A 45,598-nucleotide genomic window follows, 5' to 3' on the forward strand; every position below is an offset into this window, starting at 1 on the left:
CTGCCGCGCCTGGGCTTCGAGGGCATCGCCGACGTCCGTCAGGGGAAGCGCTTCGAACTGGAAGTGGAGGGACCGGTCGACCAGGCCGCCCTCGACCGCATCCACAAGATGGCCGAAACGTTCCTCGCCAACACCGTCATCGAAGACTTCACCGTGAAGGTCGAGGCCTGACGGTGACCACTCGCATCGGTGTCGTCACGTTCCCCGGAACGCTCGACGACCGTGACTCGCTGCGCGCCGTCCGCCTCGCGGGGGCCGAGCCCGTCTCGCTGTGGCACCGCGACAAGGACCTGCACCAGGTCGACGCGGTCGTCCTCGCGGGCGGCTTCTCCTACGGGGACTACCTGCGCGCCGGGGCCATCTCCCGCTTCTCGCCGGTGATGGAGACCATCATTGAGCAGGCCAGGGCCGGCATGCCGGTCCTCGGCATCTGCAACGGCTTCCAGGTCCTCACCGAGGCCCACCTGCTGCCGGGGGCGATGCTCCGCAACAACCACCTGCACTTCATCTGCCGCGACCAGAAGCTGCGGGTGGAGAACGCGGAGACCGCGTGGACCGGCGACTACACCGCCGGCCAGGAGATCTCCGTACCGCTCAAGAACATGGACGGCCGGTACGTCGCCGACGAGCGCACGCTCGACGAACTGGAGGCCGAGGGCCGCGTGGCCTTCCGGTACCTGGACATGAACCCGAACGGGTCGCTCCGCGACATCGCCGGCATCACCAACGCCGAGGGCAACGTCGTCGGCCTGATGCCGCACCCCGAGCACGCGGTCGAGCCGCTGATCGGAACCGGTGGCACCGACGGCCTCCCGTTCTTCACGTCGGTCCTGAAGAAGCTGGTCAGCGCATGAGCCTCGACACCGTCAAGAACGCCACCGAAACCCCGGACGCCTCCCAGCCCTGGAAGGAACTCGGCCTCAAGGAGGACGAGTACGCCCGGATCCGGGAGATCCTCGGCCGCCGCCCGACCGGCGCCGAGCTCGCCATGTACTCGGTCATGTGGTCCGAGCACTGCTCGTACAAGAGCAGCAAGGTCCACCTGAAGCAGTTCGGCGAGAAGGCCCCCCAGAACGACGCCATGCTCGTCGGCATCGGCGAGAACGCCGGCGTCGTCGACGTCGGCCAGGGTTACGCGGTCACCTTCAAGGTCGAGTCGCACAACCACCCCAGCTACATCGAGCCCTACCAGGGTGCGGCCACCGGCATCGGCGGCATCGTCCGCGACATCCTCGCCATGGGCGCCCGCCCGGTCGCCGTCGTCGACCCGCTGCGCTTCGGCGCGGCCGACCACCCCGACACCAAGCGCGTCCTTCCGGGCGTCGTCGCGGGCATCGGCGGCTACGGCAACTGCCTGGGCCTGCCCAACATCGGCGGCGAGGTCGTCTTCGACGCCTGCTACCAGGGCAACCCGCTCGTCAATGCCGGCTGCATCGGCGTGATGAAGCACGAGGACATCCACCTCGCCCAGGCCTCCGGCCCCGGCAACAAGGTCATCCTCTACGGCGCCCGCACCGGCGGCGACGGCATCGGCGGCGTCTCGGTCCTCGCGTCCGAGACCTTCGACGACACCAAGCCCACCAAGCGCCCCGCCGTCCAGGTCGGCGACCCCTTCCAGGAGAAGCTCCTCATCGAGTGCACCCTGGAGATCTTCAAGGAGAAGCTGGTCGCGGGCATCCAGGACCTCGGCGGCGCCGGCCTGTCCTGCGCCACCTCCGAGCTGGCCTCGGCCGGCTCCGGCGGCATGCGCGTCGAGCTCGACACCGTCCCGCTGCGCGACGCGACGCTCTCGCCCGAGGAGATCCTCATGAGCGAGTCGCAGGAGCGCATGTGCGCGATCGTCGAGCCGCAGCACGTCGACCGCTTCATGGAGATCTGCGAGAAGTGGGACGTCATCGCCACCGTCATCGGTGAGGTGACCGACGGCGAGCGCCTGGAGATCTTCTGGCACGGCGAGCAGATCGTGGACGTGCCCCCGGGCACCGTGGCCCACGAGGGTCCGGTCTACAACCGTCCCTACGCCCGCCCCGACTGGCAGGACGCCCTCCAGGCCGACGACGCGGGCAAGCTGCCCCGCCCGCAGACCTCCGAGGAACTGCGCGCGCAGGTCCTGGCCCTGGTCTCCTCTCCGAACCAGGCCTCGAAGTCCTGGGTCACCGACCAGTACGACCGCTTCGTGCAGGGCAACACCGTCCTGGCCCAGCCCGAGGACGCCGGCATGGTCCGCATCGACGAGGAGTCCAACCTCGGCGTCGCCATGGCCACCGACGGCAACGGCCGCTACGCCAAGCTCGACCCGTACACGGGCGCGCAGCTGGCCCTGGCCGAGGCGTACCGCAACGTCGCCGCGACCGGCGCCAAGCCCCTCGCGATCTCCGACTGCCTGAACTTCGGCTCCCCCGAGGACCCGGGCGTCATGTGGCAGTTCGCCGAGGCCACCCGCGGTCTCGCGGACGGCTGCCTGGAGCTGGGCACCCCGGTGACCGGCGGCAACGTCTCCCTCTACAACCAGACCGGCGACGTGGCGATCCACCCGACCCCGGTCGTGGCCGTGCTCGGCGTGATCGACGACGTCAACCGCCGTACGCCGATGGCGTTCGCGGAGGCCGGACAGCTGCTGTACCTCCTGGGCGACACCGCCGAGGAGTTCGGCGGCTCCGCCTGGTCGCAGGTCGTCCACGACCACCTCGGCGGCCTGCCGCCCAAGGTGGACCTGGGCCGCGAGAAGCTGCTGGCCGAGATCCTGATCTCCGCCTCGCGCGACGGCATGATCGACGCCGCGCACGACCTGTCCGACGGCGGTGTCATCCAGGCGCTGACCGAGTCCTGCCTCAAGGGCGGCAACGGCGCGCGCGTCGTGGTCCCAGAGGGCCTGGACGCCTTCACGTTCCTCTTCTCCGAGTCCGCGGGCCGCGCCATCGTGGCCGTCCCGCGCAGCGAGGAGCTCCGCTTCACCGACATGTGCGGCGCGCGCGGCCTGCCCGTCGCCCGTATCGGCGTGGTGGACGGCGACGAGATCGAGATCCAGGGCGAGTTCAGCCTGCCCCTGGCCGAGCTCCGCGAGGCCCACGAGGCGACGATCCCGGCCCTGCTGGCCTGATCGGCCGGAGAGAGCGGCGCGTACCCGGCCGGGGCCCCGCACGGAACTTCCGTGCGGGGCCCCGCCGCGTCACCGTCGCACGGCCGTAGCGATTCCGTGGCACGACCGTCGTGTCCGCGCCCGTGAGCGCTCCGCATACTGACCGCGTGAGCATCGTCAAGCACCTGCCGGACGCCGCGATACCCGACGGCGGCGCCCCCCACTGGCACGTCAAGGACGCCCAGCGCTGGCTCGACGCACGCGTTCCGCCCGTCTTCGCCCCGGTCCCCGTCGGCTGGATCCTCGTGCCGCTGGTGGTCCTCTCGCTCGTCCTCCTGGCCCTGGGGGACTCGGACGCCCCCGGACACGGCACCTCCTGGGCCGGCTACGTCCCGGCCGTCCTCCTGGTGTCCCTCCCCGCCTGGTACCGGTTCCTGCCGGCCGCCACCCTCCTGTCCACCCCCGTGGTCGCCGCGGACGCGGTACGGAACCTGTCCGCACTCGCCCCCGCCGAGGGCCCCGGCCTGGCCGGCGGCGTGCTGGTGCTCGCCCTCTGCGCCTGGGCGTTCGCGGGGTCCGCGCTCCGGATCCGCTCGCGCAGGTGCCAGCGGGAGCTGTTCCTCGCCGCCGCCGGTGACACCCGTGCGGCGATCCCCGAGAACCTGCCGGACGGCCACCGCCGACGCGGACGGGTGCTCCTCGCCACCGGGGCGGGGCTGTGCCTGGCCGCCGCCGCACTGCTCGGGTGGGTCCTCGTGCAGGACCTGGGAGCGAGCCCGGGGGACCCCTTCGACGGGACGGGCCCGCAGGTCCTGGCCATGATGCTGCTCGTTCCGGGCGTCCCGCTGCTCGGCCGCGGCCTCACGGCACGGCGTGCCGCCCGGCGGCTGCACGACGGGCCCCAGCCGGTGATCCGCGTCGGCGTCCGCGAGGTGCTCCTCGGCCCGCGCTGGCTGGTCGCCGACGCCGGAACCACCACCGCCCCGCCACTGATCGCGTTCCGGGACCGGTTCGACGACCACTACCGCAGTTCCCGGGCGGTGACCCTCCTCGGTGGGGCGGCGGACCGGCTGCGCTCCGACCACCACGACATCGACCCACGCGCCGAGCCCTACGAGGCGGTGATGTACGGAGTGCCCTGCGAGGGGGCCGAGGTGATCCTGAGGCACGCCGTCTACGGCGACGACCGTACGATCACCGACGCCGTCAGCGCCGTTCCGCTGATGCCCTTCCGCCGGCACCGCCTGCGGTCGTGGTGGCCGGCCGGCACCTCGTACACCCTCAGGCGGCGGGCCGACGAGGAGAAGCGCAAGCAGCGCGCGGCGCAACGGTCGAGCGGCTCGGGCAGTTCCTGCGGCTCCTCCGGCGGCTGCGGGGCCAGCAGTTGCTCCAGCAGTTGCGGCAGCAGCTGCGGTGGCGGCTGCGGCGGTGGCGACTGATCGGGCAGACTCCCGGCATGGCACCCAAGACCCGCAAGTACGACGACGCCAGGATCAGAGCGGCCGTGATCGCACAGTTCGGTCATGTCGGACGGGCCGTACGGGAGTTGGGCCCCGAGCAGCTGGAGCGCCCCAGCGGGCTCGGGGACTGGAGCGTCGCCGACCTCGCCGCGCACATCGCGTGGATCGCGGACTCGCTGGCCGCCGGCCTGGCCCGGCCGCCCGCCGCCCTCGCCGAGCTGACGGCGGTCGAATGGCCCTTCGCCACCGCCTCCCTCGCCGGGAAGATCTCCGAGGCGGCCCGGGAGACCCTGACCGGCGCCCCGCTGCCCGAGCTGTACGAACGGGCCGCCGACGCCATGGCCGGGGCGCTCGCGGCGAACCCCGGCGGGCGCGTCCTCCAGCTGTGGGTCGGGGACATGACCCTGGCCGACTTCCTGGTCACCCGGACCGTGGAGCTGGTGGTCCACACCGATGACCTGAACCGGGCCGCCGGGCTCGACGTCCCGATCGAGCGGCAGGCCCTGGCCGCCTGTACGCGGCTGCTCGCCGACTCCCTCGCCCTGAAGGCCCCGGGCGGTTCGGTCGAGGTGCGGATCCCGCCCTTCGCGGTGGTCCAGTGCATCGAGGGCCCCCGCCACACCCGCGGCACCCCGCCGAACGTCGTGGAGACCGACCCTCTGACCTGGATCCGGCTCGCGACCGGCCGTACGGCATGGGCCGAGGCGCTCGACGCGGCGCAGGTGCGGGCCGGCGGTGAGCGGGCCGACCTGTCCGCGCTGCTCCCGCTGATGAGCTGAGCGGGGGCCGCCGTGGTGGAACCGACCGGAGATCCCGTTCGTCCCAGGGGCATGCGTACCCTCCGGCACGTCCCCCTCCCCGCGGGGCTGGCCCTCGTCCTCGCGCTCGCCGCGGCCGGCTGCGGCCGGGCCGGGGAGCAGGGCGCGGGCGCGGTGCTCCCCGACCCCGTGGGCCGTTGGGCCGTCGAGTCCCTGACCACGGGCGGCCGCACCCTGCACGCCCCCGGAACGGCCCGCCTCGACTTCGGCGAGAAGCAGGTCAAGGGCAACTACGGCTGCAACGGCTTCACCGCCGCCGTCTCCTTCGCCGGCACCTCCGCGGTGACCGTGACCCCCGGCGCCACGACCACCATGGCCTGCGCGGACATGGAGTTCGAGACGGCATTCGCCAAGCTGTTCACCGGGCGGCTGACCATCGACCGGGGCCCCGACCGGCTCACCCTGAAGACCGCCGACGGGAGCACGATCGCCATGACCTCGGAGCCGGTGGTCCCGGACGCGCCGCTCACCGCGGTCGAGTGGACCGTGCAGTCCCTGATCAGCGGCGGATCGGTGTCCTCGCTGCCCGCCGGAGCCGCCGGCACGGCGCGGTTCACCCTCGCCGCCGACCTGTCCGCGAGCGGGACCCTCGGCTGCAACCGGTTCAGCGCCCAGGTCACGCGCGACGGCGACCGGCTCACCTTCGGGCCGCTCACCACCACGCGGATGGCGTGCGACGGCCCGGCGGGCGAGGTCGAGGCGAAGCTGACCGGGCTGTTCGCGAGCGGCCCGCTCCTCTCCCGGATCGAGGGCCGCCTGCTGACCCTCACCGCCGCGGACGGCAACGGCCTGATCGCGGAGGCGCCGTCCGACGCCGAATAGCGGCGGCCGGGCCGGCGGGGCGGGCGGCCGGACCACAGGCTGCGGACCGCGGGCTGCCGGACCGCGGGCCGCCCGCAGTCGGACGACGGGCCGCCCGCAGCCGGACCACGGGCCGCCCGCACCCGCCGGCTCACGCCGGGTAGGGCAGCAGACCCGCGTTCACGGCCTCCCAGGCCGCGCGCAGCTCTGCCAGCCGGGCGGGCTCCACGGCGGCCTTGTCGGCCTGTTCGCGGATGTCCCCGGCCACGTCGAACAGCTGGTCGCGGCCCGACTTCCCGCGGTAGTACTTCCAGTTCCCGCGGCGCAGCGCCCGCTCCCCGCGGACCCGCCAGAACAGGTCCCGCTCGACGGCCTCCTCACCGCGCAGCAGGTATCCGGCCAGGCTCACGCCGTCCAGCGGGTAGGCCGGGTGCGGGCGGGCGCCGGCCACCTCCAGCAGGGTCGCGGTCCAGTCCGGGCTGAACACCGGGACGCGGCTGACCTGCCCGCCCTCCAGCCGGGCGGGCCAGCGCACGATGTTCGGCACCCGGATGCCGCCCTCCTGGAGGGAGGCCTTGCTGCCCGAGAGCGGCCAGTTGTAGGAGAACCGCTCACCGCCGTTGTCACTGGAGAACACCACGATGGTGTGCTCCTCCTGACCGGAGCGCTTCAGGGCCTTCAGGACCTCGCCGACCGACCGGTCGAGGTCCTCGACCATCTCCTTGTACTTCTCGACCGAGCCGCCGTCCTGGTGCCACAGGGCACGAGGGTCACCCGCCTTGATGCGCCGGACGATCTCGGCGCTCTGCTCGGTGTCCCCGTCGGCGATCCACGGCCAGTGCGGGGTGGTGAAGTTCAGGTTCAGCAGCCACGGCCTGCCGTGGTGGTCGCGGGAGACGTACTCGCCGGCCCGCTCGGTGATGATCCGCGTGTAGTAGCGCAGGTCCTCGTACGCGGCGTCGCCCTCGTAGAGGTCGTACTCGCCGCCCAGGCCCAGCTTGGAGTAGTACTCCAGGGCCCCGCCGAAGTTGCCGAAGAACTCGTCCCAGCCGGACTTCGTCGGGCTGTAGTCGGGCAGGTAGCCGGCGTGCCACTTGCCGATCAGTGCCGTGGCGTACCCGGACGCCTTCAGCAGCGAGGCCAGCGTGGGGTGGGTGGGCTCCAGGCCGACGGACTTGTCGGCGATCGGCTCGGCGAGCCCGCCCCTGGTCCGGGCCGGGTAGCGGCCGGTGTAGAGGCTGAACCGGGTCGGCGAGCAGGTGGCGGAGCCCGAGTAGGCGTCGGTGAAGCGGACGCCCTGGCGGGCCAGCCGGTCCAGGTTCGGGGTCCTGATGTGCGGGGCGCCGTACGCGGAGAGGTCGGCCCAGCCCAGGTCGTCACCGAGGATGAACAGGATGTTCGGCCGGCGCGACGGGCGGCCCCGGGAGGCCCGGAACTCCCGCTCCGAGGGACCCGCCGGAGGGGTCTCGGCGGCCTGCGCGGGGGCGGCGCCCAGACCCGCGGCGGTGGCCGCAGCGGCAACACCGACGGCGCCCGTGAAGGCACGCCGGGACAGCTTGTTCTCGTACGAAGACACAGGTACTCCAGGGCACGGTCCGCCGGCCGGCTCCGGGCGGGGCGCGGGACGGCGCGCGGCACGGCGGAGCAGGGCGGGGCGGAGCGGAAAAGGGAAAAGGAGAGGAAGAGTTGTGGCTACGCGCAGCAACGACAGATGGCGCTCGCGACACGGACCAGGTCCACGTGCCGGCGCTCGACGAGGGTGACGGCGCGGTCACCGAGAGGCTGCATGGGTCGAGAGCCTGTACGAGTGCCTTCGTAGATGTCAACAAGGTGATCCGAATACCGAGACGGAGGCGTCCCGTCACCCTCTGTGCTGTGACATTTCCCGGCCGTCCCCAATTCGGACCAGTGGTCGATCTCGCCTACACTCGGGAGCGTGCCTCGTGGTGATGGACGACTCAACCACGACCTGCTCCCCGGCGAAAAGGGCCCCCAGGACGCTTGTGGCGTCTTCGGTGTCTGGGCTCCGGGTGAAGAGGTCGCCAAGCTCACCTACTTCGGACTGTATGCGCTACAGCACCGTGGACAAGAGTCCGCGGGAATCGCTGTGAGCAACGGTTCCCAGATCCTCGTCTTCAAGGACATGGGCCTCGTTTCCCAGGTCTTCGACGAAACCTCCCTCGGTTCGCTCCAAGGTCATATCGCGGTCGGTCACGCCCGCTATTCGACCACCGGCGCCTCCGTCTGGGAGAACGCGCAGCCCACTTTCCGCGCGACCGCCCACGGCTCCCTGGCCCTGGGACACAACGGCAACCTGGTGAACACCGCCGAGCTCGCCGAGATGGTCGCCGACCTCCCCCGTCAGGACGGCCGTGCCACCCAGGTGGCCGCCACCAATGACACCGACCTGGTCACGGCCCTGCTGGCCGGCCAGGTGGACGCGGACGGCAAGCCGCTGACCATCGAGGAGTCCGCCCGCGTGGTGCTCCCGAAGGTCAAGGGCGCCTTCTCGCTGGTGTTCATGGACGAGGGGACCCTCTACACCGCCCGTGACCCGCAGGGCATCCGCCCGCTGGTCCTCGGCCGCCTGGAGCGCGGCTGGGTGGTGGCGAGCGAGACCGCCGCCCTCGACATCTGCGGCGCCAGCTTCGTCCGCGAGGTCGAGCCGGGTGAACTCGTCGCCATCGACGAGAACGGTCTGCGCACCTCCCGATTCGCGGAAGCGAAGCCCAAGGGCTGTGTCTTCGAGTACGTCTACCTGGCGCGCCCGGACACCGACATCGCCGGCCGGAACGTCTACCTCTCGCGTGTCGAGATGGGCCGGCGCCTGGCCAAGGAAGCCCCGGTCGAGGCCGACCTGGTGATAGCGACGCCGGAATCAGGCACGCCCGCCGCGGTCGGCTACGCCGAGGCCAGTGGGATTCCGTACGGATCGGGCCTCGTCAAGAACGCCTACGTGGGCCGGACCTTCATCCAGCCCTCGCAGACGATCCGCCAGCTCGGCATCCGCCTGAAGCTCAACCCCCTCAAGGAAGTCATCCGGGGCAAGCGCCTGGTGGTCGTGGACGACTCGATCGTCCGCGGCAACACCCAGCGCGCCCTGGTCAAGATGCTCCGCGAGGCCGGCGCGGCCGAGGTCCACATCCGGATCTCCTCGCCGCCGGTGAAGTGGCCGTGCTTCTTCGGCATCGACTTCGCCACCCGGGCCGAGCTGATCGCCAACGGCATGACGGTCGACGAGATCGCCACGTCGCTGGGCGCGGACTCCCTCTCCTACATCTCGCTCGACTCGATGATCGAGGCGACGACGATCCAGAAGCCGAACCTCTGCCGTGCCTGCTTCGACGGCGAGTACCCGATGGACCTCCCCGACCCGCAGCTCCTCGGCAAGCAGCTCCTGGAGACCGAGCTGGCCGGCGGCGCGGACGCCGCCGACGCGCTCCGTCGCCCGTAGAGTCCCCGGCTCGACCTGCGCGGGGCCCTGTCTTTCCGGCTTTTCCCAGGGCCCCGCACCAACCGCAGTAACGACACGAAAGCTCTCTCCTGTCATGACAGAGAAGACCACCGGTGCCAGCTACGCAGCCGCGGGCGTCGACATCGAAGCGGGAGACCGCGCCGTCGAGCTGATGAAGGAGTGGGTGAAGAAGACGCAGCGCCCCGAGGTCCTCGGCGGCCTCGGCGGTTTCGCCGGACTCTTCGACGCCTCCGCCCTCAAGCGGTACGAGCGCCCGCTGCTCGCCTCGGCCACCGACGGGGTCGGCACCAAGGTGGACATCGCCCGTCAGATGGGCGTGTACGACACCATCGGCCACGACCTGGTCGCGATGGTCATGGACGACATCGTCGTCTGCGGCGCCGAGCCGCTCTTCATGACCGACTACATCTGCGTCGGCAAGGTGCACCCCGAGCGTGTCGCCGCCATCGTCAAGGGCATCGCCGAGGGCTGTGTCCTCGCCGGCTGCGCCCTGGTGGGCGGCGAGACCGCCGAACACCCCGGTCTGCTGGGCCCGGACGACTTCGACGTGGCGGGCGCCGGCACGGGCGTCGTCGAGTACGACCGCCTGCTCGGCGCGGATCGCATCCGTACGGGGGACGCCGTCATCGCGATGGCTTCGTCCGGCCTTCACTCGAACGGGTACTCGCTGGTCCGCCACGTCCTCTTCGACCGCGCCGGGATGTCCCTCGACGCTCACGTGGAGGAGCTCGGCCGGACCCTCGGCGAGGAGCTGCTCGAGCCCACCAAGATCTACTCGCTGGACTGCATGGCCCTCACCCGGACGGCCGAGGTGCACGCGTACTCGCACATCACCGGCGGCGGCCTCGCGGCCAACCTGGCCCGGGTGATCCCGGACCACCTGCACGCCACCGTCGACCGTGCGACCTGGACGCCCGGCGCGATCTTCGACCTGGTCGGCAAGGCCGGGCAGGTGGAGCAGCTGGAGCTGGAGAAGACCCTGAACATGGGCGTCGGCATGATGGCCGTGGTCCCGCAGGAGTCGGTGGACGTGGCGCTGACCGCGCTCGCCGACCGGGGCGTCGACGCCTGGGTCGCGGGGGAGATCCTGGACCGCGGCGACCGCACCGAGGGCGCGACCCTCACCGGTTCCTACGCGAGCTGAGCAGCACTGAAACCCGGCCCGGGGCTACGCCCTGGACCGGGTTTCAGTCTTTTGTGTGTCGTGCAGACGCCTCAGGGCGTCAAGCGCCGCGACGCTGTGCCGACGGACCGGACTCGTCGTCCTCGTCGTCGTCATCGCTGTTGTAGAGGTCCGCGTACCGAGCGTACGGATCGTCCTCGTCCAGCTCGTCGTCGTCCACCTCGACCGGCTCGCTGACAGACAGCGGTTCCGCGGTCGATGCGCCCAGCTCGTTGGCCAGACGCGACAAGTCAGTCCCGCCGCTGCTGTACTTCAGCTGGCGGGCGACCTTTGTCTGCTTGGCCTTTGCCCGGCCGCGCCCCATGGCTCGACCCCCTCGGTGACGGGGCTCGACGGCCCCAGAGTCTGACACGCGTTCATGGTTCGGAGCGGGCTCTCCGTGGAGAGACCGTCCGTAGGGGTTTAACGGTACCTGCTTCCGCGGCCATACGGTACGCCGCCCGCATGACGCGCCCCGGTGCAGAACCAACAAGGCGCCCCGTCCTCGCTGGTCAGCTGCGATTTTAACCCTTTCCTGGCGGGCGACCCGCCGAAGTGCAGTGAGTTCCGTCTCGCCGCGCCCCGGCGGGCCTCGCGCAGGCCCCTTAGGAGGCAGTCACCGGCAGGGTGCGGCGGCCGTCGGCCATCCGCTGCTCGGCGATCCGGTCGGCGGCGGCGGCCGGCGGAATGCCGTCCGCCTTCGCACGAGCGAAGATCTCCAGCGTGGTGTCGAAGATCTTCGTTGCCTGCACCTTGCACCGGTCGAAGTCGAAGCCGTGCAGCTCGTCGGCGACCTGGATGACACCGCCCGCGTTGACCACGTAGTCCGGGGCGTAGAGGATGCCGCGGTCCGCGAGGTCCTTCTCGATGCCCGGGTGGGCGAGCTGGTTGTTGGCCGCGCCGCACACGATCGTGGCGGTGAGGGCCGGGACCGTCTCGTCGTTCAGGGCGCCGCCGAGTGCGCACGGGGCGTAGATGTCGAGGCCCTCGACACGGATCAGCGCGTCCGTGTCGGCGACCGCGGTGACCTTGCCCGGGTGCTTGTCGAGGATGCGCTGCACCGACTCCTGGCGGACGTCGGTGATCACGACCTCGGCACCGTCCTCCAGCAGGTGCTCCACCAGGTAGTGGCCGACCTTGCCGACGCCCGCGACGCCGACCTTGCGGCCGCGCAGGGTCGGGTCGCCCCACAGGTGCTGCGCGCTGGCGCGCATGCCCTGGAAGACGCCGTAGGCGGTGAGCACCGAGGAGTCGCCGGCGCCGCCGTTCTCGGGGGAGCGGCCGGTGGCCCAGCGGGTCTCACGGGCGACGACGTCCATGTCGGCGACGAAGGTGCCGACGTCGCAGGCGGTCACGTAGCGGCCGCCGAGGGACTCCACGAAACGGCCGTAGGCCTCGAGGAGTTCCTCGGTCTTGATGACGTCGGGGTCACCGATGATCACGGCCTTGCCGCCACCGAGGCCGAGACCGGCCATGGCGTTCTTGTACGACATGCCGCGCGAGAGGTTGAGCGCGTCGCGCACGGCCTCCTCGTCGGAGGCGTAAGCGTGGAAACGCGTACCACCGAGGGCGGGGCCCAGGGCGGTGGAGTGGATCGCGATGACGGCTTTCAGGCCGGTGGCTCGGTCCTGGCACAGCACGACTTGCTCGTGGCCGCCCTGCTCCGTGCGGAACAGGGTGTGCAGGACGCCGTCGGTCATTTCGGTCACGGTGGTGACTCCCATGGAAGAGATGCGGCGGGAAGACGCCCCCCTGCGGGTGGGGGAGGACGTGCTGGGAGCAGAGTAAGACCTGTGGGCCGGATGGGGGTCACCTGTCCGGGGATCGAAACACTCCCGGAGTACGGGAGGCGGCCCCGGCCCTTCCGCCCGGGGCCGGAGGTGAACCGGACCCCGGAAGAGGGGAGTACGAGAGGGTGACCGAATCCCCCGAACCCCTGCTGCCCTCCGCGCGCTCGGCTCCGGCCGTCCCGTACGCCTCCTACCTGCGCGTCTACGAGCCCCTGGCCGCTTTCGCGGAGCCGGAGCGCACCCACTGGGCCGCGTACGCCCGGCGCGGGACGGCCCCGACCGCCCAGGACGAACTGCGCCGGTCGCTGGCGGAATTGGTGCGGGTCCCCCTGGTGGGGGTGCCGGCCCACGAGAGCGCCGACGCGTTCACCGCGGAGGTCGACGGGGTGCTGCTGGTCTGCCCCTGGCGCACCCGGCTGCGCGGCTGGCTGGCGCTGGAGGAACTGGTCGACCAGTTCCCGCTCCCGGTGCTGGACGCGGCGCTGCCGCCGGTGGCGCGCCGGCGGGCGGCCGAGGAGTACGAGCGCTGGCGCGAGCGGAACCCGGACGCGCGCCCCTGGATCCGTACGGGGGTGTGGCAGATCCCGCTGCGCTGGTTCGTGCTGGTGGCGGACGAGGAGCGGGAGTACGTGCAGGGGGAGCGGCTGCGTTACCGGACACCGATGGTGCAGGCGCGCCGGCGCCTCGCCCGGGCGCTGCGGACGCTGCGCGCCGCGGAGGGGTACGGGATGCTCGCCGAAGGGCTGGTCGAGGTGGGGAGCTGGCTGGAGGAGTTCCATCCGCGGTCGATGGTCGAGCTGGACTACGGCGGGCTGGTGCACGCCCTGCCGGCGGAGCGGCTGGCGGCCGACCGCTCGGCGGCGGATCTCGCGGCGGGTGTCGATGCCCTGCGGGCGGGGGACGCCGAGGGTGCGGCGGAGGCGTACCGGGGGCTCGCGGAGCGGTGGCGGGCGGTGCGCGAGCGGCTTTTTGCGAATTAGGCCGAAAGTCGCCGGTGTGGCCGGTTTCACCTTTCAGAGGTCCGTACGTACCGCCGCGTATCGGTCGTTCGGTCAAAACTGGCTGATCAGAGGCCTGATTGTGGCATTTAGGACGTAGTGCCAGGACCTACGTCCCGATACGGGCCATTGGCCCAAGCGTGACGGACCGCACTAACCACACCCTTGCGCCCTTCCCCTACCCTCGTGCCAAAATAGGACAAGGAGTCCGGGGAGGGTTCCTTCCGCCCAACTAAGGGCGGAATGCTCGGCATTGCACTCTACGGGGGGTCTGACGACTCCTGATCGCTCTGTGACTGATCGTCACAGTGGGGTGACTGTCCGTTATGGGACGGTCCATCGGGCTTCCGCCGCTGATGAACACCTCGGAGGGCAATTCCGTCGGTTTGGCCGTCGCGGCTGGACGGATGGTGTAGTTGTAGTGCCGAGGACAAGCCGTTCGTCCTATAACCGACTCGGCCCGCGTATGTCCATTTCGGGCAACGCGGGCCAAGGTGCAGAATTTAGAGGAAAGAACCGAGATGGTTCGGTTCTCCCGAGGAGGCCGCTCATGACCGCTCGCACCCCTGATGCCGAGCCGCTGCTGACCCCGGCTGAGGTTGCCACGATGTTCCGCGTGGACCCGAAGACGGTCACCCGCTGGGCCAAGGCTGGCAAGCTCACGTCCATCCGCACCCTGGGTGGACACCGCCGGTACCGCGAGGCCGAGGTCCGCGCACTGCTGGCGGGAATTCCGCAGCAGCGCAGCGAGGCCTGAGGTCGCGTAAACACCCCGCTTTAAACGGGTCGCTATCGGGTCCCCCAATCCGATGAAAACCCACATTGCTTCATGCGGCCCGGCCTGCCCCAACAGGTTCTCGGGTCGTTCGATCGCGCTGGACTCCGCCGGGTCCAGCGCGATCTTTTTATGCCCAGGTCAGGGGGGCGCCGGAGGTCCGCCGGGATGCCTGACGGGGTAGGTACCATTGCACATATTAAATTGAGCAGACGTATGGATGCGATAAAAGTGTGAGTCCGAAAAACTCGTGCGGTGACACCCGTCACAGATGATCACTCTTGTATATCCGCCAATGCACCCCGTAATGGGGAAGACCGTCGCGGTGAGCATCATGCGAACGGGGGATTCTCCGCCGCAGGGCCCGCAGGCGGCCGAAGCAGGACCGGCGCCGCGGGATGAGCAGGGGGCCGCCGCAGGAGCGGACGCGGGGGTCGGACGCGGGGTCGGACGCGGGGGTCGGACCACGCAGGGCCCGCGGCCGGTCGGACGCAGGGCCCGCGGCCGGCTTCCCCAACCCGGCCCGGGCGACGGCACCCGTCAACGCGTCAGGGCCCGCATCCCCGGGGGGATACGGGCCCTGACGTTGTTGCGATCCTGACGGGACTTGAACCCGCGACCTCCACCTTGACAGGGTGGCGAGCTAACCAACTGCTCCACAGGACCTTGATTTCGCGGCCGCTCGGAGGCGGCTGCGAAACAGACTGTACAGCAGCTCAGGGGGTGCGGTCGAACCGATCAGGGGGCCGCCGCATCCACCGCCTTCACGATCCGCTTGTCGGAGATCGGGTACGCCGTGCCGAGGGCGTGCGCGAAGTAGCTGACGCGCAGCTCCTCGATCATCCAGCGGATGTCCGTCACGGCGGCCGGGACCGGCCGCCCCTTCGGCAACTGCTCCAGCAGCCAGGCGTACTCGTCCTGCATCTCGTGGACCTTCTCCATGCGCGTCGTGTCGCGCTGGACGCCCGTGGGCATCTGCTGGAGCCGCCGGTCCGCCGCCACCAGGTAGCGCATCAGGTCCGGCAGCCTGCGCAGCCCGGTGAGCGTCACGAAGCCGGCCGGCATCAGGGCCGCCAGCTGCGTCCTGACGTCCTGGATGTTCGCGACCAGGGCGAGGCTGGAGGTGCCCTTCAGGCGCCGTTCACAGGCCTGCCAGGCGGCCAGCACCTGCTGGGTCTGGTTCACGGCGCGCACGGTGGTGTCCACCAGGTCGGCGCGGACGGCCTCGTAGAGCTTCCGGAAGCCCGCCTCGTCCCACGCCGGGCCGCCGTGGTCGGCGATCAGCTTGTCGGCCGCCGCGGTCGCGCAGTCGTCGAACAGCGCCTGGATGGAGCCGTGCGGATTCCTGGAGAGCGCGAGCTTCTGCTGGTTGGTGAGGTGGTCCGAGGCGAACTTCGCCGGGTTCACCGGGATGTTCAGCAGGATGAGCCGGCGGGTGCCCAGCCACATCGCCTGCTGCTGCTCCGCCTCCGTGTCGAAGAGCCGTACGGAGACGCTCGTGCCCTCGTCCACCAGCGCCGGGTACGCCTTCACCGGCTGGCCGGCGCGGCGGGTCTCGAACACCTTGGTCAGCGTGCCGATCGTCCAGTCGGTCAGCCCGGTCCGCTCCACGGACTCCCCGCCCGCCCGCTCGGCGGTGGCCGCGGCGGCCTTGGAGAGGGCCTGGCGGGCCTTGGGCTTCAGCCTGAGCCGCAGGGCCTCCAGGTCCTTGTCCTCGGCGATCTTGCGGCGTCGCTCGTCGACGATCCGGAAAGTGATCTTCAGGTGGTCCGGGATGCGGGTGAGGTCGAAGTCCTCGGCCGACACCGGCACGCCGACCATGCGCTGGAGCTCGCGCGCCAGCGTCACCGGCAGCGGCTCCTGCAGCGGCACGGCCGTGTCCAGGAACCGGCCCGCGTAGTTCGGCGCGGGCACGTAGTGGCGGCGGATCGGCTTGGGCAGCGAGCGGATCAGCTCGGTGACGACCTCCTCGCGCAGGCCCGGGATCTGCCAGTCGAAGCCCTCGTCGGTGACCTGGTTGAGCACCTGGAGCGGGATGTGGACCGTCACGCCGTCCGCGTCCGCGCCCGGCTCGAACTGGTAGGTCACCCGGAACTTCAGCTGCCCCTGCCGCCAGGAGTCCGGATAGTCGGCCTTGGTGACCCCGGCCGCCTTTTCCGTGAGCAGCATCTCCCGCTCGAAGTCGAGCAGTTCGGGCTCGTCCCGCTTCTTGTGCTTCCACCAGGAGTCGAAGTGCGCGCCGGAGACGACGTGCTCGGGGATCCGCTGGTCGTAGAAGTCGAAGAGGGTCTCGTCGTCCACCACGATGTCGCGGCGCCGGGCCCGGTTCTCCAGCTCCTCCACCTCGGTGAGGAGCTTGCGGTTGTCGGCGTAGAACTTGTGGTGGGTGCGCCAGTCGCCCTCGACCAGCGCGTTGCGGATGAACAGCTCGCGCGAGACCTCGGGGTCGATCCGGCCGTAGTTGATCTTCCGCTGGGCAACGATCGGGACGCCGTACAGCGTCACCTTCTCGTACGCCATCACCGCGGCCTGGTCCTTCTCCCAGTGCGGCTCGCTGTAGGTCCGCTTGATCAGGTGCTGCGCCAGCGGCTCCACCCACTCGGGCTCGACCTTGGCGTTCACCCGGGCCCACAGCCGCGAGGTCTCCACCAGCTCGGCCGACATCACGAACTTCGGCTGCTTCTTGAACAGCGACGAGCCCGGGAAGATCGCGAACTTGGCCGACCGGGCGCCCAGGTACTCGTTCTTGTCGGTGTCCTTGAGGCCGATGTGCGAGAGCAGACCGGCCAGCAGCGAGACGTGGACGACCTGCTCGGGGGCGTCCGCCTCGTTGACGTGGATGCCCATGCTCTTGGCGACCGTGCGCAGCTGCGAGTAGATGTCCTGCCACTCGCGGATCCGCAGGAAGTTCAGGTACTCCTGCTTGCACATCCGGCGGAAGGAGGAGGAGCCGCGTTCCTTCTGCTGCTCCCGGACGTAGCGCCACATGTTCAGGAACGACAGGAAGTCGCTGGTCTCGTCCTTGAAGCGGGCGTGGTTCTGGTCGGCCTGGGTCTGCTTGTCCGAGGGCCGCTCGCGCGGGTCCTGGATGGACAGGGCCGCCGCGATGACCATGACCTCGCGGACGCAGTTGTTCTTGTCGGCCTCGATGACCATGCGGGCCAGCCGCGGGTCGACGGGCAGCTGGGACAGCTTGCGGCCCATCTGCGTCAGGCGCTTCTTCGGGTCCTTCTCGGCCGGGTCCAGCGCCCCGAGTTCCTGCAGGAGCTGGACGCCGTCGCGGATGTTGCGGTGGTCCGGCGGGTCGATGAAGGGGAACTTCTCGATCTCGCCGAGGCCGGCGGCGGTCATCTGGAGGATGACGGAGGCCAGGTTCGTGCGCAGGATCTCGGCGTCGGTGAACTCGGGACGGGCGTCGAAGTCGGCCTCGGAGTACAGCCGGATGCAGATGCCGTCGCTGGTACGGCCGCAGCGGCCCTTGCGCTGGTTGGCGCTGGCCTGGGAGATCCGCTCGATCGGCAGGCGCTGCACCTTGGTGCGGTGGCTGTAACGGGAGATCCGGGCGGTGCCCGGGTCGATCACGTACTTGATGCCCGGCACCGTCAGGGAGGTCTCGGCGACGTTGGTCGCGAGCACGATCCGGCGCCCGGTGTGCGGCTGGAAGACCCGGTGCTGCTCGGCGTGCGAGAGACGGGCGTAGAGCGGCAGTACCTCGGTGAACCGGAGCTTCTTCTTGATCAGAGCGTCCGCGGTGTCGCGGATCTCGCGCTCGCCGGAGAGGAAGACCAGGATGTCGCCGGGGCCCTCGGCCTGGAGCTCGTCCACGGCGTCGCAGATCGCGGTGATCTGGTCGCGGTCGGAGTCCTCGGAGTCCTCTTCGAGGAGCGGCCGGTAGCGGACCTCCACCGGGTACGTCCGCCCGCTGACCTCGACGATCGGGGCGTCGCCGAAGTGGCGGGAGAAGCGCTCCGGGTCGATCGTCGCCGAGGTGATGACGACCTTCAGGTCGGGCCGCTTGGGCAGCAGCGTCGCCAGGTAGCCGAGCAGGAAGTCGATGTTCAGCGAGCGCTCGTGGGCCTCGTCGATGATGATCGTGTCGTAGGCGCGCAGCTCGCGGTCCGTCTGGATCTCGGCGAGCAGGATGCCGTCCGTCATCAGCTTCACGAAGGTCGCGTCCTGGTCCACCTGGTCGGTGAACCGGACCTTCCAGCCGACGGTCTGCCCGATCTCGGACTTCAGCTCCTCGGCGATGCGTTCCGCGACCGTGCGGGCGGCGATCCGGCGGGGCTGGGTGTGCCCGATCATGCCCCGGACTCCCCGGCCCAGCTCCATGCAGATCTTGGGGATCTGCGTGGTCTTGCCGGAGCCGGTCTCGCCCGCGACGATCACGACCTGGTGGTCGCGTATCGCCTCGGCGATCTCGTCCTTCTTCTGGCTGACGGGCAGGTTCTCGGGATACGTGACCTCCGGCATCCGCGAGGCACGGCCGGCCAGTCGCTCGGCGGCCTTCGCGGCCTCCGCGGCGATCTCGTCGAGCACGGCCTGCTTGGCCTCGGGCTTGCGGATGCGGCGGGCGCCTTCGAGGCGGCGGCCGAGGCGGTGCGCGTCACGGAGGGAGATCTCACCGAGAAGCGTCTGCAGGGCGGCGAAGGAAGTAGACATACCTGATCGAGGATCTCACCTGGGCCCTCCGGGTGGCGAACGCATTTGTCGGGTGGACCCGTACCATTTCGGGACGAGTCCCTCGGCCGCACGAGTGAGAGGCAGCCCACCTTGTCCCGCCCCCGCCCCTTCTGCCGCGCCGTGCCCGCGCTGCTGGTGGCGGTCCTGGCGGTACTGCTGGGCGGGACGGCACCCGCCGCTGCCGGAACGGTCCTGCCGCCTGCCGGCCCGGCCGGCCGGGCCGCCACCCCGGCGGGCTCCGGTACGCCTGGGGCGCTCCTGGCCGTGGCCGGGCACCCCGCGACCGCCGCGGCCGGCGCTCCCGGTACGGAGGCGGCCCCGGCTGCCGGTACCCGGGCCGTCCCGGCTGCCGGTACGGAGGCCGCCGCGGCTCCCGGCCCCGCCGTCCGGAGCGGCGGGCCCTCCTGCGCCCCCGGGGCCCCCGACCACGGCGGGACCCCCGCCGTCCCGGCCCGGGCCGGGGGCGACCACGCCCAGGTCCCGCCGGGCCGCCCGGCGCCGCCGGCCGCCCGGCCGCACGCGGGCCTGCCCGTACGGGTGCCCGTACGCGGCCCCGACCGGCCCGCTCCCGGCCCGGTGGAGCTGTCGGTGATGCGGGTCTAGAGGCCCGCCCGAGCGGTCCCTCCCCGGCCCGCGGGACCCCGTGTCCCCGCCCGCCGCCCCGGAGACCGCCCGGCCCGGCCCGTACCGACCCCACCCGCAGAACCGGAGCACCCGCATGTCCTCTTCCAAGACCAAAGCCGGCACGTCCTCGGCCAAGCCCCTGCTGATCTCCGCGGGGGTCGCCCTCGCCGCCGTCACCCTCGGCCTCGTCTCCTGGCAGGCCACCGCCCCCGCCGACAAGGCCCCCACCGGCCCTGCCCCCGCGGCCGCGCCCCGCTCCGACACCTCCGCCGCGCTCAAGGCCCTGGCCCGCCGGGAGCCCGGCGACAAGCTCGCCGTCGGCCGCCCGGACGCACCCGTCGTGCTCATCGAGTACTCCGACTTCAAGTGCGGCTACTGCGGCAAGTTCGCCCGGGACACCGAGCCCGAGCTGGTGAAGAAGTACGTCGACGACGGCACCCTGCGCATCGAGTGGCGCAACTTCCCGATCTTCGGAGCCGAATCGGAGGCCGCCGCCAGGGCCGCCTGGGCCGCGGGCCGGCAGGACCGGTTCGCCGCCTTCCACGCGGCCGCGTACGCCGACGGCTCCAAGGAGAAGGGCTTCGCCGAACCGAGGCTCCTGGAGCTGGCCCGTGAGGCCGGGGTTCCCGACATCGACCGCTTCAAGGCCGACATGGCCGGTGAGGAGGCCGCCGCCGCCCTGAAGAAGGACCAGGAGGAGGGCTACCGCATCGGCGTCACCTCCACCCCGTCCTTCCTGGTCAACGGCAGGCCGATCGCCGGCGCCCAGCCGCTCGGCGCCTTCACCGCCGCCATCGAGCAGGCCGGGGCGGCGGCGAAGCAGTGACCGACATCGGATACCTGGCCGCCCTGCTGGGCGGCCTCCTCGCGCTGCTCAGTCCCTGCAGCGCCCTGCTCCTGCCGGCCTTCTTCGCGTACTCGATCGACTCCACCTCGCGCCTGCTGGCACGTACCGGCATCTTCTACGCGGGCCTCGCGAGCACCCTCGTACCGCTGGGGGCGGCCGGTTCGTACGCCGGGCGGTTCTTCCACAGCAACCGCGACCAGCTGGTCCTGGCAGGCGGCTGGCTGATCATCGCGCTCGGAGCCGCGCAGATCCTGGGCCTGGGCTTCGCTCCGAAGCGGATCTCGGAGCTGTCCGGCAGGATCCGGCCGACCACGGCCCTGTCCGTGTACGCCCTCGGCGCGGTGTACGGGCTGGCCGGCTTCTGCGCCGGCCCGATCCTGGGCAGCGTCCTGACGGTCGCGGCCGTCAGCGGCAGCCCGGTCTACGGTGGTCTGCTGCTCGCGGTCTACGCGCTGGGGATGGCCGTGCCGCTCTTCGTGATGGCCCTGCTGTGGGAGCGGTTCGATCTGGGCCGGCGGCGCTGGCTGCGCGGCCGGGCCCTGCGCGCGGGCCGCTTCGAGGTGCACACCACGTCGCTGCTGTCCGGGCTGTTCTTCATCACCCTGGGCGTGCTGTTCCTCGTCTACGACGGGGCGAGCGCGCTGCCGGGGCTGCTGGACGTGGACGACTCGTTCGCGGTGGAGCAGCGGGTGAGGTCGCTGGCCGGGGCCGTCCCCGACGGGGCGCTGCTCGGCCTGGTCGCCGTGGGGGCGGCGGTCTTCGGCCTGGTGCAGTGGCGCCGTCGCTCCGGCGCGGCGGGCGAGGCCGAGTGACGCAGGAAGGCCCCGTCCGATGGACGGGGCCTTCCGATGGTGGCTGGGGCCGGGGTCGAACCGGCGACCTATCGCTTTTCAGGCGATCGCTCGTACCAACTGAGCTACCCAGCCACGAGACCGTTTCCGGCCTCAGCGATCCTGACGGGACTTGAACCCGCGACCTCCACCTTGACAGGGTGGCGAGCTAACCAACTGCTCCACAGGACCTTGCGGTGTGCGAGACAAAGTCTTGCACACGGTAATGCGTACCCCCAACGGGATTCGAACCCGTGCTACCGCCTTGAAAGGGCGGCGTCCTGGGCCACTAGACGATGAGGGCTAAAGACCCACCGGGCACTTCTTCAGCGCGTCGGGGACGTGAGAAGCATATGGGATCCGGGGAGCTATCGCCAAAACGGTTTCCCCCGGAGGGACAATGACCCGGTGCTGGAGATGACGCGCGAGGAGTTCGAGGAGCTCGTCGCAGAGGCCCTGGACCGGATCCCGCCGGAGCTGACGCGGCTGATGGACAACGTGGCGGTGTTCGTCGAGGACGAGCCGCCCGCCGACGATCCGGAGCTGCTGGGGCTCTACGAGGGGACCCCGCTGACGGACCGCGGCGAGTGGTACGCCGGTGTGCTGCCGGACCGGATCACCATCTACCGCAATCCCACGTTGCGGATGTGCGAGGACCGGGAGAGCGTGGTCGCGGAGACGGAGGTCACCGTGGTGCACGAGATCGCCCACCACTTCGGGATCGACGACGAACGACTGCACGCGCTGGGGTACGGGTGAGCCCGAGGGGCTCCCGGCCCGCCCCCGGCGCCGCCGAGGCGATCGACCCGGACGTCGACCTGCACGTGCCCGCGCAGCGGGCCGAGCCGCAGGGCCGGGTGCTCGCGGCGGTGGCCGTCGGCGGCGCCCTGGGGGCCTCGGCCCGGTACGGGATCTCCCTGCTGTGGCCGGCCGCGCCCGGCGCCTTCCCGTGGGCGACCCTGTGGATCAACGCCTCCGGGTGCGCGCTGATCGGCGTCCTGATGGTGCTGATCAGCGAGGGCGGGCGGACGGCACCGCACCCGCTGCTGCGGCCCTTCGCCGGGGTCGGCGTGCTCGGCGGCTTCACCACCTTCTCCACCTACGCGATGGACTTCTCGCGACTGCTGGACGAGGGGGAGGCGCGGTCCGCGCTGGCCTACGCGGGGCTCACGGTGGTGGCCGCGCTCGGCGCGGTGTGGGCGGCGGCCTCGGTGACCCGGTTCGCCGTGCGGGACCGCGGGGCGGGCCGGGGAACGGGCCGGGGAACGGTCCCGGGTCTCCGGTGAACTGGCTGCTCGTGGTAGCCGGCGCGGTCGTGGGTGCCCCGCTGCGCTACCTGACGGACCGTGCGGTGCAGCAGCGGCACGACTCCGTCTTCCCGTGGGGGACCTTCGTCGTGAACACGGCCGGCTGCCTGGTGCTGGGGGTGCTGACCGGCGCGGCGCTGGCCGGGGCCGCCTCCTCGTGGGTGGTGCTGCTGCTGGGGCCCGGGCTGTGCGGGGCGCTGAGCACCTACTCGACCTTCTCGTACGAGACGTTGCGGCTGGCCGAGCGCGGATGGGGTTTCCTGGCGGCGGCGAACGCCGTGATGTCGGTGCTGGTCGGGCTGGGCGCGGTGCACCTCGGCTCGCAAGTGGCGCGACAACTGTTCGCCTGAGGGCGTGTCCCTTACGGGGCAAAGGGAGTTGGGCACGACGACCCGCTCCTGCGGGCCTCCCGTCCCCAGGCTCCCCAGGCTCCGGAGGTGCCCCCGTGCGCCAGTTGTCCGCTTCCCTCAGACTGGCCGTCACCGCGCTCGCGGTCGCGGCGACGGCCGGCTGCATGAGCGTCGGCGAGGACGCGGCGAAGCCGGGGCCCTCCGCCGCGGCGGAGCGGCGCGCCGGCTCCGAGGCGGATGCCGGGTCCGCCTCCGGGCGGGGCTCCGGGATCCGCGGCAACGGGCACGGCGCGAAGGACGGTACGGAAGGCCGGGACGGCAAGCACAAGGAAGACGGCAAGGCCTCCGGTGCGACCGGGGCCACCCCGGGGCCGGGTGCGCCGAGCGGGGCGCCGGGCGCGGCGGCGCCGTCGGCGGGACCGGGCGGCGGCGCCGGCGGACAGGGTCCCCAGCAGCCGCCGACGGGCGGTTCCGGCGGTTCGGGTTCCGGCGGGCCGGGCGGCGGCCAGCAGTCGCCGAGCCCGACCCCGGAGCCGCCGCTTCCCACGCCCCCTGTGACGGAACCCACGCCGAGCCCGTCGAGCCCGCAGCCGGAGCCCAGCACCCAGCCCGCACCCCAGGCCTAGCGTCCGCGGCCGGGGGACGGCCTCCGGAGGTGTGGCGGCACCCTCCCGATGCGCGGTGTTTGTGCAGGTCAGCGGTGATTCCATCGGAGCGACTTGCCAGACCCGGGGGAGGGTGCGTATGGTTATAGATCGTTTGATCCCATTGCCCGGCGCCGAATCCGAAGAGCGCCGTGTGGCGCGTACTCTCCCTAGCCGTGGCTGACCGCATTGAGGCGGTCGATTTGCGATTCACGGAGTTTGGGCGCGTGCCGAGACTCCGGAAGGTTTCGCATTTCGCATGTCCATTTCCAGTTCTGACCGTTCCGTCATGCCCGAGAACGACTCCAACGAGATCATCGACACCGAAGCCCTTGTGGTCACCGAGGCCATCGAGGCCGCAGAGGCCGAGGGAATCATCGAGGCTCTCGAGGCGGACGTGAGCGGCGGGTCCTTCGAGGACTCCTCCGACGACTTCGACGCCGATGCCGACGCCGAGCCCACGATCACCTTCGGTGACCTGGGTCTGCCCGAGGGCATCGTGCGCAAGCTCGCCCAGAACGGCGTCACCACCCCCTTCCCGATCCAGGCCGCGACCATCCCGGACGCCCTGGCCGGCAAGGACATCCTCGGCCGCGGCCGCACCGGCTCCGGCAAGACGCTCTCCTTCGGTCTGCCGACCCTGGCCACGCTGGCCGGCGGCCACACCGAGAAGAAGAAGCCCCGCGCGATCATCCTCACGCCGACCCGTGAGCTCGCGATGCAGGTCGCGGACGCCCTGCAGCCGTACGGCGACGTCCTCGGCCTGAAGATGAAGGTCGTCTGCGGCGGTACCTCCATGAGCAACCAGATCTACGCTCTGGAGCGCGGTGTCGACATCCTCGTCGCCACCCCGGGCCGACTGCGCGACATCATCAACCGCGGTGCCTGCTCCCTGGAGAACGTCCAGGTCGCGGTCCTCGACGAGGCCGACCAGATGGCGGACCTGGGCTTCCTGCCCGAGGTCACCGAGCTGCTCGACCAGATCCCCGAGGGCGGCCAGCGCATGCTCTTCTCCGCCACCATGGAGAACGAGATCGGCACCCTGGTCAAGCGCTACCTGTCCAGCCCCGTCACGCACGAGGTCGACAGCGCCCAGGGCAACGTCACGACCATGACGCACCACGTGCTCGTCGTGAAGCCGAAGGACAAGGCGCCGGTCACGGCCGCCATCGCCGCCCGCAAGGGCCGCACCATCATCTTCGTCCGCACCCAGCTGGGCGCCGACCGCATCGCCGAGCAGCTCGTCGAGGCCGGCGTGAAGGCCGACGCGCTGCACGGCGGTATGACGCAGGGCGCCCGTACCCGCGTCCTCGCGGACTTCAAGGACGGCTACGTCAACGCGCTCGTCGCCACCGACGTCGCCGCCCGAGGCATCCACGTCGACGGCATCGACCTGGTCCTGAACGTGGACCCGGCCGGCGACCACAAGGACTACCTGCACCGCTCGGGCCGTACCGCCCGTGCCGGCAAGTCCGGTGTCGTCGTCTCCCTCGCGCTGCCGCACCAGCGCCGCCAGATCTTCCGCCTGATGGAGGACGCGGGCGTCGACGCCTCGCGCCACATCGTCCAGGGCGCCGGCGCCTTCGAGCCGGAGGTCGCCGAGATCACCGGCGCCCGTTCGCTGACCGAGGTCCAGGCCGACTCCGCGAACAACGCCGCCAAGCAGGCCGAGCGCGAGGTCGCCGAGCTCACCAAGCAGCTGGAGCGCATGACGCGCCGCGCCGCCGAACTGCGCGAGGAGGCCGACCGCCTGGTCGCCCGTTCCGCGCGCGAGCGGGGCGAGGACCCGGAGGCCGCCGTCGCCGAGGTGGCCGAGGCCGCCGAGGCCGAGGTCGCGGCTGCTGCCGCTGCCGCTGCCGCCGAGATCGCCGCACAGGAGCGCCGCGAGGAGAACCGCGCCCAGCGCGACGACCGCGGCAACTTCGAGCGCCGTGACAACCGCGGCGGCGACCGCGGTGACCGTGGCGGCTTCCGCCGTGACGACCGCGGTGACCGCGGTGGCGACCGTGGTGGCTTCCGTCGCGACGACCGTCCCTCCGGTGGTTTCCGTCGCGATGACCGTCCGTCGGGTGGTTTCCGTCGTGACGACCGTCCGTCGGGTGGCTTCAACCGTGACGACCGCGGTGACCGCGGTGGCGACCGTGGTGGTTTCCGTCGTGACGACCGTCCGTCGGGTGGGGTGACCGCGGTGGCGACCGTGGTGGCTTCCGCCGCGACGACCGTCCCGCCGGCGGCTTCGGCCGCCGCGACGACAAGCCGCGCTGGAAGCGCAACGGCTGACAGCAGCTGACGCCGAACCCCTGACAGGGCCCCCACGATTCCGGTCGTGGGGGCCCTGTCGCATTGCGGTACGACCTTCCGGTGACAAGGCGTCAGGCGCCCGGTCGCCCGGGCAGGGGAAGGATTCCGGCACCCGCGTCCCGGCCGCCGGCCCGCCCCTGAACTGGCGCCGACAGGCCGGTCGGTCGATACCCGATCGGCTGACCGGCGCTGTCCGGCTATGCTCTGGGGTGAGCACCTGGAGGGCCATTAGCTCAATTGGCAGAGCAGCGGACTTTTAATCCGTTGGTTGTCGGTTCGAGTCCGACATGGCCTACCGCTCCCAGCGCCCCGTCCGCTCCCGCGGACGGGGCGCTGTGTCGTCTCCGGCCGGGCCGAAAAACGGGTGGGGCCGCGCGGGCGGTGGGCGGTAGCGTCGGCGCCGTGACTCCCGTTCTGCGTACCGAACGCCTGCTGCTCAGCCCGTACACCCCCGAGGACGAGGAAGCCTTCGTGGCCCTCTTCCAGGACGCCCGGGTCTCCCGGTGGATGGGGGACGGACCCACCACCGAGGCCGAGGACCGCGCCCTGTTCGGTCGGGTCTTCACCAAGGTCTACGCCGAGGACCTCTTCGACGTCTGGGCCGTGCGCAGGGACGGCCGGCTGGTCGGGCACGCCGAGATCAAACGGACCGACGAGGTCGACGGCCACGAGATCATCTACGCCCTCGCCCCCGAGGCCTGGGGAGCCGGCCTCGGCACCGAGGTCGCGGAGGCGGTCGTCGCGTACGGCTTCGACGAGCTCGGCCTGACCGAGGTGCACGCCACGGTGGCCGCGCCCAACACGCCCTCCCTGGCCCTGCTGAACCGCATCGGCTTCGCGCACGTCCGGGACGTGCAGGAGGACGACGGCAGCACCACCCGTGTCCTGACCCGCCGCCGCGCACCCGCGGCCGCCTGACCGCACCCCCGCACACGTGGAGCGCCCCGCCCGAGGGATCGGGCGGGGCGCTCCGGGGGTGTTCCGGGGTGTGGGGAGGTGCGATCAGACGTTGGTGCGGCGCCGACGGCCGATCCAGGCCGCGGCCGCGCCGAGCGCGACCAGGGCCGCGGCGAGGCCGGCGTACAGGCCGGTGGACGATCCGGCGCCGGTGCTGGCCAGCGAGCCCGTGGAGGAGCTTGTGGTCGTCACCTGGGAGTTGCCGGTGGTGGTGGCGACGGCCTGGCGGACGGCCGTGGTGGAGGAGGGAGTGGCGGTCGGGGACGGGGTGGTGGTGGTCGGGGTGGTCGGCTTGGTGGTCGGCTCGGCCGGCGCCGGCTCCGTGATCGGGACCAGCGGGAACTGCACCTGGGCGGTCCTGATCGGCCAGGTGTTGCCCTCGGCCTGACGGACCTCGGCCTCCATCGTGATCGTGGTGCGCTGGCTCAGCTTGGTGTTCTTGCCCAGGCTGAGGCGCAGGGGCTGGGTGTGGACGCCGGAGGCGGCGCCGAAGCCCTTGGCGATGCGCGGCAGCTCGTAGCGGCTGTCCTGGGCCTTCAGGTCCTGCCAGCGGCCGTCGATCAGGGCCTGGAGCCGGAAGTCGGCGTCCTGCTCGCCCGGGTGGGACAGGGTCAGGCTGGTGGCGAGGGCGGTGCCGAAGGCGCCGTCGCCGGTGGCCTGGTGGTTCAGGTCCAGGTAGGCACGCTGCTCCTGGCCGTCCTTGCCCGAACTGACCTGCTTGAACCAGGTCTTCAGCTCGCCCGTCTTGATCTGCGGGTCGACCTTGAAGAGGTGGGAGTCCGAGCCGCCCGGGGCGACGGAGTTGTTGTAGCTGGCGGCGGTGAGGTTGAAGTCGCCGTTGTTGGTCGGGTAGTTCGCGCCCAGGCCGATGGTGACCTTCCAGGTCATCTTGCCGTTCGCGGGGATGTCGAAGCCGGCGCCGGGCTCCTTGGCGGAGGGGGAGAACAGGCCCTGCCACTCGCCGTCCTGCCGGCCGATGTGGGACTTGGTCGCCGGGGCGTCCACCGCTTCGACCTTGAAGACGACGTCGTTCTCGTCGAGCCGGCTCGGGCCCTTCGGGTCGAGCAGCATCCACGGCTTGTACTCGACGGCCTTGCCGGTCGGGTTTTTCACCGTCAGGTCGAAGGTCTCGGTGGCGCCGCCGCGGGTCAGCGGGCCGCTGGGGACGGGAGCGCCCATCTCCGTACGCAGCACGGCGTGGTCGTCGGCGGCGGGTGCGGCGGACGCGGCGGTGGCCGAGAGCGGCAGCAGAGTGGTGACAACGCCGGCGACGACTGCGATGGCGGCTGCGGTGCGAACGGACATGGTGGACTCCCCCCGGGAATCACAAGGGCATCGGCAGAGCGCCGAGCCGGTTGGTGTGGTCTGTGCCGTCCGGCCGGTCCGTGTTCCCCCTGGCCCTGGCGACAGATGAATCTTCACCCGGAACCGATCGCGGAACCATCCCTGCAGTGTCACCGCCGTGCAACAGAGATGATCTTCGTCTGAGGGGTGCCGGTTTCAGTCGGTTTTCGGGCTGTGACCTGCGGCGATGTCACTTCTCGGGCGCCCCGGCGATGAATTGGCGAAGGGCCGCTCCCGGATGCCGTAGAGTTGTGTTCACCGACGCGGGGTGGAGCAGCTCGGTAGCTCGCTGGGCTCATAACCCAGAGGTCGCAGGTTCAAATCCTGTCCCCGCTACTGAAGACGAAGGCCCGACCCGTACGGCCACCGCCGGGTCGCCCGCGTCCGGGCCCGCGGCCAGCCTTGAGGGGCGCGGCGGCGGGCCCGCACCCGTGACACGGGACCGGGCGGCAGGAGAGCGTGTGGTGGGGCTGGGCCGGAAGGGCAGCGTTGGGCGGCGCGTGGCGGGCGGCAGGAGAGGTACGGCCCGACGGGTGCTCCGGGTGATGCCGTGCGTGCTGATCGCCGCCGGTCTGGCCTTCGACCTGCTGACACCGCCCAGCTTCACCGGGTCCCCTTCGTTCTCCGCGGCCCCGCTGGTCGCCGCCCCGCTGTACACGCTGTGGGCCACGGCCCTGACCGGTGTGCTGGCCGTGCTCGCCGTGTTCCTGCTGCACCTCCACCACGGCACCGGCTGGACCGCCCAGGGGCTGACCGAGCTGGCCACCCTGGTGACCGTGGCCGGGCTGGCGCTCCTGATCAACCGCGTGGTGCGGCGCAGCGGTGAGCGGCTGGCCTCCGCCCGGGGCATCGCCGAGGCCGCGCAGCGGGCGGTGCTGCCGAAGCCCGCCGAGCGCATCGGGGGGCTGCAGGTGTCCGCCTGGTACGAGGCCGCGCAGGCCGACGCGTTCATCGGCGGGGACCTGTACGCGGTGCAGGAGACCCCGTACGGGGTGCGCCTGGCGGTGGGCGACGTACGGGGCAAGGGGCTGGGGGCGGTGGAGGCCGTCGCGGTGGTCCTCGGGGCGTTCCGGGAGGCGGCGGAGACCGAGCCGACCCTGGAGGCGGTGGCGCAGCGCTTGGAGCGGGCCCTGGTGCGGGAGGGCGCCCGGCGCGAGGGTCTGGACGCGGTGGAGGGGTTCACGACGTGCGTCCTCGGCGAGATCCCGCCGGAGGCGGGGGTGCTGCGGCTGCTCAACCGGGGCCACCCCGAGCCGTTGCTGCTGTACGGGGACGGGGAGCTCGCGGTGCTCGCCCCGGCGGAGCCGGCCCTGCCGCTCGGCATGGGCGATCTGGGCGGGCGGCCGGGACGGGTGCAGCAGTGGGCCTTCCCGGCGGGGGCCACCCTGCTGCTCTACACGGACGGGCTGACGGAGGCCCGCGACCGGTCGGGGGCCTTCTACGATCCGGCCGACCGGCTGCGCGGCCGCATCCTGCCCGGTCCCCAGGCCCTGCTCGGAGCGGTGAGCAGCGACGTGCGGCGGCACACGGGCGGGGCGGCGACGGACGACATGGCGTTGCTCGCGGTGGGCCGGCCCGGGCGGCGCAGGCCCGAGCGGAGCCGGGTGGAGCGGCGGCGGCCGGAGCGGCGCCGGACCGTGCCGGTGGTGAGGCGGGGCGACGAGACGGTGTGACGTTCCGTGACGGAACAGGCGCTCTGTGCAAGCTGATTGAGGGTAAGTCATTTCGGGTCTGGGGCCGAGAAGATGGCCGAGTCCCCTGATCTTTGCCCTACTTGCACACCTTATCCTCCGAAAAGGAATGGCCAAAGTAAGACAGGGCGTGGCCGATTGGTGGGAACGATCAAGCGCAACAGCTTGGAATCACTCCCCCACTTCTATTACCTTTCGATAACGCAGCGCGGTTGTCCCGGCCGTCGCAAGAGACGGCACCGTGCGCGTGCGTGTCAATGAGGAGTGTGCCCCGGTGGCCTCCAACTCGCCTGCTCCTGAAGGCATCGAGATCCAGGAGCCGCCCACCGCGGGTGCCTGGGGCGAGTGGAACCCCACCGAGGACTCGGTCCGACCGGTCCGGGGCAAGCACCGGGTGGCCAAGCAGCGCGGGGGACTTGCCCGCAGCTCCACCGTGCTCGGGGTCGGTGTGATCGCGGCGGTCGGAGCCAGTGGCATCGCCACTGCGCAGGACCGGCCGCAGGTCGCGATATCCATGCCCTCCCTCCCCGACCTGATGCCCGGGGGCAACGAGCGCCAGGACGAAGGGGGTTCCGGCCGGCAGGCCGAGGCCGCCGGCACGACCGGGATCATCGCCCAGCAGGCCGAGCGCGGCGCCGACGCGGGCGAGATCCTGCGCAACCGCATCCTGCAGCAGGCCGAATCGCAGCAGGAGGCCGCCGAGGCGAAGGCCCGTGCGGAGGCCGAGCGCGCCGCGCACGAGGCGGCCGCCCAGGAGGCCAAGGACAAGCTGGAAGCGGCCCGTCAGGCGGCCGAGGAGGCCAAGGCCGAGGCCGAGGCGAAGGCTGCGGAGGAGGCCGAGGCCGCCCGGAAGGCAGCCGAGGCCAAGGCGGCGCAGGAGCGCCCCGCCGCGTCGGCGGGCAGCTGGTCCCTGCCCACCTCCGCCTACACCCTCACCTCGCACTACGGGGTGGCCGGCTCCATGTGGTCCTCCGGCCACCACACCGGCCTCGACTTCGCGGCCCCGACCGGCACCCCCGCCAAAGCGGTCGGGGCGGGGAAGATCACCTCGGCCGGCTGGTCCGGGGCGTACGGCTACCGGATCGTGCTGGAGCTGGAGGACGGCACGGAGGTCTGGTACTGCCACCTGTCCTCGATGTCGGTGACCTCCGGTGCGGTCGGCGCCGGTGACACCATCGGCCGGGTCGGCGCCACCGGGAACGTCACCGGACCCCATCTCCACCTGGAAGTACGCAAGGGTGGATCGACGGTGGACCCGCTGGCGTGGCTGGAGTCCAAGGGCCTGAACGTCTGAGGAACGGTTCCTCCCGCCGCGCTTCCTCCCGCCGGATTTCCTCCCGCCGCGCTTCCTCCCGCCGGATCTCCTCCCGCCGGGCTTCCTCCCGCCGCGTCTCCGCCTGTCGCGTGTCCTCCTGTCGTGTCCCCTCCCGGCGCGGCCCGGGAACGGCCGCCGGGTCCGCCACCGTGACCCGGCCCGCCGGCCCCGAAGTCCGGGACCGGGGCGGAAGCAGCTCCTCCAGCACCGCCGCCCGCGCCAGTGCGGGTCCCGCCGTCGCACGGCGCTGCCACAGCCGGTGCAGCAACTCCTTCTCACGGCGCGCGAAGTCCGCCTCCAGCAGCGGTCCCCCGCGGCGGGCCCGGTTCCGCAGCAGCGCCAAGGCGGCCGCGTCCGCCTCGTACCGGGCGACCGCGCGGCCGGCGGCCCGGCCCCCGCTGCGCCGCGCCAGGGCGCGGGCCAGCGACCGGGCCGGCACGGAGGCCAGGGCGGGCACCTCGGCGGGAGCCAGCCAGCCCGCGGCCGCGTACAGGGCGAGCTCGTCGGCGACGGCCCGCAGCCTGCGGTGCCGTATCCGCACCGCCAGCCACACCAGCAGCCCGAACGCCGGGACCATCACGCAGGCGTAGACGATGTAGAAACCGTGGTCCCCGAACTGCGAGGAGCCGTTCCACAGGGCGTGCATGCCCATGGCCGCCGCCAGGCCGAGCAGGGGCAGGCAGATCCGGTGCGAGCGGCGGACGCCGACCGCGGCCGCGCCGACCCCGAGCCCGGTGAGCACCGTGAACAGCGGGTGCGCGAACGGCGACAGCACGACCCGTACGAAGAAGGTCGCCGCGGTCACCGAGTCCAGCACGCCGGTGCCGTCGGCGAGGTCCTGAACGAAGGCGTTGCCGAGGTAGAGGATGTTCTCGGTGAAGGCGAAGCCGGTCGCGGTGAAGCCGGCCACCACGAAACCGTCGGCGGGGCCGGTGAAATGCCGTCTTCGGAACGCGAACACCAGCAGCAGGGCGGCCGCCTTGGCGCTCTCCTCCACCACCGGGGCGATGGCGACCGAGCCGAGCCGGTCCGCACCCGAGGGGTCGGCGGTGGCCGCGGCTATCCACTCGGTGGCGAAGTTGTTGGCCAGTATGGCGATCAGCGCCGCGGTGCAGGCGCCCCAGCCGAAGCAGAACAGCAGTTGGGGCCATGGCGCGGGCGCGGCCCGGCCCAGCCACCGGAAGGCCGCCATGAGGGGCGCCACCGGCAGCAGGGCCAGGCCGAGGCCGACGAAGAAGCCCGGGGTGCCGGTCTGCTCCCGTACGAGCTCCAGGATGGCGATGCCGGTGGCGGCGAGCAGGACGAGGAGCACGGACGTGCGGACCGTGCCGGAAGGACGCGCGAACACAGGGCGGAGCGCTCGGAACACATCATGACCCTAGCGATCCGCTCCGACACGGGCGGTGACGTTGTCAGTTCTCCGTGCGACGGAAGAGCAAGTCGTGTACGACGTGCCCCTTGTCGAGGCCCTGTCCCTCGAAGCGGGTGAGCGGCCGGAAGTCGGGCCGCGGGGCGTAGCCGCCGTCCGCCTGCGTGTTCTCGAAGTCGGGGTGCGCCGTGAGGACTTCGAGCATCTGCTCGGCGTACGGCTCCCAGTCGGTCGCGCAGTGCAGCACGGCCCCGGGCGCCAGCCGGGTGGCGGCCAGGGTGAGGAACTCGGGCTGGATCAGCCGGCGCTTGTGGTGGCGGGCCTTGGGCCACGGGTCCGGGAAGTACACGCGGATCCCGGCGAGAGAGTCGGGCGCCAGCATCTCGCGGAGCAGGATGATTGCGTCGCCGTTGGCGACGCGCACGTTGCTCAGCCCGCCCCGCTCGGCGAGGGCGAGGAGGTTGCCCTGGCCGGGGGTGTGCACGTCGGCGGCGAGGATGCCGGTGGCCGGGTCCGCCGCGGCCATCTGCGCGGTGGCCTCGCCCATGCCGAAGCCGATCTCCAGGACGACCGGGAGGCCGTCGAAGAGGGCCTTGAGGTCGATGACCGAGTGGCCGTCGATGTCCAGGCCCCAGGTGCCCCAGAGCCGCTTGAGGGCCTCGCCCTGACCGGTGGTGACCCGGCTGCGCCGGGGCTGGAAGCTCCGGATCCGCCGCTCGTGGTGCGAGCCGGCCGGGTCCGGCGCGGGGCCGTCGGGGAAGCGGGGCTCGGTGCGCCACTTCGGGGGCACGTACGAGTTCGCCTCCGGCGCGGCGTCGGCGGAGTAGTCGGCGACGGGGGCGTCCGGGACGGCGGGCGGCGTGGGGTTCAGGGACTCAGACACAATGCGCTGATTCTACGACGGGGTGCTGGGACCTGCCGGGCGCCGGCCCCACGGGGTGGGGGTCGGCGCCGCGGGATTCCAGCCCCCCGGCGTGCGGCGTGCGGGGTGCGGGGTGCGGGATGGAGCCCCGCACCGGTCAGGCCGGGCCGAGGGTGCGGAGGACGCGGGTGGCGATTTCGCGGCCGATCGGGAGGGAGGCCGTTGCGGCCGGGGAGGGGGCGTTGAGGACGTGGACCGTGCGCGGGGCGTCGCGGATCAGGAAGTCGTCCACCAGGGTGCCGTCGCGCAGGACGGCCTGCGCGCGGACCCCGGCCGCGGCGGGCTGCAGGTCCGCCGCGGTGACGGCCGGCAGGAGGCGGCGCACCGCCCGGGTGAAGGCCTGCTTCGACAGCGAGCGGTGGATCTCGCCCGTCCCGTACCGCCAGTGCCGGGAGGCCATCCGCCAGGCGCCCGGCCAGGCGAGCTCGTCCGCGATGTCCCGGGGGCGCACGGTCGACCAGTCGTACCCCTCGCGGGCCAGCGCGGGTACGGCGTTGGGGCCGACGTGGACGCCGCCGCCGATGCCGCGGGTGAGGTGCACCCCGAGGAAGGGGAACGCCGGGTCGGGCACCGGGTAGACCAGTCCCCGGACCAGGTCCGGGCGGGTCAGGTCGTAGTACTCGCCCCGGAAGGGGATGATCCGCATGCCCGGGTCGTCGCCGGCCAGCCGGGCGATCCGGTCGCAGTGCAGGCCCGCGCAGTTCACCAGCATCCGGGCCCGGAAGACCAGCCCCGCCGTGGTGCGCACGGCCACCGCCGACGCGCGGCGCGAGATCAGGTCCACCTCGGCGCCGTAGACGATCTCCGCGCCGGAGGACTCCGCGAGCTGGGCGCTCACCCGGCCGTAGTCCACGATGCCGGTGCTGCCGACGTGGATCGCGGCCAGCCCCTGCACCTGCGGTTCGTACTCCGTGATCTGGGCCGGGCCCAGCTCGCGCACCGGGATGCCGTTCTCCCGGCCGCGCTGGACCAGGGCGTGCAGCCGGGGCAGCTCCTCGCGCTCGGTGGCGACGATCAGTTTGCCCGTCACCTCGTGCGGGATCCCGTGCTCCGCGCAGAACTTCACCATCTCCGCGGCGCCGCCCACCGCGAAGCGCGCCTTCAGCGAGCCCGGGCGGTAGTAGATCCCGCTGTGGATCACCCCGCTGTTGCGGCCCGTCTGGTGCCGGGCCGGGCCCGACTCCTTCTCCAGGACGATCACCCTCGTACCCGGAGCCAGGCGCGACAAGGCGTGCGCCGTCGACAGGCCGACGATTCCGCCGCCGATCACCAGCACATCGCAGTCCACGCCACCGCCCACGCCGACACCTCCCACCCCTGCATACTGCACCCCCGCACCGACAACGAGGCCACGCGGGTCTACGCCGGAGCCACGAGCAGGGGCCGGGCCCGCTCGCGCAGCTCCGCGACGCGCGGTTCGTCCCCGTAGGGTTCCAGGCGGTGCAGCAGGTCCCGTACGTATTCGGTCGTACGCGCCGAGGAGATCCGGCCCGCCACCTCCACCGCCCGGGTGCCCGCGGCGCACGCCGCGTCCAGGTTGCCCGACTCCAGCTCCGCGACCGCGCTGACGACCAGCCTCAGCCCGTGGGACCGCACGTACTCCTCCGTGGGCCGCGACAGCGCCTGCTCGGTGAAGCGCCGCACCTGTCGTGGGAGTTTGAGGTCCCGGTAGCATTCCGCCGCATCCGCCGCGAACCGGTCGTACGAGTAGAAACCGAGCCAGGTCGGATCCGGATCGCCCGCGCGGGCCCGCTCCAGCCAGCCCTCCGCCGCCCGCAGCGCCGCCCCGGCGGCGGCCGAATCGCCCGCCTTCGCGTGCGCCCGGGCCTCGACCAGCCGGAAGAAGCTCATCGTGCGCGCCGTGGCCAGACCGCGGTTGCGCTCGACGGCCGCCTGCGCGAGGTCCACGCCCTCGTCGGGGAAGTCCCGGTAGGTCGCCTGGAGGGACATCGAGGCCAGTACATAGCCCCCGAGCGGGACGTCCGCGGCCGCGCGGGCCAGGCGCAGTGCCTGGATGTAGTAGCGCTGGGCGGCCTCCTGCTGGCCGGTGTCGAAGGCCATCCACCCGGCCAGCCTGGTCAGTTCGGCGGTCGCGCCGAAGAGGGCGCGGCCCACCTCATCGGTGTACGAGCCGAGCAGCAGCGGCGCCGCGTCCACCCGCAGGCACTCGGGGACCATCGACGAACGCCAGTCGCCGCCCCCGTACTTGGAGTCCCAGCGGCGGGCGTCCTCGGCGGCCTCGCGCAGCTTGGTCACATCGCTGTGGCCCACGCGCTGCACGTGGTCGCGTGGCGTTTCGGGTCCGAGCTGCGCGGGCACAACGGTGGTCGGCGGGCCTGTCGGCGAGCCGGCCGGTGCTGACATCGGGCCCGTCGCCGGCCCCGTCGTACGGCCCTCCGGGGAGGGCCCGGGAGCCGGCGCAGGCGTGTCGTGCGCCGCCGGTGCCCCGGGTGACGTCGACTGCTGTGACGGGAGGTCGCGCGCCGGTGCGTCCGGCGCCTGAGCCCCGGCTCGATCCTGAGCCCGGGTGTCGTGAGCGGAGGAGGCCGCAGCCGTGGACCGTTGGTGCGCCGGACCCGCGGGACCCGCCGGCTCCCGCGCCACCGAACTGTCGGCGGGAGATATCAGCCACCGCGAGGCGGGCGTCGCGTACGCCGCCACGGAGAACGAGCCCGCGAGCGACTGCCAGATCCCGCCACCGCCCCGCCGGCCCGCGAGGTCCAGCCGGTAGAGGTCGGTGGCCGAGCGCACGGCCGCGCCGACGTCGCGCGGGAAGGCCAGCCCCACCTCGGGAGCGGGGTCCGCGTCCGCCAGGCCGATCTCGTGCAACGGCACCGGCCGCCCCAGTTTCGCGCCGATGGCGGCGGCGATCAGGTGCGGGGCGGCGCCCTGCGGCACCATCCCCTTCGACACCCACCGGGCCACCGACGTCTTGTCGTACCGAAGCGTCAGGCCGCGCTGTGCGCCGAGGTCGTTGACCCGCCGGGCCAGGCCGGCGTTGCTGATGCCGGCGAGGGCGAGGACGGCGCCGAGCTTCTCATTGGGCTCGCGGAGCTCCCTGGACATGCGCCACCCCTCGTCACACGCGGAACGCATACAACGCATACGCCGCCGGGGCATAGGCGCCCGGCATTTCGTAAACCCAGCGTAGTTCCCCGCCTCCCAAGCGTTAAGGCCCTTACTTCCGTATGGCGGGATTGTTGTCCGTTTGCGCGGTCCGGTCCGGCGCCGGTGGCGGGGGCGCACGTCCCGTCGCGTGCTCCGCCCGTGTGGCCGTGCGCCCGCCCGTGCGCTCTGGCCGGTCCGGGAGCCCGGCGATTCGATGTGCGGTGCGTGGGTCGGCCCGCTGCGTGGACCGGGTGGGCCGGGGGATGCCGCTGCCTCAATCCCCGCGGGTGGCGGAACGGTCCGGGGGGTGGATTCCGCCTCCCGGGCCGCGCCCGCGCGCCGGGCGCCGACACGGCGCGACGGCTCTCCAGGCGGCCGAAGAATGGCCGAAAGCGACCTGTGGGGCGGTGGGAACGGAACGCCAAATACCGCGTGGCCGGCGCGTGTTCGTCTGCATGTGCGCCCCCTATAACCCCTCTCGCACGCCTGTCCCGTGGCAGCATGGACCCGAGCCACCGGGGTCCAGCCGACCGCGCCCTCAGCGCTGTCCGTGCTGCCCGTGCCCCGGTCATGTGCCCACGGGCTGGGGAGGCGGCGGTGCGCTGGTTGGTGGGGTGGAGCAGTATCGCCGCGAGCTTCGGCACGGCGGGCCGCGTCTCCGGCCAGGGAGCCGGCCACGGACCGGGCGGGTACGGCGGCGACGGCGCGCCCCTGCACGGCGGCATCGCGGACGCCGCCCACGCGGCCGACCCCGGCGCGGACGCGGAACGCACCGTCCACCCCGTCGGCGCCCAGCTGCTCTGGGGCGATCCCGACCCGCTCTGGGCCGTCGGCGACTGGCGCCCCGACGAGATCCGCACCGTCACCGCCGACCCCGCCGACCCCTTCACCCGGCTCGCCGTCCTCGGCTGCTGCGGCGCGACCGACGCCGAGCTGCGCCGGGCCCTCTACGCGGCCCGCGGCGGCGCGCTGCGCCACCTCACCCAGTGGTCCGGCAGCTACACGGCCGTCGTCCAGGCCGGCCGCCGCATCACCGTCGTCGGAGACCTCGCGGGCGCCCGGCCCGTCTTCTACACCCCCTGGGCGAGCGGCACCGCGTACGCCACCGCCGCCCTCCCGCTCGCCGACCTCATCGAGGCGCAGCTCGACATCGGCCATCTCGCCGCCCTGCTGGCCTGCCCGGACAGCCCCGAGGCGCTCGGCGACGGCACCCCGTACGCGGGGGTCCGCCGCATCCCGCCCGGGCACGCTCTCATCCTGCGCGAGGGCTCCCGCGAGATCACCGGCTACGAACAGGTCGCCTCGCTCGCCGTGGCGGCGCCCGAGGCCGACGCCGACCGCGCGGTGGAGGGCGTACGCGAAGCGTTGGTCGACGCGGTGCGCGCCCGGCTCACGGCGCCGCGGCATGCTCCCGACACCCTGCCACCGTACGATCCCGGCCCCGTGCCCGGCATGGGCCCGGCCGACCGGCGTGCCGCCCGCGGCGCCCCGGCCCCCGGGGTGGGCGCCGACCTGTCCGGCGGCAGCGCCTCCGCGACGCTCGCCCTGCTCGCGGCCGGGCTGCCGGGAGCGCCCGGCAGCCTCACCAGTCCCGCCGGGGCCCGGATGCTCGCCGTCACCTTCAACGACCTGGCCACCCCGCAGGGGCGCGAGGACGAACTGGAACGCGCCAGGGCCGTCGCCGCCGACCCGCGGCTGCACCACGTCGTGGTCGCCGCCGCGGCCGAGGCCCTCCCGTACACCGACCTGGACGGCCCGCTCACCGACGAACCGGGCCCCTCGCTGGTCTTCGCCGCCCGCGAGCGCCGCAGACTCGCCGCCGGAGCCGCCGACCACTTCACGGGCCACGGCGCCCGGCAGGTCCTCGACGCCCACCCGGCCCGCATGGCGGACCTCCTGATGGACCGGCGCCGACGCCACCTGCTGCGCCCGGTGGCGGCGCTGGCCCGTTCGGCCTCCGCCTCCGGAGCGGCCGGGGAGTCCCTGCTGGTGCCGCTCACCGTGTACTCGGCGGCCCGCCGGCTCGCCCGTACGACGTACCGCGCGGGCCTGGAGGCGGCCGCGGCCCGGCTCCGCGAGGGCGGGGTCACCGCGAGCGCCTCCGGTCCGGTGGACGCCTCCCTCGCCGCCCTGACCTGGTCCCGGCCGGGTCCGGCCGCGGGCTGGCTCACGGGCGAGGCGCTGGCGGAAGTATCGATCCGGCTCACGGCTGCGGCCGGGCGGCCCCCGCTGTCGCTGCGGCCGGGGGAGGCCCGGGCGCGTTCCGTGCTGGCCCGACACGCCGCCGACCACCGGGTCTTCGAACAGGCGGTGGAGGTCCGCAGCCAGCGCCTGCACGCCCCCTTCCTCGACAACCAGGTCGTGCGGGCCGCGCGCGCCCTGCCCGAGTCCCTGCGCGTGCAGCCGGGCGCACGGGCGGAGATCCTGCGCAGCGTCCTGTACTCGGCCGGGGTGCGCGAGCTCCCGCCCGGCTGGGGCGCCACCGCGCACCTGCCGAACGAGACGGCGACCAGGCTGGGCCTGCGGGCCGCTCTGAGCGACCTGCTCGACCTCTTCGCCGCCCCGCTGCTCGCGGACGCCGGCCTGATCGAGGCCCGGGTCGTGCGGCAGGCGCTGCTCGACGCGGCCGAAGGCCGCCCGGTCCCGCTGGACGGGCTCGCGGAGCTCGTCTCGATGGAGCTGTGGCTGCACCGGCTGCTGGCGCGGCGCGGCACCTGCTGGACGGGCACGTCCGCGGCCCGGCGCCGGGCCGTGCCCGAGGGCGTCCCCGTGCACCGCCCGGCACTGTCCTGACCGTGGCGGTGCCCGGGGTGGGCGGGCGAGGGTGACGGCCGTGGTTCAGGATCCGAGGACCAGGGCGGTCGCGATCGCGGGACCGAAGGCGCCGCCCAGCTGGTAGCAGAGGGTGAACAGGCCGATGGCCGTGGGGCGCTGGGGTTCGGGGGCGCTCGAGGCGGCCTGCACCGACAGCACCGCGTTGGCGCCGGTCGCGCCGAACACGGCGCCGAGGGTGGCCATCAGCAGCAGCGGGCCCCAGCTCGCGACCACCGCGAGCACCGCGGCCAGGGTGCCGGTCGCGACCAGCACCGTGCGCACGGCCGTCCGTCCCATGCGCGCCGAACCGGCCGCCAGCAGCCAGGACAGCGCGGATCCGGTGAGCAGCGCCACGAGCTGACCGGTCCCGGCCGCGGTGACGTCCCAGCCCGCCCGGTCGCCGAGCAGTCGCGGTACGGCGAACAGCAGCGTGAAGTACGAGGTCGACAGCGCGAGTGCCGGCAGCGCCGAGCCGAGGAAGAGCGGGCTGCGGACCAGGGCGGCCGGGACGAAGCCGTCGGGCCGGCGCCGTACGTGGAGCGTGAGGAGCGCGGCGGCGACGGCCGCGGAGCCGAGGGCCACGGCCGGGGCGTGGGGCAGCAGGACCAGGGCGGTGGCCAGCGCGGTCAGCAGCGCGGCGCCGCGTGCGTCGAACCGGCCCTGCGGGGCGGTGGCGGCCGGGGCCGTCGCGTACCGGCTCACCGCGGGCACGGCCAGCAGCGAGACGAGCGACACCGAGAGCGAGAGCCGCCACGACACGGTGTGGGAGAGCTGCGCGCCGAGCAGCGGTCCGGACGCGCCGAGCATGCCGAAGCCGGCGCTGATGACGCCCGTGCGGCGGGCCGAGCCGGCCAGGCTCATCGCGGCCGCCACCAGGCCGGCGCCGCCCGCGGCCTGCGCGGCCCGGCCGAGGAGGGTCGCGGGGAGCCAGGGGGACGCGGCGACGAGGAGCGTGCCGCCGAGGAGGAGGGCGGTGGACAGCCGGAGGACGGGGGCGAGGCCCCGGCGGCGGAGCAGTCCGGCCAGCAGGGGGAGGGAGACGGCCATGGCCCAGGCGAAGGCGGCGACGAGCCAGGCGGCGGTCGAAGTGCCCACCCCGAGGGAGGCGGCCATGTCCGGGAGGATCAGTACGGGGGCGTTGGCGGCGGCGGCCACGGGGGTGGCGAGCAGGGCCAGCCACAGCGCGGGGACGGGGGTGCGGCCCGCGGCCGGCCCAGGGGCCTCTGCCCGGGTCGCGGCGGTGGTCGTGGTGGCGGCGGTGGCGGCGGCGGTCGTGGTGGTGGTGGCGGTCGTGGTGGCGATCGTGGTCATGGTGGCGCCCGCTCCGATCCATCTCAAGGTTCAGAATCTCAACGTTGAGATAAAATCAGGGCCATCCTCTCAACGTCAAGTGTCTCAACGTTGAGATATTCTGGGCGGCGAACAGGGCGCGCACGGCGGCGGAAAAGGGAGCGGCAGCATGAGCGACGCGGTGGACGCGATCATCGACCAGTGGACGCAGGAGCGCCCCGAGCTGGTGCCGGGCCTGTGGCCGGTCGAACTCCTGGCCCGCATCCAGCGGATGAACCGGATCCTCGACAAGCACCTCAAGGCCTTCGCGGCCGAACGCGACCTCGAAGTGGGCGAGGTCGACATCCTCTTCACCCTCCGCCGCAGCGGCCCCCCGTACGCGCTCACCGCCGGGGCCCTCATCCCGGCCGCGATGGTGACCTCCGGGGCGATCACCAACCGCATCGACCGCATGGAGACCAAGGGACTGGTCGAACGGGTGCGTGACAGCCAGGACCGCCGCACCGTCCGGATCCGGCTGACCGAGCAGAGCATCGCGCTCACCGAGTCGCTGTTCGAGGACCACCTGCGCCAGTACGCCGAACTGCTCGCCCCGCTGGACCCGGCCACCTGCGCCACGGTCGCCGAAGCCCTGCGCACCCTTCTGGAGGCCGGCGGCGACACCTCGATCACCTGAGGGCCCGCGCCACCCGCCGTGCGGCCGGGCAGAATTGACCGGTGCGGTACCTCATCCTCGGCGTCACCGAGGCACGCGACGAGACCGGCGCCCCCCTCCCGATCGGCGGCGCCCGGCTGCGCGCCCTCCTCGCCGCCCTCGCCCTGCGCGCCGGCCGACCGGCCGCCGTCGCCGAACTCGTCGACGACGTCTGGGGCGCCGCCCCGCCCCTGGACGCCCCCGCGGCCCTCCAGGCCCTCGTCGCCCGCCTCCGCCGAGCCCTCGGCGGCCGGGACGCCGTCCCCTCCGCCCCCACCGGCGGCTACCGCCTCGCCGCCGACCGCGACGACATCGACCTCCACCGCTTCACCCGCCTGGTCGCCCAGGGCGACCGGGAACTGGCCGAGGACCCCGCGGCCGCCGCCCGCACCCTGCGCACGGCCCTCTCCCTCTGGCGCGGCCCCGCCCTCGCCGACCTGGCGGAGCCGGGCCGCACCGCGCACGCCACCGCCCCCGAAGCCCGCCGCGCCGTCGCCCTGCGCCGACGCATCGAGGCGGACCTGCTCAGCGGCACCACCGCCCCGGCGCTGCTGCTGCCCGAAATCGAGGCACTGGTCCACGAGAGCCCGTACGACGAACCGCTGCGGGCCCAGCAGCTGCGCGCCCTGCGCGCCGCCGGCCGTCCCGCCGACGCCCTCGCCGCGTACGAGCGCACGCGCCGCGCCCTCGCCGACGCCCTCGGCACCGACCCCGGCCCCGAACTCACCGCCCTCCACGCGGAACTGCTCCACCCCCACCCGCCCCAGCCCCCACCAACCCTGCAGACCGCGGCGACCGTGGCGTACCCGCAGAACCCGGCAGCTCCGCAGTCCCCACCCACCACGGAGTTCTCACAGACCGCGCAGACCGCAGCGCCCGCGCCCGTTCCGCCCACTTCGGCGAACCCGCAGCGCCCGCCGTCCGCGGCGTACCTGCAGACCCCACCCGCCCCGCCGACGGCACCCGCCCCGCCGACGGCACCGGCCCCGCCGACCGCAGCGTCCCCGCAGCCGCGGCCGGCTCCGCAGGCCGCGGCGGTGGAGCCGCAGGTGGCCGGGGATCCGTCCGCCCGGCCGGAGGCGCTGCGGGGGAACCTCCGGCCCCGGCTGAACTCCTTCGTCGGCCGCGAGCCCGAACTGGCCGCCCTCCACGACGACCTGGCCCGCCTCCGCCTCATCACCCTCACCGGGCCCGGCGGTTCCGGCAAGACCCGCCTCGCCGAACACGCCGCCGCGGCCCACCCCGAGCCCGGCTGGCTCGTCGAACTCGCCCGCCTCGACCATCCCGCCGCCGTCCCCGGTGCCGTCCTCAGCGCCCTCGGCCTGCGCGAGAACACCCTCGTCGCCCGCGAGACCCCGGCCCCGACGCCCGCCGCCGACACCACCACCCGCCTCGTCGAGCACTGCGCGCACCGCAGCCTGCTGCTCGTCCTCGACAACTGCGAGCACGTCGTCGAGGCCGCCGCCGAGCTCGCCGAACGCCTCCTCCGTCCGCCCCGTCGAGCCCCTGCCGCCCGACCCGGCCCACCGGCTCTTCGCCGACCGCGGGGCGGCGGCCCGCGCCGGGTTCACCGTCGACGAGGACCCGGCCGCCGTGGCCGAGATCTGCGCCCGCCTCGACGGTCTGCCGCTCGCGATCGAGCTGGCCGCGGCGCGGCTGCGACTGCTGACCCCGCGGCAGATCGCGGACCGGCTGGACAACCGGTTCCGGCTGCTGACCAGCGGCGCCCGCACCGTCCTGCCGCGCCAGCAGACCCTGCGGGCCGTCGTGGACTGGTCCTGGGACCTCCTCGACGAGGGCCACGCCGCCCACTTCCTCGCCTTCGCCGAGCGGGCCGAGCCCCTGATCCGCTCCGCCGCCCAGCTCCCCTGGATCCGGCTCGTCGAGACCGAGCTCGCCAACCTCCGCGCCGCCCTCCACACCACGACCGTCGACGAGGGCGACGCCGAAGCCGCGCAGCGCCTTGCCTTCGCCCTCGGCTGGTTCTGGTGGCTGCGCAACTACCGCGGCGAGGGCGCCGAGTGGACCACCCGGATCCTCGCCCTCACCCCCGTCCGGCCGCCCGAGGGGACGCCCGCGTACTGGCGCTGCATGCGCCTCCAGGTCCTCGACATGTTCCTCCTCGCGGAGAGCAACTCCGCCGAGAAGTTCCGCACGCCCGAGTACCGGGACCTCGCCCTACGCATCAAGAAGACGTTCCGGCACGGCTCCCCCGAGACCGCGGTCTTCCCCGGAGTCCTCTGGCCCGCCACCTCCTTCCTCACCGGCGACGCCCTCGACTTCCACACCGACCTCGACCGGTCCGTCGAGAACTGCCGCCGCCACGCGGGCGAGTGGGAACTCGGCGTCGTCCTCATGCTGCGCACCCACGTCGCCATCGACATCACCGGAGGCCTGCCCACCGTCGACTCCGACCTCGCCGAACTCCACGCGATCGCCCAGCGCGTCGGCGACCGCTGGACGCGCGCCCAGGTCGCGAGCGCCGCCGGGGAGATCGCCCTCTCACGCGGCCGGTACGCCGAGGCCCGCACCGAGTTCGAGGAGTGCCTGCGCCTCGCCCGCGAGGTCGGGGCCCACGTCGAGGCGCCCTTCGCCCTCGCCCGGATCGCGGAGACCGCCTACAGTGCGGGCGACCTCGACGACGCCGAACGGCTCCTGGCCGAGGCCGACGAGGAGGCCGACCAGCACGGCGGCGTGTACGACGTCAGCGCCTATGCCCGGCTGCTCGCCGCCCTGATCGCCCTCCAGCGGGGCGACGCCGGCCGCGCCCGTACCGAGTGCGAGCTCGCCCGGGTCCAGACCGAGCGGATCACCGTGCCGGGCCAGCTCACCGCCGGGCTGGACACCGTCGACGCCGTCCTCACCGCACGCGAACAGGGGCCGGCGGCCGCACTGGCCCTGATCGGGCCCGCCCTCGGAGCCGCGGTCACGGCGCGGTGCGCCGAGCGCGTGCTGGCCGGGATGGCCGAGGCGGCGGCCCGGTTCCTGGCCGACGCCGACCGCCCCGCCGAGGCCGTACGGGTCCTCGCGGCGGCCACCGCCTGGCGGGCGGGCCTGCCCCGCTCCGCCCCCGAGGCGACCGCCGTGGAGGGCCTCCCGGAACGCACCCGCGCGCTGCTCGGCCCCGACCGCTGGGCACGGGAGGAGGTCGCGGGCGCCGTGCTCACCCCGGCCGCGGTCGTCACGGCCCTCACGGGCAGCTGAGCGCCGGCCCCGCAGCGGCCCCGCCGGCCCCTCACCGGCCCCTCACCGGCCGTCGGTGTTCACCGGCAGCTGATCACCGCGTCGGCCCAGCTCGCCAGCGTCGGCAGGCTGCCCGGACCGGCCTGCTCCACCACGAGCCGCAGGGACTTGCTTCCGGCGACGGATACCTGGACGGCGGCCGGCGGATCATCGTGCCCGAGGACGCCGGACTGCCACAGCCGCTGCCCGTCGGCGTACACGGAGAACCGCACCGACCTGTCGGTGAACAGCGACAGGTCGTCCACCCCGGCCCACGCCGAGAAGGTGGTGCACTGCCGGTTGAGGGCGATCTCCACCGAGGAGCGCGAGTGCACGGTGATGCCCTGCGAGAAGCGCCGGTCGCCCACCGACAGTCCCCAGCGCTGCCACACCCAGCCGCTGCGCCAGGTCTGCAGCTCCGGGCCGCTGCGGTCGCCCTGCGCCGAGTGCGGCAGAGCGGCCAGCCGGAACGACTGCGGCGGCTTCGGGACGGGCGACGGCGTCGTCGTCGGCCCGGGCGAGGGTGCGCTCGGGGACGGCGTGGGCGCCGCCTCCTCCCGGCCGGGGGAAGGCGGCGGGGACACCGAGGGTGCCGGAGCCGCCGCCGACGGAGAGGCCGGGGCCGACGGCGTCGGCTTCGGCGAGGGCGGTACGGAGGCGCGCGCGGGTGGCGGCTCCTCCCCGGCCGGGCTCGGCTCCGCCGACGGCGAGGGCGAGGCGGGTGCCTCCGGCACGGCCGGAGCGGCCACGCTCGGCGCGGGCCGCACCCGGGCCTGCGGCTCGGGATCGTCCCCGGCCAGCGCGAACACCACCCCGGCGGCCGCGGCCACCGCGATCCCGGCGGCGATGCCGGCCTTGACCGGCAGTCCGATCCCCTCGGAGACCAGAACGCCCCCGGCCGCGGACCCGGAGCCACCGGCCCCGGCCC

The 45,598-nt window shown here is 73.0% G+C and carries 35 protein-coding genes, 6 tRNA genes and 2 pseudogenes (1 of these 43 cut by a window edge); 27 read left to right on the forward strand and 16 right to left on the reverse strand.

Annotation, left to right across the window (positions count from 1 at the left end):
• The 6 genes from purS to IH80_RS0101675 form a co-directional block, all read left to right on the forward strand.
• Positions 1 to 171 carry the 3' portion of a phosphoribosylformylglycinamidine synthase subunit PurS gene (purS, locus tag IH80_RS0101650; RefSeq protein WP_008740952.1) on the forward strand. It extends 81 nt beyond the left edge of the window, so the window shows 171 of its 252 coding nt (coding positions 82-252); the start codon falls outside the window, past its left edge; its stop codon occupies positions 169 to 171.
• A gap of 2 nt (positions 172 to 173) precedes the next feature.
• Complete coding sequence (purQ, locus tag IH80_RS0101655) at positions 174 to 854, forward strand: phosphoribosylformylglycinamidine synthase subunit PurQ (protein WP_030957033.1); 681 nt, start codon at positions 174 to 176, stop codon at positions 852 to 854.
• Entirely contained in the window at positions 851 to 3,100 is a 2,250-nt protein-coding gene (gene purL / locus IH80_RS0101660; protein WP_030957034.1) for a phosphoribosylformylglycinamidine synthase subunit PurL, read from the forward strand. The genes purQ and purL overlap by 4 nt, the downstream gene beginning before the upstream one ends.
• A 146-nt stretch (positions 3,101 to 3,246) precedes the next feature.
• Positions 3,247 to 4,518: a hypothetical protein gene (locus IH80_RS45240; protein ID WP_051808619.1), complete on the forward strand. Its 1,272-nt coding sequence runs from the start codon at positions 3,247 to 3,249 to the stop codon at positions 4,516 to 4,518.
• Between the two features lie 17 nt (positions 4,519 to 4,535).
• A complete protein-coding gene (locus IH80_RS0101670; RefSeq protein ID WP_030957037.1) occupies positions 4,536 to 5,318 on the forward strand; it encodes a maleylpyruvate isomerase family mycothiol-dependent enzyme in 783 nt (260 codons plus the stop codon).
• A gap of 51 nt (positions 5,319 to 5,369) precedes the next feature.
• A complete protein-coding gene (locus IH80_RS0101675) occupies positions 5,370 to 6,179 on the forward strand; it encodes an META domain-containing protein (protein WP_030957038.1) in 810 nt (269 codons plus the stop codon).
• 130 nt (positions 6,180 to 6,309) lie between these two features.
• On the opposite strand, the gene IH80_RS0101680 is transcribed toward IH80_RS0101675, so the two are convergent.
• Together IH80_RS0101680 and IH80_RS47290 are read right to left on the reverse strand one after the other, a co-directional pair.
• Positions 6,310 to 7,734: a sulfatase-like hydrolase/transferase gene (locus IH80_RS0101680; protein ID WP_030957040.1), complete on the reverse strand. Its 1,425-nt coding sequence runs from the start codon at positions 7,732 to 7,734 to the stop codon at positions 6,310 to 6,312.
• Positions 7,735 to 7,850: 116 nt separating this feature from the next.
• Positions 7,851 to 7,946: a putative leader peptide gene (locus tag IH80_RS47290; protein ID WP_386391725.1), complete on the reverse strand. Its 96-nt coding sequence runs from the start codon at positions 7,944 to 7,946 to the stop codon at positions 7,851 to 7,853.
• Between the two features lie 148 nt (positions 7,947 to 8,094).
• Here IH80_RS47290 and purF point away from each other — a divergent pair, with 148 nt between their 5' ends.
• Together purF and purM are read left to right on the forward strand one after the other, a co-directional pair.
• Positions 8,095 to 9,612 (forward strand): amidophosphoribosyltransferase, encoded by a 1,518-nt coding sequence (purF, locus tag IH80_RS0101685; RefSeq protein ID WP_030957042.1) that lies wholly within the window; start codon positions 8,095 to 8,097, stop codon positions 9,610 to 9,612.
• Between the two features lie 94 nt (positions 9,613 to 9,706).
• On the forward strand, positions 9,707 to 10,777 hold the full coding sequence (purM, locus tag IH80_RS0101690) for a phosphoribosylformylglycinamidine cyclo-ligase (RefSeq protein WP_030957044.1): 1,071 nt from the start codon (positions 9,707 to 9,709) through the stop codon (positions 10,775 to 10,777).
• A 79-nt stretch (positions 10,778 to 10,856) separates the two neighbouring features.
• Here purM and IH80_RS0101695 read toward each other — a convergent pair whose 3' ends face one another.
• Positions 10,857 to 11,120 carry a DUF3073 domain-containing protein gene (locus tag IH80_RS0101695; RefSeq protein WP_030957046.1) on the reverse strand — a complete coding sequence of 88 codons (264 nt, stop codon included), beginning with the start codon at positions 11,118 to 11,120 and terminating at the stop codon, positions 10,857 to 10,859.
• Between the two features lie 280 nt (positions 11,121 to 11,400).
• The gene (locus IH80_RS0101700; RefSeq protein ID WP_030664648.1) at positions 11,401 to 12,519 is read right to left on the reverse strand and encodes a Leu/Phe/Val dehydrogenase; all 1,119 of its coding nucleotides are present in this window, start codon (positions 12,517 to 12,519) and stop codon (positions 11,401 to 11,403) included.
• A 191-nt stretch (positions 12,520 to 12,710) separates the two neighbouring features.
• On the opposite strand from IH80_RS0101700, the gene IH80_RS0101705 reads away from it, so the two are divergent.
• Entirely contained in the window at positions 12,711 to 13,565 is an 855-nt protein-coding gene (locus IH80_RS0101705; protein WP_199819192.1) for a hypothetical protein, read from the forward strand.
• A 568-nt stretch (positions 13,566 to 14,133) separates the two neighbouring features.
• Positions 14,134 to 14,340 (forward strand): developmental transcriptional regulator BldC, encoded by a 207-nt coding sequence (gene bldC / locus IH80_RS0101710; RefSeq protein ID WP_003949541.1) that lies wholly within the window; start codon positions 14,134 to 14,136, stop codon positions 14,338 to 14,340.
• 610 nt (positions 14,341 to 14,950) lie between these two features.
• On the opposite strand, the gene IH80_RS0101715 is transcribed toward bldC, so the two are convergent.
• Positions 14,951 to 15,024 (reverse strand) — tRNA-Asp (locus IH80_RS0101715).
• Positions 15,025 to 15,096: 72 nt separating this feature from the next.
• Positions 15,097 to 19,020, reverse strand: a complete 3,924-nt coding sequence (gene hrpA / locus IH80_RS0101720) for an ATP-dependent RNA helicase HrpA (protein ID WP_030957048.1) — start codon at positions 19,018 to 19,020, stop codon at positions 15,097 to 15,099.
• Positions 19,021 to 19,131: 111 nt separating this feature from the next.
• Here hrpA and IH80_RS0101725 point away from each other — a divergent pair, with 111 nt between their 5' ends.
• From IH80_RS0101725 to IH80_RS0101735, 3 genes are all read left to right on the forward strand, one after another.
• The gene (locus IH80_RS0101725; RefSeq protein WP_030957049.1) at positions 19,132 to 19,644 is read left to right on the forward strand and encodes a hypothetical protein; all 513 of its coding nucleotides are present in this window, start codon (positions 19,132 to 19,134) and stop codon (positions 19,642 to 19,644) included.
• A 115-nt stretch (positions 19,645 to 19,759) separates the two neighbouring features.
• A complete protein-coding gene (locus IH80_RS0101730; protein WP_030957052.1) occupies positions 19,760 to 20,491 on the forward strand; it encodes a DsbA family protein in 732 nt (243 codons plus the stop codon).
• Entirely contained in the window at positions 20,488 to 21,324 is an 837-nt protein-coding gene (locus tag IH80_RS0101735) for a cytochrome c biogenesis CcdA family protein (RefSeq protein WP_030957054.1), read from the forward strand. The genes IH80_RS0101730 and IH80_RS0101735 overlap by 4 nt, the downstream gene beginning before the upstream one ends.
• Before the next feature lie 37 nt (positions 21,325 to 21,361).
• Here the strand turns inward: IH80_RS0101735 and IH80_RS0101740 are convergent.
• The 3 genes from IH80_RS0101740 to IH80_RS0101750 all read right to left on the reverse strand — a co-directional run bounded on the left by IH80_RS0101740 (position 21,362) and on the right by IH80_RS0101750 (position 21,646).
• Positions 21,362 to 21,438, reverse strand: a tRNA-Phe gene (locus IH80_RS0101740).
• A 22-nt stretch (positions 21,439 to 21,460) separates the two neighbouring features.
• Positions 21,461 to 21,534: transfer RNA gene (locus tag IH80_RS0101745), tRNA-Asp, on the reverse strand.
• 39 nt (positions 21,535 to 21,573) lie between these two features.
• A tRNA-Glu gene (locus IH80_RS0101750) sits at positions 21,574 to 21,646 on the reverse strand.
• 104 nt (positions 21,647 to 21,750) lie between these two features.
• Between IH80_RS0101750 and IH80_RS0101755 the strand changes: the two genes are divergently transcribed.
• The 7 genes and pseudogenes from IH80_RS0101755 (at position 21,751) to IH80_RS0101785 (ending at position 26,862) form a co-directional block, all read left to right on the forward strand.
• A complete protein-coding gene (locus IH80_RS0101755; RefSeq protein WP_030012899.1) occupies positions 21,751 to 22,101 on the forward strand; it encodes a metallopeptidase family protein in 351 nt (116 codons plus the stop codon).
• Positions 22,098 to 22,628: a FluC/FEX family fluoride channel gene (locus IH80_RS0101760; protein ID WP_051808622.1), complete on the forward strand. Its 531-nt coding sequence runs from the start codon at positions 22,098 to 22,100 to the stop codon at positions 22,626 to 22,628. The genes IH80_RS0101755 and IH80_RS0101760 overlap by 4 nt, the downstream gene beginning before the upstream one ends.
• Positions 22,625 to 22,999, forward strand: coding sequence for a fluoride efflux transporter FluC (locus IH80_RS0101765; RefSeq protein WP_030957056.1), 375 nt, complete (start codon positions 22,625 to 22,627; stop codon positions 22,997 to 22,999). The genes IH80_RS0101760 and IH80_RS0101765 overlap by 4 nt, the downstream gene beginning before the upstream one ends.
• Positions 23,000 to 23,094: 95 nt before the next feature.
• Positions 23,095 to 23,625 carry a hypothetical protein gene (locus IH80_RS44505; protein ID WP_051808624.1) on the forward strand — a complete coding sequence of 177 codons (531 nt, stop codon included), beginning with the start codon at positions 23,095 to 23,097 and terminating at the stop codon, positions 23,623 to 23,625.
• A 307-nt stretch (positions 23,626 to 23,932) separates the two neighbouring features.
• Positions 23,933 to 25,923, forward strand: a pseudogene (locus tag IH80_RS38730) (DEAD/DEAH box helicase).
• A gap of 243 nt (positions 25,924 to 26,166) precedes the next feature.
• Positions 26,167 to 26,239: transfer RNA gene (locus IH80_RS0101780), tRNA-Lys, on the forward strand.
• A 107-nt stretch (positions 26,240 to 26,346) separates the two neighbouring features.
• Positions 26,347 to 26,862, forward strand: coding sequence for a GNAT family N-acetyltransferase (locus tag IH80_RS0101785; RefSeq protein WP_030957060.1), 516 nt, complete (start codon positions 26,347 to 26,349; stop codon positions 26,860 to 26,862).
• 84 nt (positions 26,863 to 26,946) lie between these two features.
• Here IH80_RS0101785 and IH80_RS0101790 read toward each other — a convergent pair whose 3' ends face one another.
• A complete protein-coding gene (locus IH80_RS0101790) occupies positions 26,947 to 28,206 on the reverse strand; it encodes an LPXTG cell wall anchor domain-containing protein (RefSeq protein ID WP_030957062.1) in 1,260 nt (419 codons plus the stop codon).
• Positions 28,207 to 28,507: 301 nt separating this feature from the next.
• Between IH80_RS0101790 and IH80_RS0101795 the strand changes: the two genes are divergently transcribed.
• The 3 genes from IH80_RS0101795 to IH80_RS0101805 all read left to right on the forward strand — a co-directional run bounded on the left by IH80_RS0101795 (position 28,508) and on the right by IH80_RS0101805 (position 31,230).
• Positions 28,508 to 28,581 (forward strand) — tRNA-Met (locus tag IH80_RS0101795).
• A 197-nt stretch (positions 28,582 to 28,778) separates the two neighbouring features.
• Positions 28,779 to 29,918, forward strand: a complete 1,140-nt coding sequence (locus IH80_RS0101800; protein WP_078906263.1) for a PP2C family protein-serine/threonine phosphatase — start codon at positions 28,779 to 28,781, stop codon at positions 29,916 to 29,918.
• Between the two features lie 292 nt (positions 29,919 to 30,210).
• Complete coding sequence (locus IH80_RS0101805) at positions 30,211 to 31,230, forward strand: M23 family metallopeptidase (protein ID WP_030957064.1); 1,020 nt, start codon at positions 30,211 to 30,213, stop codon at positions 31,228 to 31,230.
• On the opposite strand, the gene IH80_RS0101810 is transcribed toward IH80_RS0101805, so the two are convergent.
• The 4 genes from IH80_RS0101810 to IH80_RS0101825 all read right to left on the reverse strand — a co-directional run bounded on the left by IH80_RS0101810 (position 31,139) and on the right by IH80_RS0101825 (position 36,608).
• Positions 31,139 to 32,620, reverse strand: a complete 1,482-nt coding sequence (locus IH80_RS0101810; RefSeq protein WP_037878494.1) for a PrsW family intramembrane metalloprotease — start codon at positions 32,618 to 32,620, stop codon at positions 31,139 to 31,141. The two genes, IH80_RS0101805 and IH80_RS0101810, sit on opposite strands and share 92 nt — an antisense overlap.
• Before the next feature lie 43 nt (positions 32,621 to 32,663).
• On the reverse strand, positions 32,664 to 33,503 hold the full coding sequence (trmB, locus tag IH80_RS0101815; RefSeq protein WP_030957066.1) for a tRNA (guanosine(46)-N7)-methyltransferase TrmB: 840 nt from the start codon (positions 33,501 to 33,503) through the stop codon (positions 32,664 to 32,666).
• 136 nt (positions 33,504 to 33,639) lie between these two features.
• The gene (gene lhgO / locus IH80_RS0101820) at positions 33,640 to 34,872 is read right to left on the reverse strand and encodes an L-2-hydroxyglutarate oxidase (protein WP_030957067.1); all 1,233 of its coding nucleotides are present in this window, start codon (positions 34,870 to 34,872) and stop codon (positions 33,640 to 33,642) included.
• Between the two features lie 29 nt (positions 34,873 to 34,901).
• Positions 34,902 to 36,608: a hypothetical protein gene (locus tag IH80_RS0101825; RefSeq protein WP_030957068.1), complete on the reverse strand. Its 1,707-nt coding sequence runs from the start codon at positions 36,606 to 36,608 to the stop codon at positions 34,902 to 34,904.
• A gap of 639 nt (positions 36,609 to 37,247) precedes the next feature.
• Here IH80_RS0101825 and IH80_RS0101830 point away from each other — a divergent pair.
• Entirely contained in the window at positions 37,248 to 39,443 is a 2,196-nt protein-coding gene (locus IH80_RS0101830; RefSeq protein WP_030957069.1) for an asparagine synthase-related protein, read from the forward strand.
• A 45-nt stretch (positions 39,444 to 39,488) separates the two neighbouring features.
• On the opposite strand, the gene IH80_RS0101835 is transcribed toward IH80_RS0101830, so the two are convergent.
• Complete coding sequence (locus IH80_RS0101835) at positions 39,489 to 40,802, reverse strand: MFS transporter (RefSeq protein ID WP_234432073.1); 1,314 nt, start codon at positions 40,800 to 40,802, stop codon at positions 39,489 to 39,491.
• A 121-nt stretch (positions 40,803 to 40,923) separates the two neighbouring features.
• Here IH80_RS0101835 and IH80_RS0101840 point away from each other — a divergent pair, with 121 nt between their 5' ends.
• The 3 genes and pseudogenes from IH80_RS0101840 (at position 40,924) to IH80_RS47300 (ending at position 44,652) form a co-directional block, all read left to right on the forward strand.
• The gene (locus IH80_RS0101840) at positions 40,924 to 41,430 is read left to right on the forward strand and encodes a MarR family winged helix-turn-helix transcriptional regulator (RefSeq protein WP_030957071.1); all 507 of its coding nucleotides are present in this window, start codon (positions 40,924 to 40,926) and stop codon (positions 41,428 to 41,430) included.
• A 41-nt stretch (positions 41,431 to 41,471) separates the two neighbouring features.
• Positions 41,472 to 43,719 (forward strand): annotated as a pseudogene (locus tag IH80_RS47295) (AfsR/SARP family transcriptional regulator); the annotation flags it as partial.
• An 84-nt stretch (positions 43,720 to 43,803) separates the two neighbouring features.
• On the forward strand, positions 43,804 to 44,652 hold the full coding sequence (locus IH80_RS47300) for a tetratricopeptide repeat protein (RefSeq protein ID WP_420708748.1): 849 nt from the start codon (positions 43,804 to 43,806) through the stop codon (positions 44,650 to 44,652).
• A gap of 59 nt (positions 44,653 to 44,711) precedes the next feature.
• On the opposite strand, the gene IH80_RS41730 is transcribed toward IH80_RS47300, so the two are convergent.
• On the reverse strand, positions 44,712 to 45,598 hold an 887-nt coding region (locus IH80_RS41730; RefSeq protein WP_030957072.1), incomplete at its 5' end, for an NPCBM/NEW2 domain-containing protein.

It is taken from the genome of Streptomyces sp. NRRL S-378, assembly GCF_000720645.1.
In the GTDB taxonomy this organism is placed as follows: Bacteria; Actinomycetota; Actinomycetes; order Streptomycetales; family Streptomycetaceae; genus Streptomyces.

Coding starts and splice junctions, on each gene's coding strand:
- IH80_RS0101730 (WP_030957052.1), top strand. CDS start 19,760: ATGTCCTCTTCCAAGACCAAAGCCGGCACGTCCTCGGCCAAGCCCCTG.
- IH80_RS47290 (WP_386391725.1), bottom strand. CDS start 7,946: ATGCAGCCTCTCGGTGACCGCGCCGTCACCCTCGTCGAGCGCCGGCAC.
- IH80_RS0101840 (WP_030957071.1), top strand. CDS start 40,924: ATGAGCGACGCGGTGGACGCGATCATCGACCAGTGGACGCAGGAGCGC.
- IH80_RS0101670 (WP_030957037.1), top strand. CDS start 4,536: ATGGCACCCAAGACCCGCAAGTACGACGACGCCAGGATCAGAGCGGCC.
- bldC (WP_003949541.1), top strand. CDS start 14,134: ATGACCGCTCGCACCCCTGATGCCGAGCCGCTGCTGACCCCGGCTGAG.
- IH80_RS0101695 (WP_030957046.1), bottom strand. CDS start 11,120: ATGGGGCGCGGCCGGGCAAAGGCCAAGCAGACAAAGGTCGCCCGCCAG.
- hrpA (WP_030957048.1), bottom strand. CDS start 19,020: ATGTCTACTTCCTTCGCCGCCCTGCAGACGCTTCTCGGTGAGATCTCC.
- purM (WP_030957044.1), top strand. CDS start 9,707: ATGACAGAGAAGACCACCGGTGCCAGCTACGCAGCCGCGGGCGTCGAC.
- purL (WP_030957034.1), top strand. CDS start 851: ATGAGCCTCGACACCGTCAAGAACGCCACCGAAACCCCGGACGCCTCC.
- IH80_RS0101700 (WP_030664648.1), bottom strand. CDS start 12,519: ATGGGAGTCACCACCGTGACCGAAATGACCGACGGCGTCCTGCACACC.
- IH80_RS47300 (WP_420708748.1), top strand. CDS start 43,804: ATGCTGCGCACCCACGTCGCCATCGACATCACCGGAGGCCTGCCCACC.
- IH80_RS0101825 (WP_030957068.1), bottom strand. CDS start 36,608: ATGTCCAGGGAGCTCCGCGAGCCCAATGAGAAGCTCGGCGCCGTCCTC.
- IH80_RS0101675 (WP_030957038.1), top strand. CDS start 5,370: ATGCGTACCCTCCGGCACGTCCCCCTCCCCGCGGGGCTGGCCCTCGTC.
- IH80_RS0101790 (WP_030957062.1), bottom strand. CDS start 28,206: ATGTCCGTTCGCACCGCAGCCGCCATCGCAGTCGTCGCCGGCGTTGTC.